The 56,109-nt window shown below is 75.9% G+C and carries 52 protein-coding genes, 1 pseudogene and 1 riboswitch (1 of these 54 only partly in view); of the genes and pseudogenes, 28 read left to right on the top strand and 25 right to left on the bottom strand.

Going from position 1 to position 56,109, the window contains the following annotated elements; all coding sequences use genetic code 11:
- The coding region (locus tag PGN05_RS13415) for a hypothetical protein (RefSeq protein WP_419753048.1) at nucleotides 1-336 on the bottom strand (336 nt) is incomplete at its 3' end.
- A gap of 341 nt (nucleotides 337-677) precedes the next feature.
- Here PGN05_RS13415 and PGN05_RS13410 point away from each other — a divergent pair.
- Nucleotides 678-1,502, top strand: coding sequence for a class I SAM-dependent methyltransferase (locus PGN05_RS13410; protein ID WP_419753047.1), 825 nt, complete (start codon nucleotides 678-680; stop codon nucleotides 1,500-1,502).
- 58 nt (nucleotides 1,503-1,560) lie between these two features.
- Nucleotides 1,561-3,234 carry a LuxR C-terminal-related transcriptional regulator gene (locus tag PGN05_RS13405; protein WP_419753046.1) on the top strand — a complete coding sequence of 558 codons (1,674 nt, stop codon included), beginning with the start codon at nucleotides 1,561-1,563 and terminating at the stop codon, nucleotides 3,232-3,234.
- Nucleotides 3,235-3,259: 25 nt separating this feature from the next.
- Here PGN05_RS13405 and PGN05_RS13400 read toward each other — a convergent pair whose 3' ends face one another.
- The 6 genes from PGN05_RS13400 to PGN05_RS13375 all read right to left on the bottom strand — a co-directional run bounded on the left by PGN05_RS13400 (nucleotide 3,260) and on the right by PGN05_RS13375 (nucleotide 9,041).
- Nucleotides 3,260-3,634 (bottom strand): VOC family protein, encoded by a 375-nt coding sequence (locus tag PGN05_RS13400; protein WP_419753045.1) that lies wholly within the window; start codon nucleotides 3,632-3,634, stop codon nucleotides 3,260-3,262.
- Nucleotides 3,635-3,744: 110 nt separating this feature from the next.
- Complete coding sequence (locus PGN05_RS13395; RefSeq protein ID WP_419753044.1) at nucleotides 3,745-5,277, bottom strand: ATP-dependent DNA ligase; 1,533 nt, start codon at nucleotides 5,275-5,277, stop codon at nucleotides 3,745-3,747.
- 30 nt (nucleotides 5,278-5,307) lie between these two features.
- Nucleotides 5,308-6,357, bottom strand: a complete 1,050-nt coding sequence (locus PGN05_RS13390) for a DUF3500 domain-containing protein (RefSeq protein ID WP_419753043.1) — start codon at nucleotides 6,355-6,357, stop codon at nucleotides 5,308-5,310.
- Between the two features lie 64 nt (nucleotides 6,358-6,421).
- The gene (locus PGN05_RS13385) at nucleotides 6,422-6,619 is read right to left on the bottom strand and encodes an antitoxin (protein WP_419753042.1); all 198 of its coding nucleotides are present in this window, start codon (nucleotides 6,617-6,619) and stop codon (nucleotides 6,422-6,424) included.
- Nucleotides 6,620-6,750: 131 nt separating this feature from the next.
- A complete protein-coding gene (locus PGN05_RS13380) occupies nucleotides 6,751-8,589 on the bottom strand; it encodes a phosphoenolpyruvate carboxykinase (GTP) (RefSeq protein ID WP_419753041.1) in 1,839 nt (612 codons plus the stop codon).
- Between the two features lie 137 nt (nucleotides 8,590-8,726).
- On the bottom strand, nucleotides 8,727-9,041 hold the full coding sequence (locus PGN05_RS13375) for a hypothetical protein (protein ID WP_419753040.1): 315 nt from the start codon (nucleotides 9,039-9,041) through the stop codon (nucleotides 8,727-8,729).
- A gap of 155 nt (nucleotides 9,042-9,196) precedes the next feature.
- Here PGN05_RS13375 and PGN05_RS13370 point away from each other — a divergent pair, with 155 nt between their 5' ends.
- Nucleotides 9,197-9,700, top strand: a complete 504-nt coding sequence (locus PGN05_RS13370) for a VOC family protein (RefSeq protein WP_419753039.1) — start codon at nucleotides 9,197-9,199, stop codon at nucleotides 9,698-9,700.
- Nucleotides 9,701-9,710: 10 nt separating this feature from the next.
- Here PGN05_RS13370 and PGN05_RS13365 read toward each other — a convergent pair whose 3' ends face one another.
- On the bottom strand, nucleotides 9,711-9,866 hold the full coding sequence (locus PGN05_RS13365) for a hypothetical protein (protein ID WP_419753038.1): 156 nt from the start codon (nucleotides 9,864-9,866) through the stop codon (nucleotides 9,711-9,713).
- 350 nt (nucleotides 9,867-10,216) lie between these two features.
- Nucleotides 10,217-10,364: riboswitch (cyclic di-AMP (ydaO/yuaA leader) on the top strand.
- Nucleotides 10,365-10,641: 277 nt separating this feature from the next.
- Between PGN05_RS13365 and PGN05_RS13360 the strand changes: the two genes are divergently transcribed.
- The 5 genes from PGN05_RS13360 to PGN05_RS13340 all read left to right on the top strand — a co-directional run bounded on the left by PGN05_RS13360 (nucleotide 10,642) and on the right by PGN05_RS13340 (nucleotide 15,029).
- The gene (locus PGN05_RS13360; RefSeq protein ID WP_419753037.1) at nucleotides 10,642-11,544 is read left to right on the top strand and encodes a hypothetical protein; all 903 of its coding nucleotides are present in this window, start codon (nucleotides 10,642-10,644) and stop codon (nucleotides 11,542-11,544) included.
- A gap of 46 nt (nucleotides 11,545-11,590) precedes the next feature.
- Nucleotides 11,591-12,103, top strand: a complete 513-nt coding sequence (locus tag PGN05_RS13355) for a DNA-directed RNA polymerase subunit alpha C-terminal domain-containing protein (protein ID WP_419753036.1) — start codon at nucleotides 11,591-11,593, stop codon at nucleotides 12,101-12,103.
- The gene (gene lhgO / locus PGN05_RS13350; protein ID WP_419753051.1) at nucleotides 12,100-13,329 is read left to right on the top strand and encodes an L-2-hydroxyglutarate oxidase; all 1,230 of its coding nucleotides are present in this window, start codon (nucleotides 12,100-12,102) and stop codon (nucleotides 13,327-13,329) included. The genes PGN05_RS13355 and lhgO overlap by 4 nt, the downstream gene beginning before the upstream one ends.
- A 102-nt stretch (nucleotides 13,330-13,431) precedes the next feature.
- Nucleotides 13,432-13,986 carry a hypothetical protein gene (locus PGN05_RS13345; RefSeq protein ID WP_419753035.1) on the top strand — a complete coding sequence of 185 codons (555 nt, stop codon included), beginning with the start codon at nucleotides 13,432-13,434 and terminating at the stop codon, nucleotides 13,984-13,986.
- A 218-nt stretch (nucleotides 13,987-14,204) separates the two neighbouring features.
- The gene (locus tag PGN05_RS13340) at nucleotides 14,205-15,029 is read left to right on the top strand and encodes a sulfite exporter TauE/SafE family protein (RefSeq protein ID WP_419753034.1); all 825 of its coding nucleotides are present in this window, start codon (nucleotides 14,205-14,207) and stop codon (nucleotides 15,027-15,029) included.
- Between the two features lie 15 nt (nucleotides 15,030-15,044).
- On the opposite strand, the gene PGN05_RS13335 is transcribed toward PGN05_RS13340, so the two are convergent.
- The 4 genes from PGN05_RS13335 to PGN05_RS13320 form a co-directional block, all read right to left on the bottom strand.
- Entirely contained in the window at nucleotides 15,045-15,314 is a 270-nt protein-coding gene (locus tag PGN05_RS13335) for a WhiB family transcriptional regulator (protein ID WP_419753050.1), read from the bottom strand.
- Nucleotides 15,315-15,559: 245 nt separating this feature from the next.
- A complete protein-coding gene (locus PGN05_RS13330; RefSeq protein WP_419753033.1) occupies nucleotides 15,560-16,240 on the bottom strand; it encodes a M23 family metallopeptidase in 681 nt (226 codons plus the stop codon).
- 29 nt (nucleotides 16,241-16,269) lie between these two features.
- Nucleotides 16,270-17,058, bottom strand: coding sequence for a hypothetical protein (locus PGN05_RS13325; protein WP_419753032.1), 789 nt, complete (start codon nucleotides 17,056-17,058; stop codon nucleotides 16,270-16,272).
- Nucleotides 17,055-17,993 (bottom strand): ABC transporter ATP-binding protein, encoded by a 939-nt coding sequence (locus PGN05_RS13320; RefSeq protein WP_419753049.1) that lies wholly within the window; start codon nucleotides 17,991-17,993, stop codon nucleotides 17,055-17,057. Before PGN05_RS13320 ends, PGN05_RS13325 begins: the two co-directional genes overlap by 4 nt.
- A 192-nt stretch (nucleotides 17,994-18,185) precedes the next feature.
- Between PGN05_RS13320 and PGN05_RS13315 the strand changes: the two genes are divergently transcribed.
- Entirely contained in the window at nucleotides 18,186-19,469 is a 1,284-nt protein-coding gene (locus tag PGN05_RS13315) for a sensor domain-containing protein (protein WP_419753031.1), read from the top strand.
- On the top strand, nucleotides 19,466-20,122 hold the full coding sequence (locus PGN05_RS13310; protein ID WP_419753030.1) for a response regulator: 657 nt from the start codon (nucleotides 19,466-19,468) through the stop codon (nucleotides 20,120-20,122). The genes PGN05_RS13315 and PGN05_RS13310 overlap by 4 nt, the downstream gene beginning before the upstream one ends.
- A gap of 33 nt (nucleotides 20,123-20,155) precedes the next feature.
- On the opposite strand, the gene PGN05_RS13305 is transcribed toward PGN05_RS13310, so the two are convergent.
- Both PGN05_RS13305 and PGN05_RS13300 read right to left on the bottom strand, forming a co-directional pair.
- Nucleotides 20,156-20,971 carry an SRPBCC family protein gene (locus tag PGN05_RS13305; RefSeq protein WP_419753029.1) on the bottom strand — a complete coding sequence of 272 codons (816 nt, stop codon included), beginning with the start codon at nucleotides 20,969-20,971 and terminating at the stop codon, nucleotides 20,156-20,158.
- Entirely contained in the window at nucleotides 20,968-21,582 is a 615-nt protein-coding gene (locus PGN05_RS13300; protein WP_419753028.1) for an ArsR/SmtB family transcription factor, read from the bottom strand. The genes PGN05_RS13305 and PGN05_RS13300 overlap by 4 nt, the downstream gene beginning before the upstream one ends.
- 115 nt (nucleotides 21,583-21,697) lie before the next feature.
- Here PGN05_RS13300 and PGN05_RS13295 point away from each other — a divergent pair, with 115 nt between their 5' ends.
- The 7 genes from PGN05_RS13295 (at nucleotide 21,698) to PGN05_RS13265 (ending at nucleotide 29,475) form a co-directional block, all read left to right on the top strand.
- Nucleotides 21,698-22,984, top strand: a complete 1,287-nt coding sequence (locus tag PGN05_RS13295; protein ID WP_419753027.1) for an alpha-hydroxy acid oxidase — start codon at nucleotides 21,698-21,700, stop codon at nucleotides 22,982-22,984.
- Nucleotides 22,985-23,085: 101 nt separating this feature from the next.
- Complete coding sequence (locus PGN05_RS13290; RefSeq protein WP_419753026.1) at nucleotides 23,086-24,528, top strand: Nramp family divalent metal transporter; 1,443 nt, start codon at nucleotides 23,086-23,088, stop codon at nucleotides 24,526-24,528.
- 4 nt (nucleotides 24,529-24,532) lie between these two features.
- Entirely contained in the window at nucleotides 24,533-25,489 is a 957-nt protein-coding gene (locus PGN05_RS13285) for a sugar kinase (RefSeq protein ID WP_419753025.1), read from the top strand.
- A gap of 5 nt (nucleotides 25,490-25,494) precedes the next feature.
- Complete coding sequence (locus tag PGN05_RS13280; RefSeq protein WP_419753024.1) at nucleotides 25,495-26,382, top strand: dihydrodipicolinate synthase family protein; 888 nt, start codon at nucleotides 25,495-25,497, stop codon at nucleotides 26,380-26,382.
- Nucleotides 26,383-26,392: 10 nt separating this feature from the next.
- A complete protein-coding gene (locus PGN05_RS13275) occupies nucleotides 26,393-27,346 on the top strand; it encodes a C-terminal binding protein (RefSeq protein ID WP_419753023.1) in 954 nt (317 codons plus the stop codon).
- A gap of 102 nt (nucleotides 27,347-27,448) precedes the next feature.
- Nucleotides 27,449-28,390 (top strand): NAD(P)-dependent oxidoreductase, encoded by a 942-nt coding sequence (locus PGN05_RS13270; RefSeq protein ID WP_419753022.1) that lies wholly within the window; start codon nucleotides 27,449-27,451, stop codon nucleotides 28,388-28,390.
- Between the two features lie 68 nt (nucleotides 28,391-28,458).
- A complete protein-coding gene (locus PGN05_RS13265) occupies nucleotides 28,459-29,475 on the top strand; it encodes an SDR family oxidoreductase (RefSeq protein ID WP_419753021.1) in 1,017 nt (338 codons plus the stop codon).
- 24 nt (nucleotides 29,476-29,499) lie between these two features.
- On the opposite strand, the gene PGN05_RS13260 is transcribed toward PGN05_RS13265, so the two are convergent.
- A complete protein-coding gene (locus PGN05_RS13260; protein WP_419753052.1) occupies nucleotides 29,500-29,787 on the bottom strand; it encodes an alpha/beta fold hydrolase in 288 nt (95 codons plus the stop codon).
- A pseudogene (locus tag PGN05_RS13255) lies at nucleotides 29,783-30,439 on the bottom strand (alpha/beta fold hydrolase); the annotation flags it as partial. The pseudogene PGN05_RS13255 and the gene PGN05_RS13260, both read right to left, overlap by 5 nt.
- Here PGN05_RS13255 and PGN05_RS13250 point away from each other — a divergent pair.
- On the top strand, nucleotides 30,438-31,418 hold the full coding sequence (locus tag PGN05_RS13250; RefSeq protein ID WP_419753020.1) for a patatin-like phospholipase family protein: 981 nt from the start codon (nucleotides 30,438-30,440) through the stop codon (nucleotides 31,416-31,418). The pseudogene PGN05_RS13255 and the gene PGN05_RS13250 overlap by 2 nt on opposite strands.
- Before the next feature lie 21 nt (nucleotides 31,419-31,439).
- Here the strand turns inward: PGN05_RS13250 and PGN05_RS13245 are convergent, their stop codons facing one another.
- Nucleotides 31,440-31,937, bottom strand: a complete 498-nt coding sequence (locus PGN05_RS13245; protein ID WP_419753019.1) for a hypothetical protein — start codon at nucleotides 31,935-31,937, stop codon at nucleotides 31,440-31,442.
- Between the two features lie 89 nt (nucleotides 31,938-32,026).
- On the opposite strand from PGN05_RS13245, the gene PGN05_RS13240 reads away from it, so the two are divergent.
- From PGN05_RS13240 to PGN05_RS13220, 5 genes are all read left to right on the top strand, one after another.
- On the top strand, nucleotides 32,027-34,561 hold the full coding sequence (locus tag PGN05_RS13240; protein ID WP_419753018.1) for an HAD-IC family P-type ATPase: 2,535 nt from the start codon (nucleotides 32,027-32,029) through the stop codon (nucleotides 34,559-34,561).
- Between the two features lie 201 nt (nucleotides 34,562-34,762).
- Nucleotides 34,763-36,238 carry a purine-cytosine permease family protein gene (locus tag PGN05_RS13235; RefSeq protein WP_419753017.1) on the top strand — a complete coding sequence of 492 codons (1,476 nt, stop codon included), beginning with the start codon at nucleotides 34,763-34,765 and terminating at the stop codon, nucleotides 36,236-36,238.
- A 54-nt stretch (nucleotides 36,239-36,292) separates the two neighbouring features.
- Entirely contained in the window at nucleotides 36,293-38,731 is a 2,439-nt protein-coding gene (locus PGN05_RS13230) for a phosphoketolase (protein ID WP_419753016.1), read from the top strand.
- Nucleotides 38,728-39,834 carry an acetate/propionate family kinase gene (locus PGN05_RS13225; RefSeq protein ID WP_419753015.1) on the top strand — a complete coding sequence of 369 codons (1,107 nt, stop codon included), beginning with the start codon at nucleotides 38,728-38,730 and terminating at the stop codon, nucleotides 39,832-39,834. Before PGN05_RS13230 ends, PGN05_RS13225 begins: the two co-directional genes overlap by 4 nt.
- 94 nt (nucleotides 39,835-39,928) lie before the next feature.
- Nucleotides 39,929-41,452 (top strand): mannitol dehydrogenase family protein, encoded by a 1,524-nt coding sequence (locus PGN05_RS13220; RefSeq protein WP_419753014.1) that lies wholly within the window; start codon nucleotides 39,929-39,931, stop codon nucleotides 41,450-41,452.
- Here the strand turns inward: PGN05_RS13220 and PGN05_RS13215 are convergent.
- Together PGN05_RS13215 and ligM are read right to left on the bottom strand one after the other, a co-directional pair.
- Nucleotides 41,422-42,888: an MDR family MFS transporter gene (locus PGN05_RS13215; RefSeq protein ID WP_419753013.1), complete on the bottom strand. Its 1,467-nt coding sequence runs from the start codon at nucleotides 42,886-42,888 to the stop codon at nucleotides 41,422-41,424. The two genes, PGN05_RS13220 and PGN05_RS13215, sit on opposite strands and share 31 nt — an antisense overlap.
- Before the next feature lie 135 nt (nucleotides 42,889-43,023).
- On the bottom strand, nucleotides 43,024-44,427 hold the full coding sequence (ligM, locus tag PGN05_RS13210) for a vanillate/3-O-methylgallate O-demethylase (protein WP_419753012.1): 1,404 nt from the start codon (nucleotides 44,425-44,427) through the stop codon (nucleotides 43,024-43,026).
- Between the two features lie 312 nt (nucleotides 44,428-44,739).
- Here ligM and PGN05_RS13205 point away from each other — a divergent pair, with 312 nt between their 5' ends.
- From PGN05_RS13205 to PGN05_RS13195, 3 genes are all read left to right on the top strand, one after another.
- Nucleotides 44,740-45,498: an IclR family transcriptional regulator gene (locus PGN05_RS13205; RefSeq protein ID WP_419753011.1), complete on the top strand. Its 759-nt coding sequence runs from the start codon at nucleotides 44,740-44,742 to the stop codon at nucleotides 45,496-45,498.
- A gap of 76 nt (nucleotides 45,499-45,574) precedes the next feature.
- The gene (locus tag PGN05_RS13200) at nucleotides 45,575-46,198 is read left to right on the top strand and encodes a nuclear transport factor 2 family protein (protein ID WP_419753010.1); all 624 of its coding nucleotides are present in this window, start codon (nucleotides 45,575-45,577) and stop codon (nucleotides 46,196-46,198) included.
- A 75-nt stretch (nucleotides 46,199-46,273) separates the two neighbouring features.
- Complete coding sequence (locus tag PGN05_RS13195) at nucleotides 46,274-47,257, top strand: ABC transporter substrate-binding protein (protein ID WP_419753009.1); 984 nt, start codon at nucleotides 46,274-46,276, stop codon at nucleotides 47,255-47,257.
- Nucleotides 47,258-47,326: 69 nt separating this feature from the next.
- On the opposite strand, the gene PGN05_RS13190 is transcribed toward PGN05_RS13195, so the two are convergent.
- Nucleotides 47,327-47,770 carry a TIGR03618 family F420-dependent PPOX class oxidoreductase gene (locus tag PGN05_RS13190; RefSeq protein WP_419753008.1) on the bottom strand — a complete coding sequence of 148 codons (444 nt, stop codon included), beginning with the start codon at nucleotides 47,768-47,770 and terminating at the stop codon, nucleotides 47,327-47,329.
- A 52-nt stretch (nucleotides 47,771-47,822) separates the two neighbouring features.
- Nucleotides 47,823-48,836, bottom strand: a complete 1,014-nt coding sequence (locus tag PGN05_RS13185) for an MsnO8 family LLM class oxidoreductase (protein ID WP_419753007.1) — start codon at nucleotides 48,834-48,836, stop codon at nucleotides 47,823-47,825.
- Nucleotides 48,837-48,942: 106 nt separating this feature from the next.
- Between PGN05_RS13185 and ftsH the strand changes: the two genes are divergently transcribed.
- Complete coding sequence (ftsH, locus tag PGN05_RS13180) at nucleotides 48,943-51,063, top strand: ATP-dependent zinc metalloprotease FtsH (RefSeq protein WP_419753006.1); 2,121 nt, start codon at nucleotides 48,943-48,945, stop codon at nucleotides 51,061-51,063.
- Here ftsH and PGN05_RS13175 read toward each other — a convergent pair.
- Together PGN05_RS13175 and PGN05_RS13170 are read right to left on the bottom strand one after the other, a co-directional pair.
- Nucleotides 51,050-52,120, bottom strand: coding sequence for a thioredoxin (locus PGN05_RS13175; protein WP_419753005.1), 1,071 nt, complete (start codon nucleotides 52,118-52,120; stop codon nucleotides 51,050-51,052). The two genes, ftsH and PGN05_RS13175, sit on opposite strands and share 14 nt — an antisense overlap.
- Nucleotides 52,121-52,236: 116 nt before the next feature.
- The gene (locus PGN05_RS13170) at nucleotides 52,237-55,044 is read right to left on the bottom strand and encodes an AAA family ATPase (RefSeq protein ID WP_419753004.1); all 2,808 of its coding nucleotides are present in this window, start codon (nucleotides 55,042-55,044) and stop codon (nucleotides 52,237-52,239) included.
- 88 nt (nucleotides 55,045-55,132) lie between these two features.
- Here PGN05_RS13170 and PGN05_RS13165 point away from each other — a divergent pair, with 88 nt between their 5' ends.
- Nucleotides 55,133-55,270 carry a hypothetical protein gene (locus tag PGN05_RS13165; RefSeq protein WP_419753003.1) on the top strand — a complete coding sequence of 46 codons (138 nt, stop codon included), beginning with the start codon at nucleotides 55,133-55,135 and terminating at the stop codon, nucleotides 55,268-55,270.
- A gap of 27 nt (nucleotides 55,271-55,297) precedes the next feature.
- Here PGN05_RS13165 and PGN05_RS13160 read toward each other — a convergent pair whose 3' ends face one another.
- Complete coding sequence (locus tag PGN05_RS13160; protein WP_419753002.1) at nucleotides 55,298-55,507, bottom strand: hypothetical protein; 210 nt, start codon at nucleotides 55,505-55,507, stop codon at nucleotides 55,298-55,300.
- Nucleotides 55,508-55,620: 113 nt separating this feature from the next.
- Nucleotides 55,621-56,109, bottom strand: partial view of a LuxR C-terminal-related transcriptional regulator gene (locus PGN05_RS13155; RefSeq protein ID WP_419753001.1) — the end only. 2,124 nt of this gene lie beyond the right edge of the window; the window shows 489 of its 2,613 coding nt (coding positions 2,125-2,613); its start codon lies beyond the right edge, outside the window; it ends in the stop codon at nucleotides 55,621-55,623.

Below are 56,109 nucleotides of genomic sequence, written 5' to 3'. Positions count from 1 at the left end.
CGCCCGCGGCGCGGCCGCCGCCGGCTCGGGGGCCGCCGGCTCGGGCACCGCCGCCGGGACGGCGGCCGGTGGCTCCGCGGGCGGGGCGGGCGTGGGCGCGGGGACCGTGGCCGCGAGGACCTCCGGCGACGCGGCCGGTGGTGTGCTGGGGGCGGCGGGGCGGGGCCGGACCGGCGGCAGCGAGCCCAGGACGGCCTCGGGCGTGGCGGTCGGGGACGTCAGCGCGGTCGAGGGCTGCGCGCCGGGCTCGGCCGGGGCGGCGGACGCCTGGGGCAGCGCGACGAGGGCGACGGCGGTCAGCCCCGCCGCGATCCCGACCGGGAGGTGTCGTCGCACGGGGACCGGCCGCCGGGTACCGCTGCGCGGTCGTCCGGCTCGCCGGTGCTGGTGCGGCATCGCGGTTCCCCCATCGCCGGCCGGGGCCCCGGCTCGCCGTCCGGCGCGCCGAGGCCCCTACTCAACTCCGAGACCCCGGCGTCCGGAAGCCCTCTCGGGCGTGTCCGTCGCGGGGCCGGAGCGTGCGCGTCCCGAGCATCGACCGATCCGGGGTCCCCGGCCACCCGGCCGACCGGCCGCGGCGTCGGTGCCCAGGGCGGGAGATGGGCATTCCGCCCGATGTGACGACCGGTCGCGGTGGCCAGGCTCGGGAGCACCGACCGACCGAGGAGAGGACCCCCATGACCGTCCAGCTGGAGGACACCGAACTCAAGGCGCGGCACCGGAAGATGTGGGCCTCCGGGGACTACCCCCGGATGGTCGAGACCTTCCTGCTGCCGCTCGGCCCGCGGCTCGTGGACGCCTGCGGCATCGGCCCGGGCGCCCGCGTCCTCGACGTCGCGGCCGGCACGGGCAACGCCTCGCTGCCCGCCGCGGCCGCGGGCGCGCGCGTCACCGCGAGCGACCTGACCCCCGAGTTGCTCGACGCCGGCCGGCGCCGCGCCGAGGCGCAGGGCCTGGAACTGGAGTGGACACCCGCCGACGCCGAGCACCTGCCCTTCGACGACGCCTCCTACGACGTCGTCATGTCCTCGATCGGCGTCATGTTCGCCCCGCACCACCAGGAGGCCGCCGACGAGCTCGTGCGGGTGTGCCGGCCGGGCGGGACGATCGGCCTGCTGTGCTGGACGCCCGAGGGCATGATCGGCGCGCTGTTCCGCACGTTGAAGCCGTTCGCCGCACCGCCGCCGCCCGGTGCCCAGCCCGCGCCGCTCTGGGGCAGCGAGGACCACCAGCGGGCGCTGTTCGGAGGGCGGGTCGAGTTCGGCTCGGTCACCCGCGAGGTCCTCGACATCACCGCCTTCGCGCACCCGCACGACTACGCCCGGCACTTCACGAGCTACTACGGGCCGGCCATCGCCGCGCGGGCCAACGCCGCCAAGGACGGGCGGGAGGCCGAGTTCGACCAGGCGCTGGACGCCTTCTGCGACGAGTGGAACCGCGGCAGCGCCGACTCCGCTCGCTTCGAGCACGAGTACCTGTTGTCCGTGGGCACGCGGCGCTGACGCTGCACCGGGGTCCGGGGGGCTCCCCCGGACCCCGGCTGCGTGGGACGCTCGCCGCATGGCCAGGCCGATCGAGGCCACGTCGCTGCGCGACGGCTGGCGAGCCCTCGAGCGGGCGGACTGGAGCGCCGCCCGCTCGGCGTTCGAGGCCGCCCTCGAGCAGGAGGGCGGCCCCGATGCCCGCGACGGGCTGGCCCAGGCGCTGTGGTTCCTCGGCTCCATCGCGGACGCCGTCGCGCTGCGCGAGCGGGCGTTCGACGAGTACGTGCGCGAGGGTCGCTGCGACGACGCCGTCCGCACGGCCGTGTGGGTCTCCCACCAGCACATGCTCGCCGGCCGCGGCTCGGCGGCGCGCGGCTGGCTGGCCCGCTCGGAGCGGGCCCTGGAGGGCGTCCCGGAGTGCGCCGGCCACGGCTGGGTGGCCGTGGAGCGCGCCCGGCAGGCGACCTCGGTCGAGGAGCAGGTGACGCACGCCCGCCGGGCGCTCGAGGTGGCGCGGGCGATGGGGAACGGCGACCTCGAGGTGCTGGCCGTCAGCCTGCTCGGCCGGGCGGAGGTGCGCGCCGGGCGGCGGGAGGACGGGCTGCGGCTGCTGGAGGAGGCGATGGCCGCCGCCAGCGCCGGGCGGGTGCACAACACCCACACCCTCGGGGAGGCCTACTGCAACCTCATCCTCGCCTGCAGCGGCGCCGGGGAGTGGGAGCGGGCCACCGAGTGGTGCGAGCTCGTCGACGCCTTCGCCCGCACGCACGGGATCGCCCCGCTGTTCGGTGCCTGCCGCACCGTGCACGCCGACCTGCTGCGGGCCAGCGGCCGCTGGGCCGAGGCCGAGGACGCGCTGCGGGACGCGCTGGCCACCCACGCCCGGCACATCCCGGAGATGAGCGCCCCCACGATCGCCTCGCTGGCAGAACTGCGCGTGCAGCAGGGCCGCCTGCCCGAGGCCGCGGAGCTGCTGGCCGGGCGGGAGGAGCACCCGGCCGCGCTGCGCGCCCTCGCCCTGCTGCGGATGGCCGACGGCCGGCCCCGCCAGGCGGTGGCGCTGCTCGAGCGCGGCCTGCTCCTGGCCGGGGACGACGCCGTCGCGGCCACCCAGCTGCTCGCGCCCCTGGTGGAGGCCCGGCTCCAGCTCGGCGACGTCGACGGCGCCCGGGCCGCCGGGACGGAGCTCGCGCGGCTGGCCGACGCGTCGGGGATCCGCCTGATCCGTGCCCGGGCCGAGCTGGCGGCGGCGCAGGTCGCCCTGGGCTCCGGGGACGGCGCCGCGGCCGCCGGCCCCGCCCGCCGGGCGCTGGGCGCGTTCAGCGCGCTGCTCATGCCGCTGGAGGCGGGGCTCTCCCGGCTGGCGCTGGCCCGGGCGGCCGCCGCCGACGACCCGGAGACCGCCCGCGACGACGCCCGCACCGCGCTGGGCGCCTTCCGCCGGCTCGGTGCCGCGCGGGCCGTGGACGCCGCCACCGGGTTCCTCCGCGGACTCGGTGAGGCGTCGGGCCCGCGCCCCCGGGCCGCCGGTGACCTCACCGCGCGGGAGGAGGAGGTCCTGGCCCTGGTCAGCCTGGGGCTGTCGAACGCGGCCATCGCCCACTCCCTGGTCATCAGCGAGCGGACCGCCGGCCACCACGTGAGCCACATCCTGACCAAGCTGGGCGTCCGGAACCGCGCCGAGGCCGCCGCCCAGGCCGCGCTGCGCCGCGTCGGCGGGGGGACGGCGGACGGCCGGGTCCCGGTCTGACCGGGCGCCCCCCGCGGGCCGGCGGTCAGCCGCCGTAGGGCCGGGTGATGGCCTCGAGCAGGTGGCCGTCGGGGTCCCGGAAGTAGACGCCCCGGCCCCCGTCGTGGGTGTTGACCGCGCCCGGCCGCTGCAGGAACGGGTCGGCCCAGTACTCCAGTCCGCGCTCCCGGATGCGCCCGAAGACCCCGTCGAACTCCTCCTCGCTCACGAGGAACGCGTAGTGGCGGGGCACCACCGGGTCCTCTTCCAGGAAGTCGAGCGAGACGTCGTTGGACAGCTGGACCACGCGGAACGGGCCGTACGTCGTGGGCGCCGGGAGCCCCAGGACGTCGGCGAGGAACGCGGCCGACGCGTTCCGGTCGCGGGCCGCGACGATGGTGTGGTTGAGCTGCACGGGCATGTCCGTCCTCCCTCTGCCGGGGCACGACCGCTCCGGGCACGACCGCCGCGTAGGACGGCCCACCACGAGAAGACCAGCACGACGGCGGGCCGGCGTCGAGGGGTCGCGGCTCAGCCGCCGGCGAGCAGCGCGCGGACGCCGTCGATCGTGTCCGCCTCGGCGGGCGTCTTGTCCGGGCGGTACCGGAGCACCCGGGCGAAGCGCAGCGCGACGCCGCCGGGGTAGCGGGGACTGCGCTGGACCCCGTCCAGGGCGATCTCGACGACGAGCTCGGGGCGCAGCAGCACCCCCCAGTCGGCCTGCTCGCGGGCGTGGCCCGGGAACGTCTCGGTCTGCCAGTCCAGCAGCGCGTCGGTCATCCCCTTGAACGTCTTGCCCACCATCACCGGCTGCCCGCCGTGCGGGTCGCGCGCGCCCAGGTGGATGTTCGACAGCTTCCCGGCGCGCCGCCCGTACCCCCACTCGGCGCCGAGGACGACCAGGTCCAGGGTGTGCACCGGCTTGACCTTCTGCCAGGCCCGTCCGCGGCGGCCCGCCGCGTAGGCGGCGTCCAGCGCCTTGACGACCACACCCTCGTGGCCGGCCGCCAGCGCGTCGTCGAGCACCCCGGCCGCCTGCTCCGGGCTCGGGCTGCGGACGCCGGGCATCCGGAGCGCCGCGTGCGCGTCCGCCGCGAGCAGCCCGGCCAGCGCGTCCAGGCGCACCGACAGCGGCTCGTCGAGCAGGTCGCGGCCGTCCACGTGCAGCAGGTCGAAGAAGAACGGGCTGAGCAGGACACCGGCGTCGGCCGCGTCGCTGCCGAAGCGGCTCATGGTGTCCTGGAACGGGCGCGGGCGGCCGTCGTCGTCCAGGGCCAGGGTCTCCCCGTCGAGGACCGCGGTGGTGCACGGCAGCGCCCGCACGCGGTCCACCAGCTCGGGCACCGCGTCGGTCACCTCGCGCAGGGTGCGGGTCCACACCCGGACGTCGTCGCCGTCCCGGTGCACCTGGATGCGGGCGCCGTCGAGCTTGAACTCCACGGTCACGCCGGTGCCCAGGTCGGCCAGCGCGGCGTCCAGGGAGGAGCCGGGGCTGGCCAGCATCGGGTGCACGGGCCGGCCCACCTGCAGGCGCGTGGCCTCCAGCGCCTCCGCTCCGCCACCCAGGGCGGTGGCCGCGGTCTCCGGCACGCTGCCCGACAGCATCGCCGACCGCCGGACCAGCGGCGCCGGGACGCCGGCCGCGGCGGCCACCGCGTCGAGCACCACGCCCTCCAGGGCGCCCTGCCGCAGCTCGCCGGTGAGCAGCCGGAAGAGGAAGCGCTGCTCCTCCAGGGTCGCCGTGGCCAGCAGGGCGCCGAGGAGCTCCTCCCGGCGGGACGTGGACCCGGGACCGCCGGTGGCCGCCAGGTCGGTGAGGGTCCGGTCGAGGGCGGTCACCGTCAGCGCCGGCGTCGCGGCCGGCTCGGGGGTCAGCCGGGACAGCGTCCGCCACCCCACCCCGAGCCGGGCCTGCAGCGTCTCCCCGGACAGCCACGCGGTCACCGGCCGCACCTCGTCGTCCCCGGCCTCCCGGAGCAGCGCGGCGATGGCCGCGGCCTTGGCGGTGCGGGACCGGGTGGCCGCCACCGCGGCGGACACGGCGAGGACGTCGCTGAGCAGCACCGCGCCATCGTGGCAGCGACGACCGACGGTTCAGCCGGGGTGGTGCGCCGCCCGGTGCTCGGCCAGCGCGTCCAGGCCGAAGTCGGCCTCCGGGTCGCGCCACACCGAGTGCGCGTGGTTGCCGCCCTGCTGGGTGTCGTCCCACTCGATCAGCAGCCGGTGCCCCTGCAGGCGGAAGTAGTGCGGCTGCCCGGGCTCGGTCGACCCCGCCCACGCCAGGTGCAGGGTGTCGGCGTCCACCGGCGGGACCACGCCGGCGGGAGCCCGGTCCAGGTGGGCGGCCAGCAGCGACCGGAGCAGCTCCCGCCCGGTCGCGTCCAGCTCGCCGGCCGGGAGGCCCAGGGGCAGCTCGGTGAGGGGGAGCCGTCCGCCGTCGGGGCCGGGCGCCACCTCGGTCCCGGTGGGCAGCCGCGGGCGGTTGCCGCTGACGATGTCCGACGGCGCCCGGTCCAGCAGCACGGCGCGCGCCCGCAGGTCCGGGGGGAGCGACCGGACCAGGTCGCGGGCGAGGTCCTCGGTCCCGCCCAGGGGCCGCAGGGAGCCTCCGCCGAGCAGCGGGGCCGAGGCCGGGTTCGCGCCGAGGAAGCAGGGGGTCACGGCCCGCACCCGGCCGTCGACCACGAGGTCGTTCAGCGAGACGTGGTGCCCGCCGAAGCGCCAGCCCCACGGGGCGGTGCCGCCCGGCTCGCCGAACACCCGCAGGTAGTAGAGCCCGGGATCGCGGAAGCGCTCCCGCCCGCCGCCCCGCGGGAAGCCCTCCGCGCGGTCGAGCACGTTCTCCAGGCCGATGACGGTGCACACCGTCACGTACCCGGCGGTCGACAGGCCGGTCGCGACCAGCTCCATGGCGAGCGACTGCTGCAGGGGCCGCTGCCGGCCGAGGGGGAGTCCGCCGTGGTCGGTGGGGACGTAGTGCCAGCGGAGCCGCTCGCGCTCGGCCGCCGTCCCGGCCCGGGGTCCCGGCCGCTGGGCCAGGTCGCGCTGCTGCGGATCGAGCGCGTCCAGCCACGCGGCCGCGGCGGCGGCCATGCGCCCGGCGACGGCCGCCGCGGCGGGCTGCGGGTCGTCGGCGGGGTCCACGGGATCGTCGGCGGACGCCGGTGGCGGGCGGGCCCGCAGGCCCGGACCGCCACCGGCCGGTCCGTCAGGCGCCGCCGGCGTCCTGCTGGCCGATGCGCTGGTCGGCCATGTCGCCGACCTTGTCGGACTGCTGGTCGAACTTGCCGCCGGTCTTGTCGTCGGCGAGCTGCTCGGCCTTGTCGAGCGCCTGGTCGCTCTTCTGCTCACCCTGCTCGCTGTTCAGGGCGTCCTTCGCCTTGTCGCCGAGGCCTCCGAGGCTCATGCCGTGCTCCTTCGCGCGCTGGGAACGGGACGGCGGGATACCCCGGCGGCGGCGTTCGACGCCTCCGGAGGCGAGTCGCGACCGATGGCTGGAACGAGAGGGCGGGGACGCAGTGCGTCCCCGCCCTCCGCTCACTCGCTCTCGTCGAGCGCGGCGGCGACCCGGCGGTGGGCGGTCCAGATCTCGTCGGGGATCCCCGCGAACCCCGACAGGTGCTCCTCCCGGTGGGCCATCTCCTGGCGCCAGCGCGGCGTGTCGATGGTGAGGATCCGGTCGAGGTCGGCGGGGCTGATGTCGACGCCCTCGAGCTCCAGCTCCTCCTTGGCCGGCACGATCCCGACCGGCGTGTTGATGCCGGTGACGTCGCCGTCCCGCAGCCGCGCCAGCCACAGCAGGGGACGCAGGTTGTCCCGGTAGCCCGGCCACAGGAACCGGCCGTCCTCGCCGCGCTGGAACCAGTTCACGTGGGCGAAGATCGGCTGGTCCGTCGCCGCCCCGATGATCTTCAGCCAGTGCGCGGCGTAGACGCCCTCGGGCGTGGCCATGAACGGGCGCATCGACATCGGGTCGTACCGCAGCACGCCCTCGGTGCCCTCGGCGGCGAAGGTGGCCTCGGCGCCGAGGGTCAGGCCGTCGTACACGCCCTCGGCCAGGTCGGTGATCGCGCGGACCAGGGGCTCCCGGTCGCGGGTGCGGCCGCCGAAGATGATCGCGTCGATCGGCACGCCCTTGGGGTTCTCGAAGTCGGGGGCGATGTTCGGCACGTTGGCCAGGGTCGTGGTGAACCGGCTGTTCGGGTGCGCCCACGGCGCGCCCGCGTTCTCCGCGGACCGCTCGGAGACCAGCTGGCCGGTCCAGTCCCGCCAGCCGGTGGGGTCCGCCGGCGGCTCGGGGGTCTTGCCCTCCCACCAGACCTCGTGGGTCGACTCGTTGTAGGCGACGTTGGTGAAGATCGTGCCGGTGCCCTCGGCGATCGCCGCGACGGCGGTGGGGTTGGTGGCCTCGTTGGTGTCCTTGGCGACGCCGAACACCCCGAACTCCGGGTTGATGCCGTAGACGCGGCCGTCCTCGGGGTCCACCCGCAGCCAGGCGATGTCGTCGCCGTAGAAGGTCACGTGGTAGCGGTCGCCGAGGCCCTCGGGCGACAGCATCATCGCCAGGTTCGTCTTCCCCGACGCGCTCGGGAAGCCGCCGCAGATGTGCCAGGTGCGGCCGGTCTGCTTGTCGGTGATGCCGAGCAGCATGAACTGCTCGGCCAGGAAGATGCCCGACCGCCAGCCGTCGTAGGCGCCCTGGCGCAGGCCGTGAGCGATCTTGCCCAGGAGCGCGTTGCCGCCGTAGGACGACCCGTAGTGCAGGATCGTCCGCTCGTCGGCCACGGTGACGAAGTAGCGCTGGTCGTCCGGCGTCCCCTGGCCCAGGTTCTCCAGGTCGCCGGTGACGTGCACGCCGCGCACGAAGCTGTCGGGGTCCTCGAGCTCGTTGACGTACTCCACGCCGACCCGGGCCATGCGGATCATGTGCAGCACGACGGTGCGGGTGTCGGTCAGCTCGACGCCGGTGGCGTAGCCGGCCAGCGGCGACCCGGGCGGGGCCATCAGGTAGGGGACGACGTACATCGTCTTGCCGGCCGACTTGCCGCGCATCCGCTCCTCGAGGAGGGGCCGCATCTCCTCCGCCGGGCGCCAGTTGTTGTAGACGCCCTTGTCGGCGGGGTCGCTGGTCGCGACCACGGTGCGCTCCTCCGAGCGCGCGGTGTCCTTGGGGTGGCTGCGCGAGTAGTACCGGCCCTCGCCCGCGGGCTGCAGCTCGCCGGCGTCCAGCGCCTCCTGCACGAGCCGGGCGTCGTCGGAGGCGTTGACCACCTCGACCCGCGCGGCGCCGGTGTGCGCGGCCCAGTGCCGGACGAAGTCGCGGACGCGACCGTTCTGCAGGCCTGCCTCGTCGAGCACGGCGTCGATGGCGTCCACGACCCAACCTCTCCTTCGAGGAGCGCTCCGTGCCGCGCCACCCGGTCGTGGGCGCGGAGGGGCTCGATGGGAGGGGAAACTACCGACCGTGCGCGCGACGCGTCACACGGGGCGCGGACGCGGCCGCCGCGGGGAGCTCAGCCGAGGCCCGGTGCCCGTGCGCCGAGGGTCCGCTCCACCGCGGCGGACCCGTGCAGGGCCACCGCCCGGCCGGCCCGCCCGGCGGCGTCGAGGTGGTCGAGCACGAGCTCGCGCGCGGGCGCCGACAGGCTGGTCACCGAGGCGGCGTCGATCGCGTCGACCCGCACCGGCTCGCGCCCGTAGCGGCGCAGAAAGGCCTCGACGGCGGCGCCGTCGACCTCGCCGGCCAGGCACAGCACCCGCCCGCCGGAGGTGTTGAGCAGGCGGACGACGCCGCGCCGCGCCGGGCCGTCGGTCGGGAGGGCGGTCACCCGGCCAGTGTCCCGCCGGTGCGCGGAGCCGGCCGGGAACAGCGGGCCCCCCTGCCCGGTTCGGGCCGACGCCGGAGGTCCTTGTCCCCGCGGCCCGCGGTGGCGGATCGTCCGGGCACCGCGCCGCGCCGATGCCCACTCCGAGAGGACCCGACATGACCACGACCAGGCCCGACCCGGCGACGTCGGAAGCCGAGCGCGCCCGCATCCGGGCGGCCCACCTGCGGCCGGCCGGCGAGCGCCCCGCCTCGACCGCGCGCGGGCTGCACCACACCGCGCTGATCAGCAGCGACGTGGAGCGGACGGTCCGCTTCTACCAGGACGTGCTGGGCTTCCCGCTGACCGAGCTCATCGAGAACCGGGACTACCCGGGCTCCTCGCACTTCTTCTTCGACATCGGCAACGGCAACCTCCTCGCCTTCTTCGACTTCCCGGGCCTGGACGTCGGCCCCTACGCCGAGGTGCTCGGCGGCCTGCACCACATGGCCATCAGCGTCGAGCCGCGGCACTGGGAGGAGCTGGTGCGGCGGCTGACCGACGCCGGCGTCGCGCACGAGGTGCACAGCGGGGTGTCGGTCTACTTCCGCGACCCGGACGGCGCCCGCATCGAGCTGATCGCCGACCCGCTGGGTGAGATGTACGGCACGCACGTCCTCTGAGCCGCCGGGGTCACGGCCGGCCGGATCCGTCGCGGCCGGCCGCGACCACCTCGGCGAGGGTCGCGCCGTCCCGCGCCACCCACGCGCGGCCGTCGTCGGTGAGCACGACGGGGGGCTGCAGGAGCCGCGGGTGCTCCGCCAGCAGGCCGGATCCAGGCGTCGGCATCGCGCGCCGTGTCGCGAAGGCCCAGCTCGCGGGCCGGCGACTCGGACATCCGGGTGACCTCCCACGGCTGGGGGTCGAGGGCGCTCAGCGCGGCCCGCAGCTCCGCCTCCGTGGGCGGGTCGCCCAGGTAGCGGCGCACCGTGTGCTCGACGCCGGCCGCCTCGAGCTCGTCCCGGGCGGTGCGGCACCTGGAGCAGGACGGGTCGAACCAGACCTCCACGCCGCCACGCCAGAGCCCGCCAGCGACCCGGGTCACCCGGTCGACTCGCTGCCGGCGATTGTCACAACTGCATAACGACGGTTACCGTGGGTGGTGTCCGGCGGTGTCACGCCCCCACCCGGGGGAGTCCGAGCGGACGCCGCCGAGTCGCCCTCCGGGGCGAGCCGGGGACCCACCGCAGTACTGGGGTGAATCCCGCCCGGGCGCGTCCCGGCCGGGTAGGGCTGCTTCCCGCCCGAACCCGTCAGCTAACTCGGTAGGCGGCATCGGGAGAAACGGAGAGCCGCCGGATGGCGCCCTCGGTCACTGCTGCGCGACCCCGCTCGGCCGGGCACGGCAGGACCCGAGGCCGCCCGCGCACCTGACCGCCCGCGGCCGTCCCGCCGCCCGCCGCCGCACACCCCCGAGCGCTGCTGTTCAGCCGGCTCCCGCCGGTTCCCCCGTGTGCTCGGCCGGCCGGCCCCGACGACCGTGGCCCCTGCTGCCCGCATCCCCCCGCAGCCGACCGTTCTCCCCGGTCCTCCTGCGCCCGCACCCCCGGAGCACCCACCACCCATGGACACCCGCACGACCCCGTCCGGCCGCGCTGCCCGCTCGCGCCGCCGCCCGCCCTCCTCGGTCCGCCGTCCCGGCCTGTACCTGGGCGTCGCCGCGGCCGGCGCCGTCCTCGTCCACGTCGTCGTCGGTGCCGAGCCCGCCGCCGTGGCCGAGGCCGGCGCCACGGAGTCGGTGAGCGTCGCGCAGGAACTCGGCCTCTCCGCCTCGGCGGGCCCGGTGGACCTGACGCGCGACCTCCAGCCCCTCGAGGACCTCGCGGCCACCCGCAGCACCCGCGAGGACGCCCAGGTGGCGGCCGCGCAGGTCCAGGCGGCCGCCGACCAGGCCGTGCTCGACCGGCAGCGGGCGGAGGCCGAGGCCGCCGCCCGCGCCGCGGCCGAGGCCGAGGCGGCCGCCCAGCGCGAGGCCGCCGAGCGGCAGGCCGCCGAGCAGCAGGCCCAGGCACGGGCCCAGGCCGAGGCGCAGGAGCAGGCGGCGGCCCCCGCGGCCGCCGCGCCGCCCACCGCCGCGCGGGCCTCCACCGCGGCCGCCGGCGCGGTCGCGAAGATCACCAACTCCGCCGGTGGGGTGAAGCCGCAGGTGCAGGCCGCCGCCAACGCGGTCGTGAGCAACGTGCCCGGCTTCGCCGGCAACACCATCGGCGGCACCCGCGCCAGCGCTGCCGACCCGGGCGGCCACCCCTCGGGGCTGGCCGCCGACTACATGGTGGGCACCGACGCCGGCCTCGGGGACGCGGTCGCGCAGTACCACATCGCCCACTGGGAGGAGCTCGGCGTGGACTACGTCATCTGGAAGCAGCGGATGCTGAGTTCGCCCGGCGGCGCGTGGAAGGCGATGGCCGACCGCGGCGGCGTCACCGCGAACCACTTCGACCACGTGCACGTCAACTACCGCGGCTGACCCGCCGGTCGGCCGCCGTCCGGAGGACGGCCTAGGGTCGGTTCCCATGCCGACGACGCCGGAGCAGCCGACCGCGGGGACGGTCCGGGACCTCGGGCTGCCCACCCGGGCGGTCACTGCCCTGACCCGCGCCGGGATCACCCGCGCCGACCAGCTGGCGCGGCTGACCCGGCGGGACCTGGCCGGGATCGACGGGCTGGGCGCCGGCTCCATCGCCGCCATCCGGCTCGTCGTCCCCGAGCCGCACCAGGACGGCGCGCCGTCCCGCTCCCCGGAGGACGACGCGGAGTCGCCCCGGGCCCTGCCGATCCCGTCGCTCGAGTCCCTGCGGGCCCCCCGCGGGCGCACGACGGTCGACCTGATCGTGCCCGCGACGCCGCCCCGCGACCCCGCGGTCTGGCCGGCTCCGCCGCCGCCGCGGCCTCCGGAGTACGCGGACCTGTGGCGCATCGGCCGGCGGGTCGCCGGCTCGGTCGCCGGAGCGCCCTGGCGGCTGGCCCGCGGCTCGGTGCTCGTCCCCGTGCGGCTGGTGGCGCGGCTCCTCGGGCACGGGCGCTGAGCGGTCCGGTCACGGGTCCGGCCGCCCCGCGCATCGGTGTCGTCGGCGCCGGCATCGTGGGCCTGGCGGTCGCCCGCCGGTTGGCGCAGCTGCGGCCGGACGCGCGGATCACCGTCGTCGACAAGGAAGCCGACGTGGCGGTCCACCAGACCGGCCGCAACAGCGGCGTCGTCCACGCCGGCCTCTACTACCCGCCGGGCTCGCTCAAGGCGCGGCTGTGCACCCGGGGCCGGGCCCTGCTGCGCGAGTTCTGCGCCGAGCACGGCCTGGTCCACGACGAGTGCGGCAAGCTGGTCGTCGCCCGGCACGCCGGGGAGCTGCCCGCGCTGGCCGAGATCGAGCGCCGGGCCACCGCCAACGGGGTGCCCGGCCTGCGCCGGCTCCCGGGGAACGCGCTGCGCGAGGTGGAGCCGGAGGCCGCCGGGGTGGCGGCGCTGCACTCGCCGCACACGGCCATCGTCGACTTCCGGGCCGTGGCCCGGGCCATCGCCGGGGAGCTCCGGAGCCAGGGGCACGAGGTCCGGCTGGGCTTCGAGGTCACCGGCGTGCGGCGGGAACCCGGCGGGGGAGTGGTGCTCCGCTCCGGGGAGGCCGACCTCGCCGTCGACCGGCTGGTGGTCTGCGCCGGGCTGCAGGCCGACCGGGTGTCACGCCTGGCCGGTGACGCGGCGGGCCCGGCCATCGTGCCGTTCCGCGGCGAGTACCTCCGGCTGGTCCCGGAGCGCCGCTGGCTGGTGCGCGGGCTGATCTACCCGGTGCCCGACCCCCGCTACCCGTTCCTCGGCGTCCACTTCACCCGGCGGGTGGACGGCGGGGTGGACATCGGGCCCAACGCCGTCCTCGCGCTGGCCCGGGAGGGCTACCGCTGGCGCGACGTGCGGCTCGGCGAGCTGGCCCGGACCCTCACCTGGCCGGGCACGCGCCCGCTGGTCCGGCGGCACTGGCGGACCGGCCTGGCCGAGGTCCACGGTTCGGTGTCGCGGCGGGCGTTCGTGGCCGCGGCGCGGGCGTTCGTCCCCGCGCTCACCGACGGCGACGTCGAGCGGGCGCCGGCCGGTGTCCGCGCCCAGGCCGTCGACCGGGACGGCACCCTCGTCGACGACTTCCGCATCCACCGGCTCGGCTCCGTCGTGACCGTCCGGAACGCGCCGTCCCCCGCGGCCACCTCCGCCCTGGCCATCGGCGAGTACGTGGCCGACCGGGTGCTCGCCGGCGACGCGGACTGACCCGCGTCCAGGAAGCCCACGGGGCCGTGCCAGCCGCGGCACAGGCTGCGCGCGCAGGCTGCTCCCGAGGCCGGAGACGCCGGCCCCGGACGAGGAGACCCTGTGCGCAAGAAGCTCGTGATCGCGGCCACCGCCGGCGCGCTGACCCTCACCGGCCTGGCCGTGGCCGTGCCCGCGCTGGCCGACGCGGATCCGGCCGAGGGCACGTCGTCCTCCCGGCTCGACCGGATCAGGGACGCCCTGTCGGGGCTGGTCGGCAACGGCTCGATCACCCAGGAGCAGGCCGACGAGGTGGCCGGCACCCTGGCCGCCGCCGACCTGAGCGGGCACGGCGGGCACGGCGGCGGCAGGGGCCTGGCGGTCGCCGGGGAGGCGCTCGGCATGAGCGAGGACGACCTGCGCTCCGCCCTCCAGGCCGACGGGGCCACGCTGGCCTCGGTCGCCGAGGACCAGGGCGTGGCGGTCGACACGTTGGTCCAGGCGCTGGTGACCGCGCAGCGGGAGCGCATCGCCGCGGCGGTCACCGACGGCCGGATCACCCAGGAGCAGGCCGACGAGCGCCTGGCCGACCTCGAGCAGCGGGTAACCGAGCGGGTCTCCGAGCCGCTCGGGGACCGCGGACCGCGCGGGGACGGCGACCGGCCGGCGCACGACTGACCCCTGCGGCACGGCGCCGACCCCCCTCCGCGTGCTGTGCCGCAGGACCGTCCCGCGCAGACGTCCTAGACATCTGTTGCGGGACCCCCGGCCAGGCAGCATGCTCCCCGTGGGCGGGGCCCCGGGGCAGGACCCGGGTGCGCCCTGCCCGCCAACGTGGGCACGCGTTCCGCAGGGCCCCGGTGCGTCCGCGCCGGGCCCTGCGGCACGGTGGGGGAGTGCAGCCGCTGATCGACGCCGGCCTCCTCCCCGAGGGGCTCACCCCGACGGTGCTCGCCCTCGTGCTGTGCGCGGCGCTGGCGGCCGGGTGGGTCGACGCGGTGGTCGGGGGCGGCGGGCTGCTCCAGCTGCCGGCGCTGCTGCTGGTCCCGGGGATCACCCCGGTGCAGGCGCTGGCGACCAACAAGCTGTCGTCGGTCTTCGGCACCACGACCAGCGCCGTCACCTACGCCCGCCGGGTGCACCCCGACCTCCGGACCGCCCTCCCGATGGCGGCGATCGCGCTGGTCTGCAGCTTCGGGGGAGCCTCGGTCGCGGCCCTGCTGCCGGCCGCGGTGTTCAAGCCGGTCATCGTCCTGGCGCTGGTCGCCATCGCCGCGTTCACCCTGCTGCGGCCGTCGCTGGGCGGGGTGACGGCGCTGCGCCACACCGGGCACCGGCACCACGGGATCGCCGGCGCCCTCGGTGCCGGGATCGGCTTCTACGACGGCGTCCTGGGGCCGGGGACGGGGTCGTTCCTCGTCTTCGCCATGGTGTCGCTGCTGGGCTACGACTTCCTGTCCGCCAGCGCCAAGGCCAAGATCGTCAACGTCGCCACCAACCTGGGGGCGCTGCTGTTCTTCGTCCCCCACGGCTCGGTGTTCTGGGGCCTGGGCCTCGTGCTGGGCGCGGCGAACACGCTCGGCGGCTACCTCGGCTCCCGCGCGGCGACGGCCCGGGGGGCCGGGTTCATCCGCGGGGCCTTCCTCGTCGTCGTCACCGCGCTCATCGGCCGGCTCGGCTGGGACGTCTGGACCGAGAACCTGCGGCCGCTGGTCGGGTGAGGCCGACCGGGGAGGTCAGGCGCTGAGCGGGATGCGGCGCTGCAGCCGCAACCGGCGACGCTCCCGCTCCGAGAGGCCGCCCCAGATGCCGAACCGCTCGTCGCCGGCGAGCGCCGTCTCCAGGCACTCCGAGCGCACGGGGCACCCGGCGCAGACCCGCTTGGCCTCGCGGGTGGAGCCGCCCTTCTCCGGGAAGAACGCCTCCGGGTCGGTCTCGGCGCACAGGGCGTCCAGCCGCCAGGACTCGTCGATCGGGCCGTCGGGGGTCCACGGCGTCCCGAGCAGGGAGTCGCCGGCGGTGGGGGTGTCGGAGAGGAGGGTGAGGGCGGGGCGGGTGGAGGAGTGCACGGGAAGCTCCTGGTGAGTGGGGTGTGCGTACCGCCTGTGACGGAACGGTACGACCTGGCTGCTGTCTGTGACGTTACGGAGACCTCTGTGCGGTTGGCACTGGCACAAAGTCTCCGAAACGGACGGGTCCGATTGGTGGATTGTGTCGGCGACCCCGGCCGCGCTGCGCCGGCGACGGCCCGTCACACCGGTTCGACGACCTCGGACTCGCCGGGCACGCCCCGGTCCACGACGACGGGGGGCCCGCCCCTGCGCGGCCACACGCGGTAGGAGTGGAAGGCCATCGGGAGGCCGCGGGCGGCGAGGGGGTCCGCGGCGTCCATGACCTGCACGTGCACGTGCGGCTGCGTCGAGTTGCCCGAGTTGCCGCAGGCGCCGACCTGCCCGCCGGCGGCCACCGGCTCGCCCGCCCGCACCCGGATCGAGCCGCGGCGCAGGTGCGCGAGGACGACGAAGCCGCTCCCGCCGTCCAGCTCGAGGACGACGTGGTTGCCGGCCAGCGCGGCGGCGCCGCCGCGGGCCCGGGCCGCCTGGGTCGCGGCGTAGGACAGGAGGGTCAGCGGTGACCGCCGGGCCTCGTGGTCGTCCTCGCCGTCGTGCACCGCCACCACCCGGCCGGCCGCGGGTGCGAGGACCGGCCGGCCGAAGGCCGCGAACCGGTCGGCCGGCTCCGTGGCCAGCAGCGTCCGCCAGTCGCGGGTGGTGGCGGTGCGGCGCCCGCGCACGGCGACGAAGTCCATGGCGTAGGTGGTGGCGAACAGGTGCGTGCCGTGGCTGGGCACGCGCCGGGCAGGGCTGTTCCGGGCGAGCCACGTGCCGGAGAAGGGCAGCCGGAGCACGACGTGGTCGGGGACGGACGCCACGCCCCCATCCTGCCCGCCGGACCCCCGGGCTACGCGGCGTCGCGGCGCAGCAGCGACCACCCGCCGGCCGCGAGCGCCGCGGCCGACCAGCCGAGGAGGAGCAGGGTCGCCTGCGTCGCCGTCATGTCGGGCTCGCCGAGCAGCGTCCACACCGTGGCGGAGCCCGGCAGCAGCTCGCCGAGGTCGGCCATCCACCGCGCTCCGAAGGCGGGCAGCAGGAAGGGCAGGACGAGCTGCAGCAGGAAGACGGTCGCCAGCGCGCCCGCGGTGCTGCGCAGCAGCAGCCCCGTGCCCACGGCGAGCGCGCTGCCGGCGGCCAGCACGGCGGCGATCCGGCCCAGGCTGCCGGCCAGCTCGCCGGCGCCGAGGGTCAGGTCGGGGTCGATGAGGACGGCGGCGACGTCGGCGGCCAGCGCCAGCAGCACCCCGGCGGCCGTCGCCGCCGCGACCGGGACGGCGATCCGCACGGCCAGCAGCACGCCCCGGCGCGGCGTCCACTGCAGGGTCGGGCCGATCCCCCCGGTGGCGTACTCCGGCGTGACCGCGAGCAGCGCGAGCACCAGCAGCGCGAACTGCCCGGGCAGCACGCCGAACTCGCCGGCGAACGTCGCCGGGACGAGCCCGCCGGACCCGTCGCCGCCCGCCTCGTCGTAGGCGGCGGTGGCCCCCATCCCGACGATGGTGACCGCGGCGGCCAGCAGGCACCACCACGTCGTCCGCACGGTGCGCAGCCGCAGCCACTCGGCCGCCGCCGCGCGAACGGCGACGGTCGCCGTCCCCGGTTCGGCGGTCCGGACGGCGACGCTCCCCGCGGTCACCGCCGCACCTGCCCGGCCGGCTCGAGCTCGTCCGCGACGCGGTACTCCACGCTGGCCCCGGTCAGGTCGAGGTAGACCTGCTCCAGGGAGCTGCGCTCCTCGGCCAGCCGGTGGACGGCGACCCCGGCGGCCAGGGCGAGGTCCCCGACCGTCTCGGCGTCCGCCCCGCCGACCAGCAGCTCGCCGTCGCCTGCGGGGTCGACCTGCAGGCCGTGCCGCGCCAGCGCCTGCGCCAGCCGGTCGGGGGACGGCGTCCGCACGCGGACCTGCCGCCGTGCCCCCTCGCTCCGCATCACCTCGCGCATCGAGGCGTCGGCGATCAGCCGGCCGCGGCCGATGATCACCAGGTGGTCGGCGGTCTGCTCCATCTCGCTCATCAGGTGGCTGGACAGCAGCACGGTGCGCCCCTCGTCGGCGAGCCGCCGCACCAGGCCGCGGATCCACCGGACCCCGTCGAGGTCCAAGCCGTTCATCGGCTCGTCGAAGACCAGGACGCCGGGGTCGCCGAGCAGCGCCGCGGCGATGCCCAGCCGCTGGCGCATGCCCAGGGAGTAGCCGCGCACCCGCCGCCGGGCGGCCGTGCCCAGCCCGACGAGGTCGATGACCTCCTCCACCCGCTGCCGGGGGATGCCGGCGGTGCGGGCGGCGACCCGCAGGTGGTCGCGGCCGCTGCGCCCGGGGTGCACGGCGCCCGCGTCGAGCAGGGCGCCGACGGCCCGCAGCGGTTCGCCCATCCCGGTCACGGGGCGGCCGGCCACCAGCGCCCGGCCGCGGGTCGGCCGGTCGAGGCCCAGGACCATGCGCATGGTGGTGGACTTGCCGGCGCCGTTCGGGCCGAGGAAGCCGGTCACCGCGCCGGGCAGCACGTCGAAGGTCAGGTCGTCGACGGCGCGCACCGCGCCGTACTGCTTGGTCAGCCCGCGCACCTGGATCACGCGCACGGCTCCGGAGGACGGCGGCGGTGCGAGCGCCGCGGGGAGGAGGCAGGAGTCATGGCACCGAGCGTGTCGGGACCGGTCCCCGGTCCGCGTCACCCCACAGCGCCGACCTGGCTCCCCCGCGCGGGGGAGGAGGACGAGGCACGCGCGGGGGAGCCGCCCGGCGCACGGGACGGCGAGGATCGGGCCATGACCTGGACGACGCCCCTCCCCGGCCCGCCCGGGCAGCCCCTGCGCCGGGTGCGGGCCTTGCTGGCCGCCGCCCGCCCCGGCTGGCGCCGCCGCGCGCTGTACGCCCTGGCCGGCCTGCCCCTGGGGGCGCTCTACCTGGCCCTGTTCCTCGGCCTGTTCGGCTCGGTCGTCGCGGTGGTCTACGGCGTCGGCGTGCTGCTGGTCCTGCTGGTGCTCGCCGTCGCCCGCGGGTTCGCCGGCCTCGAACGCCGGCTGGCGCGCGGGCTGCTCGGCGTCGCCATCCCCGACGGCGTGCGGGTGCGCGACCAGCGCGGCGTCATCCGCCGGGTTCTGCGCCTGGTGCTCGACGCCAGCACCTGGCGGGCGCTGGGGTGGCTGGGCGCGCGCGTCCTGATCGGCGCCGCCACGCTGGCCACCGTGTTCTTCGGCGCCGTCGCCTTCGTCGCCCTGGGCTGGGCCACGGACTGGAACGTGCTCACCGCGGTGCCGCTGCTGGCGCTCATGGCGGCGGTCGTGGGCCTGACCCTGGTGGTGCTGGAGCTGCTGGTCCGCCTGGCCGCCGCGGCGGCACCGCTGCTGCTCGGGTCGGCCGCGGAGCAGCGCATCGCCGAGCTGCAGCAGAGCTCCCGGCGGCTGGCCGACCGCAACCGGCTGGCCCGCGACCTGCACGACACGATCGGGCACGCGCTGACCGCCAGCCTCCTGCAGGCCACCGCGGCGCGGCGCACCCTCGTCCCGGCCGGGGACCGTCCCGTGCAGGCGGACTTCGCCCGGCAGGCGCTCGAGCACATCGAGACCAACACCCGCACCGCGCTCTCCGAGCTGGACCGGGTGCTCAGCGTGCTGCGCACCGAGGGCGGCCCGGGGTCCCCGACACCGTTCGCGCCGCCCGGGCTGGCCGACCTCGACGACCTGCTGGCCGGCCTGCGCGACGGCGGGCTGCCGGTCGCCCTGGTGGTGGACGGCGACGTCGAGGAGGTGCCCGCGACGCTGCAGGAGCTGGCCTACCGCGTCGTCCAGGAGGGCACCACCAACGTGCTGCGCCACGCCGGCTGCCCGCTCACCGTGGCCCAGGTCGCGCGCGGCGAGGACACCCTGGTCGTCCGGGTGTGCAACGAGCGGGCCTCGCAGCTGGACAGCCGGCCCGGGCCCGGAGGCGGGCGCGGCCTGGCCGGGCTGCGGGAGCGCGCGGCCGCCGCCGGCGGCACGCTGAGCGCCCAGCCCACACCCTCCGGCGGGTTCGAGCTGTGCGTCACCCTCCCCGTGGCCGGGACCGCGTGACGCCGAACGGCCTGCGCCTGCTGCTGGTCGACGACGACGTCCTGGTCCGCTCCGGCCTGCGGGTGATCCTCGAGAGCGAGCCGGACCTCACCGTGGTGGGCGACGCCGGCACCGGCCGCCAGGCGCTGGAGGTGGCGGCCCGCACGGATCCGGACGTCGTCCTGATGGACGTGCGGATGCCCGACATGGACGGCATCGCGGCCACCGCCGCCCTGGTGGCCCGGGATCCGCAGCGGCCGCGCGTGCTGGTGCTGACCACGTTCGAGGACGACGACTACCTGTTCCGGTCGCTCCAGGCCGGCGCCAGCGGGTTCGCGCTCAAGCGCTCGGACCCCGACGAGCTGGTCGACGCGATCCGCGTCGTCGCGCGGGGCACGTCACTCGTGCTGCCCGACCTCACCCGGCGGCTGATCGCCGCGCACGTGCCCGCCCGGCTGCGCGGCGCCGCCGCGCTGCCCGAGCTGACCGGGCGCGAGGCGGACGTGCTGCGGCTGGTCGCCGCCGGCCGGTCCAACGCCGAGATCGCCACCGAGCTGTACCTGAGCCGCGAGACGGTCAAGACACACGTCAGCAGCGTGCTGCTCAAGCTGGGTGCCCGCGACCGCACGCAGGCCGTCATCGCGGCGTACGAGAGCGGGTTCATGGCCCTCTGAGCACGGCCCTCTGAGCGCGGCAATGTGAGCGCGTCAGGCCATCGGGGTGAAGCCGGGCAGGTGCCCGCCGAGCCAGGTCGTCCAGCGCGGGGCCTCCCGGTCGGCCGCCCCGGCTCCGCCATCCCCGAACAGGGGCCCGCGCACCGCGACCGTCGTGCCGCCGTAGTCGAACGTCCCGATCTCGAGGACGCCGGGAGAGGGCCGCTCGACGTGCAGGGTGACGGTGCGGGGGGCGACGTCGACGACCGTGCCCGTGGTGGGGGGTGCGCCGGCGTCCAGCTCCACCCGGTCGCCCACCGTGGCGGCGGCCAGGCCGAGGGAGGTGAGCAGCTCGCGGGCGACGTCGTCGGGCGAGCGGTCGGCGACGGCGCCGAAGACGAGCAGCTGGGTGGCCCGCTGTCCCGGGAAGTGCGTCAACGCGAGGCGCAGGCAGCCCAGCGCGCCCCGCCATCCCTCGTCGGTGCCCTCGAGGTGCTCCTCCCAGCCCGCGCCGTCGGCGAAGAAGCCGCTGACCAGCCGGACGACGCACGTGCCGCCGTGCCGCGCCTCGACGAGCAGCTCGGTGGCCCACGGCGGCGCGTCGGGGTGGTCGGGATCCCAGTCGCGCTCCTCGTAGGCGAAGCGGTGCGGCGGCTCCCAGGCGGTGACGACCCCCTCGGAGTTCCCGAACGGCCCGTGGTGGGTCACGATCCGGCCGCCCTCCCGCTCCTCGACCTCGGCGGGCACGAACCAGGTGCCGATGCCCGGTCCGGTGGCGATGGCCCGCCACACGTCCTCCGGGGCGCCGGGGACCTCGACCTCGTGCGCGGAGACGCGGGCGGTGGGTTCGTCGGGGTCGTAGCGGGTCACGCGTCCTCCTCGATGGGCGTACCGACGGGGACGTCGGCGGGAACGGGGTGCACGCCGACGAGGACGCGGTGCCAGCGGCCCGCGGCGGCGGCCTCGTCGTGGTAGCGGGCGACCAGGCGGGTGACCGTCGCCGCGAGCTCGTCGGCGAAGGCGGCACGGTCGCCGGGGGAGGCGAACCGGACGTCGGCGTCCAGGGCGAGGACCGGCAGCGGTGCGCCGGCCCGCCGTGCGCCGGCCGCCATCCCCCCGACCTCGCGGAGCAGCCGCCCCGCGAGGGCGAGGAGGTAGGCGGCCGACAGGCGGTCGCGCACCCGCCGGGAGTCGGCCGCCGCGTCGCCGAGGGCGCCGGGGGACACCAGGTACCCAGCGGCCGTGGCGACCAGCAGCCGCTCGGTGAGGCCGCCCCACCGCCGTGTCCCGGCCGGCTCGACCAGGCCGTGGTCCTCCAGCTTGCGCAGGTGGTAGTTGACCTTCTGGCGGCTGAGCCCGACCCGCTCGGCGAGTGCCGCCGCCGACGCCGGGGTGCGGAGCTCGGCCAGCAGCCGGGCACGCACGGGCTCGAGCGCCACGGCCGCAGCCGCCGGGTCGCTGATCACGTCTACCGCCTCCACGGCTCCACCGTGGCTTTGACAGACAAAGCTGTCAAGGGTCGGAGTTGCGGGGGGTGTGACCGGCGGCGTTCGCTCGCGGCACCGACCGAGCAGCCCTCCCGAGAGGGGACGTCCCGTGCGACGCAGGGTCCCGCTCGCGCCGATCTCGACGGCGCGCCAGCTCCCGAGGCCGGCCGAGCTGCGCGAGCTCGTGCGGTTCCGGCGCCCCCGGCTCCGTCCGACAGAACGCCGGCTGAACGCGGCGCTCACCGTGCGGGACCTGCGGAGGGCCGCCACGCGCACCACCCCACGAGCCGTCTTCGACTACGTCGACGGCGCCGCGGAGGAGGAGATCACCGCGGCGCGCAACGTCGCGGCCTACCGGCGGGTGACCTTCTGCCCCGACGCGCTGAGCTCCGTCGCCGACCCGGATCCCGGCGTCGACCTCCTGGGCCGGCGCATCGCGCTGCCGCTGGTCCTGGCGCCGACCGGCTACACGCGGATGATGCACCACCACGGCGAGGCCGCCGTCGCCCGCGTGGCCGGGCACGTCGGCATCCCGTACACCCTCTCCACGGTCGGGTCCACCTCGATCCCCGACGTCCGGGCCGCCGCACCCGGCGCCGACCTGTGGTTCCAGCTGTTCCTCACCGCCGATCCCCGGGTCAACGAGGAGCTCCTCGCGCAGGCCGAGGACGCCGGGTACTCCACCCTGCTGCTCACCGTCGACACCGCGGTCTCCGGCATGCGCCTGCGCGACGTGGTCAACGGCCTGACGATCCCGCCGACGCTGACCGCCCGGACCGTGGTCGACATGGCCCGCTTCCCCGGCTGGCTGCTCGCCAAGCTGACGACGCCCGGCATCACCTTCGCCGTCCTCGGTAGCGCGGTGCAGGGGAACCCCACCCCGGGCGAGGTCGCGAGCCTGATGTTCGACCCCGGCATGGACCTGACCGCGCTGGACTGGGTGCGCCGGCGCTGGCGCGGCCCCCTGCTGGTCAAGGGGGTGACCACGCCCGACTCCGCCCGCCGGATCATGGCGCGCGGGGCCGACGGCGTCGTCGTCTCCAACCACGGCGGCCGCCAGCTGGACCGCTCCGCCGCGACCCTCGACGTCCTGCCCGCCATCCGGCAGGCGGTCGGCGCGGACGCGACCGTGCTCATCGACGGCGGCATCCTGCACGGGCAGGACATCGTGGCCGCCCGGGCGCTCGGTGCCGACGCGGCGATGATCGGCCGCGCGTACCTCTACGGCCTCATGGCCGGCGGTCAGGACGGCGTCCTGCGGGCCTGCGAGATCCTCGCCGAGGAGTACCAGCGCTGCATGCAGCTGCTCGGGGTCCGCCGCAGCGCGGACCTCGGCCGGCAGCACGTCGCGTTCCGCCCGCACGGCGGCGGCGACCACCCCGGCGTGCCCGCCTGACCGTCCGATCCCGCAACGGGCCTTGCTGCGGTTGCCGCACCGCGCCGGACGTGCGGGAATGACGGGGTCCGGCACAGTCACCCTCATCCCAGGGGGACGCCATGACCACGACCCGCCCGTCCGCAGGACGCCCGGCCTCGGTCACCGACCTGTTCCCGACCAAGTACCTGCCTGCGCCGTCGGTGCGCGACCTGCCCGAAGCGCCGGGCTTCCGGCACGTCGTCGGGCCGGGGATCATCGCCGCCGGCGTCGGCATGGCCAGTGGCGAGTTCATCCTCTACCCCTACATCGCCTCCCAGGTGGGGCTGGTCTTCGTCTGGGCCGCCTTCGTCGGCCTGGCCACCCAGTACTTCCTCAACATGGAGATCGAGCGCTACACCCTCGCCACCGGCGAGACCGCGCTCACCGGCTTCAGCCGGTACTGGCGGCACTGGGGGCTGGTCTTCGCGGTCCTCGCCTACTTCGCCAACATCTGGCCGGGGTGGGCGACGAGCTCGGCCACCCTGGTGACCTACCTGTTCGGCGGGAGCGTCGTCCCGATCGCCATCGGCATGCTGCTGCTGATCGGGATCACCCTGACGATGGCCCCGGTCGTGTACCAGGCGCTCGAGAAGATCGAGATGTTCAAGGTCGTCGCCGTCCTGGTCCTGATCATCGTCGCCTGCTTCTTCGCCATCGACGCCTCGGCGTGGGCCGACGTGCCGGACATCGTCACCGAGGCCGGCCTGCCGCACGAGGAGCTCGGCTTCGCGCTGCTGCTGGGGGCGCTGGCCTTCGCCGGGGCCGGCGGCGGGCAGAACCTGTGCCAGAGCAACTGGATCCGGGACAAGCGCTTCGGCATGGGCGCCTACGTGCCGCGGATCGTCAGCCCGGTCACCGGCCACCCGGAGGCCGCGCCGTCGACGGGGTACGTGTTCGAGCCGACGCCGGAGAACCTCGGCCGGTGGCGGCGCTGGTGGAAGCTGGCCAACACCGAGCAGCTGACCACCTTCGTCGCGATCAGCTTCCTGACCATCCTGTTCACCTCGCTGCTGGCCTACTCGACCGTGTTCGGCGAGGAGGGGCTGGCCAGCGACATCTCGTTCCTCGAGGTCGAGGGGAACGTGCTCAACGACACCGTGGGCGGCTGGTTCGGCACGTTCTTCTGGGTCATCGGTGCGATCTCGCTGTTCGCGGCCGCGCTGGGCATCGTCGACTACACCAGCCGGCTCGGTGCCGACGTCCTCAAGACCGCGTACCTGAAGAACACGAACGAGAGCAAGATCTACTTCGCGCTCGTCTGGGGCCTGGTCGCCATCGGCTGCATCGTGCTGCTCGCCGGGCTGGACCAGCCGCTGGTCCTGCTGGTCATCGCGGCGGTGACCGGCGGGCTGATGATGTTCATCTACTCGGCGCTGCTGCTGCTGGTCAACCGGCGGGTGCTGCCGCGGGAGATCCGGCCGGGCGGCGTGCGGGTGGCGGCGCTGGTGTGGTCGTTCCTGCTCTTCGGGTTCCTGTCCGTGCTGACCTTCAACGAGCAGCTGCGCACGCTGTTCGGCGGGTGAGCGCGTGGCCGCGGGGGCGCCGGGACGGGTGGTGACCGCGGGGGAGACGATGGTGCTGGTCGTGCCGTCGTCGCCGGGCCGGCTCCGGCACGCGACCGGCGTGGTGCTGTCCATCGGCGGCGCGGAGAGCAACGTCGCCATCGGGCTGTCCCGGCTCGGGATCCCGGCGAGCTGGGTGAGCGCCCTCGGCGACGACGAGCTCGGCGAGCTGGTCCTGCACCGGGTGCGGGCCGAGGGGGTCGACACCGCCGCCGTGCGCCGGGTGCCCGACCGGCCGACCGGGCTCTACCTGCGGGAGGAGGTCGCCGGGGCCCTGCGGGTGCACTACCTCCGCCGCGGCTCGGCCGCCTCGACGCTGGCCCCGGGGGCCTTCGACGCATCGGTCCTCGAGGGCGCGGCGTTCCTGCACCTGACCGGCATCACCGCGGCCCTGTCGCCCGAGTGCGCCGAGTTCCTGGCCTGGGCGGCCCGGACCGCCGCCGAGGCCGGTGTCCGGGTCAGCTACGACGTGAACTACCGCAGCCGGCTGTGGGAGCCCGCAGCCGCGCGCGCCGCCACGGAGGCGCTGCTGCCCTCGGTCGACGTCCTGCTCGTGGGGGACGAGGAGGCCGCGGCGCTCTGGGGCCGGGACCCGCAGAGCTGCCTCGAGCGGTTCCCGGACGCCGGCCCCCGAGAGGTCGTCGTCAAGCTCGGCGCCCGCGGCTGCACAGCCGTGGTGGACGGCGAGCGGCTGACCTCGCCGGGCTTCCCGGTCCGGCAGCTCGACCCCATCGGCGCGGGTGACGCGTTCGCCGCCGGGTACCTCGCCGCCACGCTGTGGGGGCAGGACCCGGGCGAGCGGCTGCGCACCGCCAACGGGATGGGCGCCTTCTGCGTGCAGAGCCTCGGTGACTACGAGGGGCTCCCCAGCCGCCGGGAGCTCACCGCTCTCCTCGACCAGACCGTCGACCTCGGGAGGTGACCGGCATGGCCGGGCCCGCGGACGTCCTGCAGGGCGTCTACGTCGCGAACGTGACGCCGTTCCGCGACGACGACCGGTACAGCATCGACGTCGACGCCTACCTCGCACACGCGCGGTGGCTCGCCACCACCGGTGTCACCGGCCTCGTCCCCTTCGGCACCAACGGCGAGGGCCCCTCGGTCGCTCCGCACGAGAAGCGCACGGTGGTGGAGGCGCTCGTCGCCGAGGCCGGGTCGCTGCAGGTCGTGCCGGCCGTCGCCGAGGGGAACCTGCCGGACACCCTGGACCTGCTGGCCGCCCTCGACGACCTGCCGGTCCGGGCGGTGATGGTGCTGCCGCCGTACTACTTCAAGCCCGTGGGGACCGACGGGTTGCGCCCGTTCTACGAGCGGGTCCTGGCCGCCACCCGCCACCCCGTCGCGCTCTACCACATCCCCAAGTACGCCGTTCCCCTGCCGCTCGACCTGGTGACCGCCCTGGCGGTGTGGGGCGTCAAGGACTCCGGGGGCGAGGCCGGCTACGCGCAGGCCGTCCGCGACGCGGGGAAGGGGGTGCTCCTCGGCAGCGAGGACGACCTCCCGGCTCGGCTGCCGACCGCGGAGGGCGCGATCTCCGCCCTGGCCAACGTCATCCCCGAGCAGGTGGTCGCGCTCTACGAGCACGTGCGCGCCGGCCGGGCCGACGAGGCGGCGGAGCTGTCGGGACACCTGCAGGCGGTCCGGGCCATGACCAAGGAGCACAGCTCGGCCGGGGTGCTCAAGCGCCTCGCCGAGCAGCGCCACGGCACCCCGATGGGCACCGTGCGGCCCCCGCTGGCACCGGTGCCGTCGTCCTTCGACGCCGCCGGTGCGGCCGCGCGCGCCACCGCCGGGCCCGTCCCCCGCGACCGCTGAGGAGGGCCGCGTGCGGGTGGTGGTGACCGACGCGGAGTACACGTCCCTCGACATCGAGGCCGGCGTCCTGACCGTCGCCGGCCACGAGCTGGTCCGCGCGCAGTGCCGCACCCCGCAGGACGTGATCGCGGCGGCCCGCGGCGCCGACGCGCTGCTCGTGCAGTACGCGCCCGTTCCCGCGGAGGTGCTGGAGGCGCTGCCGCAGCTGCGGTTGGTGAGCCGGTACGGCGTCGGCGTCGACGGCGTCGACCTCGACGCCGCCCGGGTGCGCGGGGTGTGGGTGTGCCACGTCCCCGACTACGGCACCACCGAGGTCGCCCTGCACGCGGTCGCGATGCTGTTGGCGCTGCTGCGCAACCTGACCGGGCACGACCGCGAGGTCCGGGCCGGCCGGTGGGACTACACCCTCGGGGGAGAGCTGCGGCGCCCGGGCGACCTGACCCTCGGGGGAGTCGGGCTCGGCCGCATCGGGCGGATGACCGTGGAGCGGGCGGCGCCCTGGTTCGGGGCGTGCGTCGGGTACGACCCGCACCTGCCCGACGACGCCTGGCCGCCGGGCGTGGAGCGGACGTCGCTGGCCGACCTGTTCGCCCGCAGCGACGCCGTGACCCTGCACCTGCCCCTGACCGAGGAGACGCGCGGCCTGGTGGGCGCCGACCTGCTGGCGCGGCTGCCCCGGGGCGCGGTGCTGGTCAACACCGCGCGCGGCGGGCTGGTCGATCCCGACGCCGTCCTGGCCGCGCTCGAGTCCGGCCGGCTCGGCGGCGTCGCGCTCGACGTGCTGCCCGAGGAGCCACCGCCCCCGGACTCCCCGCTGCTCCGCCACCCGCGCGCGCTGGTCACCCCGCACGTCGCCTGGTACTCCCGGCAGGCCGAGGAGGAGCTGCGGCGCAAGGCGGCCCAGAACGTCGTCGACTGGGCGCGGACCGGCCGGCCGACCCATGTCGTGGTGGAGGGGCGCTGACGCCGGGCAGGCCCCCGCGGCGGCGGCCGGTGTCCAGGGACGGCAGGCTGTGCCCGCCGGCGCGCCGCGCCGTCGACCCCTCGACCCGGAGGTGCACCCGCGGTGAAGTTGCTGCTGCCCGACTCGCTCCCGCTCCAGCCCGACCTGCCCGGGGAGGTCGTCGCGGTCGCCTACGACGCCTCGGCGCCCGTGCCCGACGAGCACCTGGACGCCGAGGCGCTGGTCGTGTGGGGCAGCTCGGGTGCCGACCTCGCGGCGGTCGCCGGCCGGATGCCGCGCCTGCGGTGGGTGCAGACGCTGGCGGCCGGACCGGACGCCGTGCTCGGCGCGGGGTTCCCCGCGGAGGTCGTCGTGACCTCCGGCGCGGGCCTGCACAGCGCGACGGTCGCCGAGCACGCCCTCGCGCTGGTCCTGTCGCTGGTGCGCCGGCTGCCGGCCGCGGCGCGGGCGCAGGCCGAGCACCGCTGGGCCCGCGAGCTGGGCGGCCTCCAGCCGCTGCACCCGGCGGGCCGGGTGACCACCCTGATCGACGCCCGCGTGCTCGTCTGGGGCTTCGGCGCGATCGGCCAGACCCTCGCGCCGATGCTGCGCCTGCTGGGCGCGCAGGTCCGCGGCGTGGCGCGCAGCGCGGGGGAGCGCGCCGGGTTCCCCGTCGTCACGGAGGAGGACCTGGACGCCGAGCTCGCGCGCACCGACGTCCTCGTCGTGATCCTGCCCTCGACGGACGGCACCGAGCGGGCCCTGGACGCCGCCCGCCTGGCCGCGCTGCCGGCGCAGGCGTACGTGGTCAACGTGGGCCGCGGGTCCACGGTCGACGAGGCCGCGCTCACCGCGGCGCTGACCGAGCGTCGCCTCGCGGGCGCGGCGCTCGACGTGACCGCCACCGAGCCGCTCCCGCCCGACTCGCCGCTGTGGGACGCACCGAACCTGCTCCTCACCCCGCACGCGGCGGGCGGGCGGCCGGTGGGCGCCGACGAGCTGGTCTCCGCCAACGTGGCGGCGCTGCTCGCCGGCCGGGAGCTGCGCAACGTCGTCCCCCGCTGAGGGTCGTGCGGCCCACCACATCCGGCCGACACGCCGGTCGGCGCCCACCCGCCGGGTAGAGGGGAGGGATGCCGCAGCCGCAGTTGAAGCCAGTACGGGAACAGGTCGTCGTCGTGATGGGCGCGTCGAGCGGGATCGGCCGCGCGACCGCCGCCCGCCTGGCCCAGGAGGGGGCGAGGGTCGTCGTCTCCGCCCGGGGCGAGGCCGGCCTCCGGTCGCTGGTCGAGGAGATCCGGGCCGCCGGCGGGGCGGCCTGCGCTGAGGTCGCCGACGTCACCGACCCCGCCCAGATGCGGCGGGTGGCCCAGCGCGCGGTGACCGAGTACGGCCGCCTGGACACGTGGGTGCACGCCGCCGCGGTCCTGCTCGTCGCCCCCTTCGCGGAGACGACGCCGGAGGAGTTCCAGCGCGTCATCGACGTGAACCTCATGGGCCAGGTCCACGGCGCGATGGCCGCCCTCCCGCACCTCGAGCAGCAGGGCGGCGCGCTGATCTGCATCTCGTCGATGGGGGCCAAGCGCGGCGTGCCGCTGCAGACCGCCTACTGCGCGTCCAAGCACGGCATCGACGGGTTCGTCGAGACGCTGCGGACGGAGGTGCGCCGCGCGCAGCTGCCGGTCAGCGTCACCAACGTCATGCCGGCGACGATCAACACGCCGCTGTTCGACCAGGCCCGGACCAAGATCGGCGTCAAGCCGGTGGCGCCGCCGCCGATCTACCAGCCCGAGATCGTGGTGGACGCCGTCCTGTACGCCGCGCAGCACCCGGTGCGCGACCTCGTCGTCGGCGGGTCGGCGAAGGCGCTGATCCTCGGCGAGAAGCTCGCCCCCCGCCTGGTCGACGCGCTCATGGTCCGGTTCGGCTTCGAGGCCCACGACACGGGGCAGCCGAAGCCGGCCGACGCCCCGGACAACCTGTTCGCCCCGCTGGACCGGTACGACACCGCCCACGACGGGTTCGACGCCAGCGCCTGGTCGCGCAGCCTCTACACGTCCCTGCAGCGCCTGCCGCTGGTCGGCCGGATCCCGCTCGCGGCCGACGCGCTCGCGCTGGCGGGGTCGGTGCTCAAGCCCCTGCTCCGCTGACCCGGCGCCGGGCCGCCCGGCGGGTCACCGGCGACCGGCGGCGTCCGCCGCCTCCTCGACCAGCCGGAGGACCCGCTGGGGGACGTCGGCGATCGCGCTGTGCCCGGCGAGGGGCAGGACGCGGAACCGCGCGCCCGGGACCAGGACCCGCAGCCATGCCGCCTGGCTGAGGACGAGAACGTCGGAGGTGCCCTGCGCGATGCGGACCGGGCACGTCACGCTCCCGTAGTCCACGGTGACCTCGGGCAGGACGGCGGAGCGGAGCAGCCGCCAGAAGGCCGGCGCCTCCGCGAACCCGCGGACCAGGTCCACCGCCTCCGCGGCCGGTGTCCGCCACCCCCGTGACCGCAGCACCCAGGGCTGCGGTGCGGAGGACGGCCGGGCGCAGCAGCGGGTCGGCGATCGGGGCCAGGGCGCGGAAACCGAGCCGGGCGGCGGCCAGCAGCGCGACCTGGCACGCCCGCTCCGGCGGGGTCAGCGGCCCGGTCGGGGCGATGGCGACCACCGACCGGGCCCGCTGCCGGCGGGCCAGCTCCAGACCGATGCGGCCGCCCAGGGAGACGCCCAGCACGTGCGGCACCGCGACCCCGCGCCGGTCGAGCTCCTGCTCGACGGCGTCGGTCAGCGCGCCGACGTCCGGCCGGACCGCGGCCGGCAGGGCCGGCGAGCGACCCTGGCCGGGGAGGTCGACGGCCAGCACGTCGAAGCGCCGGGCGAGCTGGGGCAGGACCGCCCGGAACTCCGCCACGGTGCTCCCCAGCCCGGGGAGCAGCAGCAGCGCGGGGCCGCTGCCCTCGCGGTGCACGGACAGCGCGGGAGCACCCGTCGACCCCTCCACCCGGTCGATTGAACGTGACCCCGCACGGTCGCGCCGGTCGAGCCCGGGTCGGGGCGCTGCCGGCGGAGCTGCCCGTGCCGCCCGGAGTCCTGCCCCGCCCGGGCGCACCCGGCAGACTCGGCCCATGACCAGGGTCGGCTTGGTGCTGGGCGCCGGGGGCGTCGTCGGTCAGGCGTACCACGCGGGCGTCCTGGCGGTCCTGCAGCACGACTTCGGCTTCGACGCGCGCACCGCGGACATGGTCGTCGGCACCTCGGCCGGCTCGATCACCGGCACGCTCCTGCGGCTCGGTGTCTCGGCCGAGGACCTCGCCGCCTGGACGGTGAAGGCCCCGCTGTCCGGCGACGAGGACGTGCTCCGCCAGATGGCCGACACCCCCGTGCCCGAGCTGGCCCCCTTCAACCCGCTGCACCTGCTGCGCCGCCCGCTGCGCGTGCCGGGACGGCACATGGTGCAGCGGGCGCTGACCCGGCCGTGGCAGTTCCGGCCACTGGCCGCGGGCATGGCCCTGGTGGCGCCCGGGCGGCACGACATCGTCGAACAGCTCGCCGCCCTCCGCGAGCTGGAGCAGCCGGGCTGGCCCCAGCCACCGCTGTGGATCTGCGCGGTCCGCCGGCGCGACGGGCGTCGCGTCGTGTTCGGCCGGCCCGGTGGGCCCGAGGCGCCGATCCACCTGGCGGTCGCGGCGTCCTGCGCGGTGCCCGGGTACTTCGCCCCCGTCGGCATCGACGGGCACGCCTACGTCGACGGGGGCGTGCACTCACCGACCAACGCCGCGATCCTCCGCGACCAGGGACTGGACCTGGTCGTCGTCGTCTCGCCGATGAGCGGTCCGGCCGGAACCCGGCCCGACATCTACGCCGCGTCCCGCCGGCACTCGGCCCGCCTGCTCCGGCGTGAGGTGCGGGCGCTGCGGGCGACGGGCGTCGAGACCCTGGTCTTCACCCCGGGAGCGGCCGAGCAGCGGGTGATGGGCAACGACATGATGAGCCGGCAGCGGCTGAACGAGGTCCTCCAGCAGTCCTTCCTCGCGGCCGGCGCCCGCGCGGCGTCACCGGCGGTCGCGCCGCTCGTCCGGCGGGCCGCGGAGGCGGGGGGCCGCTGATCGCGCCGGAGCCCCGTCCGGTCAGCGGCGGATCTCCACCAGCAGGACCCACACGGTCGCCAGCCCACCGAGGAAGGCCGCGACCATCGCGGGCACGACCCAGTACAGGCCGCCGCCCGCCCCGGCGAGCAGGCTGGTCCCACCGCCCACCAGCGAGGCCGGGACCGCCAGGCTCGGACCGAGCCGGATGAGCAGCCAGCTCAGCGGCGGCTCGAGGTCCCCCCGGTTGGCGGGCCGGTTGACCCGCAGCAGCCCGGTCCCGGCGACGACCCCCGTGGCGATGAGCTCCACCCCCAGCGCCGACGGCGACTGCCCCGGCACCAGCAGCAGGACGCCGACCACCAACGGGACGACGAAGAGCAGCATCGTGCAGAGCGCCCGTGCGGCCAGCGCACCGGTCGCCAGGATCTGCTCGATGTTGATCGAGACGGCGACGAACAGCAGTCCGGTCAGCGCGGCGGAGGCCCCGACGACCGCCACGGAGAAGTCCGACCACGACCCGGCCAGGTAGCCGCTCATGGCGGGCCATCCTGCACGTCCCGCGCCCGGCCGCGGGCCTCCCCGGCGCCGGGCTGCCGGGGGAGGTCCCCGGGAGGACAGTGAGCCCGATGGACGTCGAGGCGAGGGGCGCGGAGCTCGGCGCGGGCCCCGGCGCGCCGGAGGGACTGTCCCAGCGGGAGGCCGAGGCCCGGCACCGGCGCGGGGAGGGCAACGTCGCCGTCAGCCGGTCCTCGCGCGGCTACGGGCAGATCCTGCGCACCAACGTCTTCTCGTTCTTCAACCTGATCCTGTTCACCATCGGCGTCGCGCTGCTGGCGCTGGGCCGGGTCAACGACGCGGTGGTCAGCGTCGGGCTCGGCCTGGTGAACGCGGCGATCAGCGCCGTGCAGGAGATCCGGGCCAAGCGCAAGCTCGACCGGTTGCAGCTGCTCTCCCGCGGCCGCGTCACCGTGGTCCGCGACGGCCGGGACGTCGAGGTGCTCCCCGAGGAGGTGGTCCGCGGGGACGTGCTGCACGTGCGCCCCGGCGACCAGGTCGTCGTCGACGGCCCGGTGCTCGCCGGCGGCCGCATCGAGGCCGACGAGTCCCTGCTCACCGGCGAGTCCGATCCGCAGCCGAAGGAGGCCGGGGACGACCTGCTGTCCGGCAGCTTCTGCGTCGCCGGCGAGGGCCGGCAGCTGGCCCGGGACGTCGGCGCCGCCAGCTACGCCAGCCGGCTGACCGCCGACGCCCGCCGCGGGTCCACGGACGCCACCCCGCTGCAGCGGCGGATCGGTTTCGTGGTCCGGCTGGTCATCTGCCTGGTGGTCCTGATGAGCGGCGCCATCCTGCTGCAGGCCGCGCTGGAGGGCCTCTCCCTCGTGCGGGTCGTGCAGACCACCGCGGTGCTCTCCGGCCTGGTGCCCTACGGGCTGTTCCTGCTGGTGGCGGTGGCCTACTCCGTCGGTGCGGCGAAGAGCGCCGGCCAGGGTGCACTGGTCCAACAGGTGAACGCGGTGGAGTCGATGAGCAACGTCGACGTGGTCTGCACCGACAAGACCGGCACCCTGACCACCGGCCGGCTGAGCCTGGCCGAGCTGGTGCCGCTCGGCCCCTCGGCCGACGACGTCGGGCGGCTGGTCGGCTCGCTGGCGCGCAGCGCGGCGGCGCCCAACCTGACCACCACCGCGCTGGCCGGCGCGCTCCCCGGGGAGCCCTGGCAGGTGCGGGAGGAGATCCCGTTCTCCTCGTCCCTGCGGTGGAGCGCGCTGCGCACCGACGAGGGCGTCGTCGTGCTCGGTGCTCCCGACGCCCTGGCGCCGCACCTGTCCGGCGAGCCCCTCGCCGGCGTCGTGGGCGAGCGGACGGCGCAGGGGCTGCGGGTGCTCATCGTCGCCCGCGCGCTCGACCCCCGGGCTTCGCTGCGGAACGGCGGACGGCCGCGGCTGCCCGCGCTCGAGCCGCTGGCCGTGGTGGCCCTCGCCGACGAGCTCCGGCCGCAGGTGCGCGAGACGATCGAGGCGTTCCGTGCCGACGGGGTCGCGGTCAAGGTGGTCTCCGGCGACGACCCCCACACGGTCGCCGCGCTCGCCCGGCAGGCGGGGCTGGACGGCGGGGCTCCGGTGGCCGGCGCCGACCTCGACGACCTCGGTGACCCGGAGCTGGACGCGCTCGTCGACCGGACCACCGTGTTCGGCCGCGTCGCGCCGGAGCAGAAGGAACGGCTGGTCGCCGCGCTGCGCCGGCAGGGCCGCTACGTCGCGATGCTCGGCGACGGGGTCAACGACGCCCGCGCGCTCAAGGCCGCCCACGTCGGCGTCGCCATGCGCAGCGGCAGCGCCGTCACCCGCGACGTGGCCGACATCGTGCTGACCGACGACTCCCTGGCCGCCCTGGTGCCGGCCCGGCACGAGGGCCGCCGCATCATCGGCGGCATCGCGACCTCCATGCAGGTCTTCCTCGCCCGCGTGGGGACCCAGGGACTGGTGATCCTCGCCGTCACCATGCTGGGCCTGGGCTTCCCGTACTCGCCGGCCCAGGTCGGGCTGACCCTGCTCACCGTCGGCGTCCCGACCCTGTTCCTGACCCTGTGGGCGCGCCCGGTCGCACCGGACCAGGACCTGCTCGGCACGCTCGGCCGGTTCGTCGTCCCGGCCGCCCTGCTCACCGCAGCCGGAGGCGTCGGCCTCTACGCCTACCACTACACGTTCCTCAGCGAGGGCCTGAGCGGGCCCGACGTCCCCGACGGCGTGCTGGCCGCCTTCGAGAGCTACACCGGGCTCTCCTCCGACGACGTCGGCTTCCCCGAGGCCGCCGCCACCATCGGGGCCCAGACGGCGCTGTCCACGTTCGTGTCGTACGCCGCCTTCCTGCTCATCCTGTTCCTCAAGCCCCCACACCGGCTCTTCGCGTCCTGGACCGGCCCCGACGGGGACCGGCGGCCGGCCCTGCTGGTCGTCGCGCTCGTCGCCGTGTTCACCGCCGGGCTGTTCCTCCCCGCGTTCACCACCTACTTCGGGCTCACCGACGCCGCCGACCCGGTCGTCATGACCGTGCTGCCGGCGCTGGTGCTGTGGTTCCTCTGCCTGACCGCGGCCTACCGCTTCCGGCTGCTCGACCGGGCGCTCGGGCTGCGGCAGCTCCAGGAGCCGTCCGCGCACTGACCGGCCGCGGCCGCCGCACGTGACCGGTGACGCAGCGCTGCGGAGGCCCTAGCCTGGGTCGGCGCTGCGAACCGGAGCGGGGATCCGCCGGGGGGCCGAGGGCTCCGGAGCCGTGTGGTGCGCCCGTGGTGCGCCGAGGTACCCGACCCGCCCGCAGCCGGCGCCGAGCGCATCCGGCCGATCCGCACCCGAGAGGTGCCCATGGCGACCGCCCCCGTCGACGACCTCCAGCGCGACTACGGCAGCAAGCTGACCGCGGTCGAGCCCGGAGGTGCCGAGCCCATCCCGCTCTCCGAGCGGCACGGCAAGCCGCACCAGCAGGCGTGGATATGGACCTCGCCGAACATGGAGTTCGCGACCGTGTTCGTCGGCGTCCTCGCCGTCCTGGTCTTCGGCCTGTCCTTCTGGACCGCCGTCGCCGCGATCGTCCTGGGCAACGCACTCGGGGCCCTCTTCCACGGCGTCCTCACCTCGTGGGGGCCACCGAGCGGCCTGGGGCAGATGGCCCTGGGGCGCAAGGCGTTCGGGTTCCGGGGCAACCTGCTGCCGGCGGGCCTCAACGCCTTCCTCGGCGGCCTGGGCTGGCTGGCGGTCAACAGCATCAGCGGCGCGCTGGCCTTCTCGACGCTGACCGGGCTGAGCCCCTACCTGTGCCTGGTCCTGGCGATGATCATCACCCTCGGCATCGCCTTCTTCGGGCACAACGTGGTCCAGCTGTTCGAGCGGTTCACCTTCCCGATCCTCACGGTCATCTTCGCCGCGGGCATCGTCGTCGTCCTGACCGAGACCCGTCCGGACGTCGTGGGCGAGCCGGTCCCCGGGGCCTTCTGGATCATCGCCAGCTCGGCCTTCGGGCTCACCGGCGGCTGGTGCACCTGCGGGGCGGACTACGCGCGCTACCTGCGGCCCGAGCAGCACGCCCGCGCCGGGCTCTTCGCCGCGCTCGGCAACTTCACGTCCGCGACGGTGCTGCAGATCGCGGGGGCGGCCGCGGTGACCGCGGTCGGGATCCGGGAGTGGAACGACGAGGACCCGGTCGCCTCCTACGTCTCGCTGATGCCCGGCTGGCTCGGCGAGGTGACCCTCTTCGGCGTCTTCGTCGGCGCCCTGTCGGCCAACTCGCTGAACCTCTACTCCAGCTCGCTGTCCCTGGCCGCCATGGGCATCAAGCTGCCCACCGCGTTCGGGCGGGCGATCATCGCCCTGGTCATGGGCCTGCTGGCCCTCGGCATCGGGATGCTGGTCCTGCGCGACGTCAACGGGTTCAGCAACTTCCTGCTCATCGTGTCCTACTGGACCGCGCCCTGGATCGGGGTGGTCCTCGCCGACCGGCTGCTGGCGCCCCGCCCGGCCGACGACCTGGGCCCCTACACGGACCGGCACTACCGGAACTGGGCCGGGCCGGTGGCGATGGTGGTCGCCGCGGTCACGTCGGTCGCGCTGTTCAGCAACCAGGCCGCGTACGTCGGGCCGGTGCCGCGCGCGTTCCCCGGCGTCGGCGACCTCACCCTCGCGGCGGGCCTGGTGCTGGCGTTCGTCCTCTACGCGCTGCTGCGGCCGCGCGCCGCGCGGCACCGGCCGGCCCCCGCGCCGATCCCGCGGCAGCGCGACGCGGCCACCGCCGAGCAGGCGCCTGACCCGGCGGCCGCCCCCGCTCCCCGGCCCCGTCGCGACTGAGCCGCGGCACGGTCGACCGGACCAGGCGGCCCCACGACGCTCGAGGAGACCCGCATGACCGCACCCACCGAGCAGGCGACGACCTCGGCGGCCCCGATCGACGAGGCGGAGGTGCAGGCTCTCGACGCCTGGTGGCGGGCGGCCAACTACCTCTCGGTCGGGCAGATCTACCTGATGGGCAACCCGCTGCTGCGGGAGCCGCTGCGCCCGGAGCACGTCAAGCCGCGGCTGCTGGGGCACTGGGGCACGACGCCGGGGCTGAACCTCGTCTACGCGCACCTCAACCGGGTCATCGCCGCGCGGGGGCTGGAGGCGATGTACGTGATGGGCCCCGGGCACGGGGGGCCCGGACCGGTCGCGGCGGCCTGGCTGGAGGGCACCTACAGCGAGGTGTACTCCGAGGTCTCGCAGGACGAGGCCGGGATGCGGCGGCTGTTCACCCAGTTCTCCTTCCCCGGCGGGATCCCCAGCCACGTCGCGCCGGAGACGCCCGGGTCGATCCACGAGGGCGGGGAACTGGGCTACGCGCTGTCGCACGCGTACGGCGCCGCCTTCGACAACCCGGGCCTGGTCGTCGCCGCGGTGGTCGGGGACGGCGAGGCGGAGACCGGGCCGCTGGCCACGAGCTGGCACTCCACCAAGTTCGTCGACCCCGCCCGGGACGGTGCGGTCCTCCCGATCCTGCACCTCAACGGCTACAAGATCGCCAACCCGACGGTGCTGGCCCGCATCGGGCGCGACGAGCTCGACGACCTCCTGCGCGGGTACGGGCACGAGCCGCACGTCGTCGAGGGCTCCGACCCGGCGCAGATGCACCGGGACCTCGCCGCCGCGCTGGACCGCTGCCTGGACCGGATCGCCGCCATCCAGCGCCGCGCCCGGGTGGACGGCGTCGTCGAGCGGCCGCGCTGGCCGATGATCGTGCTGCGCTCGCCCAAGGGCTGGACCGGTCCGGCCGAGGTCGACGGCCTGCAGGTCGAGGGGTCGTGGCGCTCCCACCAGGTGCCGTTCAGCAACGCCCGCGACGACGGCGGGCACCGGCGGGTCCTCGAGACGTGGCTGCGCAGCTACCGGCCCGAGGAGCTCTTCGACGCCGACGGGGCGCCGGTGCCCGCCGTCCGGGACCTGCACCCGGCGGGCGACCGGCGGATGAGCGCGAGCCCGCACGCCAACGGCGGCGCGCTGCTCCAGCCGCTGCGCATGCCCGACTTCCGCGACTCCGCCGTCGAGGTGACCGAGCCCGGGACCGGCGCGGTGGAGGCCACCCGCGTGCTCGGCACCTTCCTGCGCGAGGTCGTGCGCCACAACCCGAGCACCTTCCGCGTGTTCGCGCCGGACGAGAACAACTCCAACCGGCTGGGTGCCGTCCTCGAGGTCACCGACCGGGCGTGGATGGCCGAGCGCCTCCCCGGCGACGACCACCTGGCCCCGGACGGCCGGGTCATGGAGATCCTGTCCGAGCACACCTGCCAGGGGTGGCTGGAGGGCTACCTGCTCACCGGCCGGCACGGGTTCTTCTCCTGCTACGAGGCGTTCATCCACATCGTCGACTCGATGGTCAACCAGCACGCCAAGTGGCTGAAGACCACCAACGGCATCCCGTGGCGGCAACCGGTCGCCTCGCTGAACTACCTGCTCACCTCGCACGTCTGGCGGCAGGACCACAACGGGTTCTCCCACCAGGACCCGGGGTTCATCGACCACGTGGTGAACAAGAAGGCCGACGTCATCCGCGTCTACCTGCCGCCGGACGCGAACACGTTGCTGTCGGTCGCCGACCACTGCCTGCGCAGCCGGCAGTACGTCAACGTCATCGTCGCGGGCAAGCAGCCGGCGCTGCAGTACCTCGACATGCCGTCGGCGGTGGTGCACGCCACCAAGGGCATCGGCATCTGGACCTGGGCCAGCACCGACGCCGGCGCCGAACCCGACGTCGTCATGGCCTGCGCGGGCGACGTCCCCACCATGGAGACCCTCGCCGCCGTGGAGCTCCTCCGCGGGTGGTTCCCGGACCTGCGGATCCGGGTGGTCAACGTCGTCGACCTCATGCGCCTGCAGGACGAGCGGCAGCACCCGCACGGGCTGTCCGACGCGGCGTTCGACTCGCTGTTCACCACGGACCGGCCGGTGGTCTTCGCCTACCACGGCTACCCGTGGCTGATCCACCGGCTGACCTACCGGCGGACCAACCACCACAACCTCCACGTCCGCGGCTACGTCGAGGAGGGGACGACGACCACGCCGTTCGACATCTGCGTGATGAACCGGATCGACCGGTTCGACCTGGCGATCGCCGCCATCGACCTGATCCCGCGGCTGCGGGCGACCGCGGCGCACGCCCGCGAGGCGCTGGTGGGCAAGCTGATCGAGCACCGGCAGTACGTGCGCACCCACGGCATCGACCTGCCCGAGATCCGCGACTGGCAGTGGTCCGGGGCCGGGGGCCCGGTCACCCGCGCGCCCGGGCCGCTCGTGGAGCCGGAGTCGGCGTGAGGCTGCTGGTCGTCAACGCCGGCTCCAGCAGCCTCAAGCTCTCGCTGCTGCCGGACGACGGCGAGCCGGCCGCGGCCACGACCGTCGAGCGCTGGCAGGGCGCCGGCCACCTCGAGCCGCTGGCGGAGTTCCTCGGGCGCTGCGGTCCGGTCGACGCCGTCGGGCACCGCGTGGTGCACGGCGGACCCCGGCACACCGCACCGGCGCCGGTCGACGACCTGCTGGTGGCCTACCTGTACTCGATCAGCCACCTGGCGCCGCTGCACCAGCCCCGCGCGCTCGCGGGCATCCGCGCGGTCCGCGACCTGCTCGGGGACGTCCCGGCCGTCGCCTGCTTCGACACCGCCTTCCACGCCACGCTGCCGCCCGCCGCGCGGACCTACGCGGTGCCCCGGGAGTGGAACGCGCGGTGGGGGCTACGCCGCTACGGCTTCCACGGGCTCTCCCACGCGCACGCCGTCCGGCGCGGTGCCGAGCTGCTCGGGCGACCCCCGGAGGACCTGCGCATCGTCACCTGCCACCTGGGGGCCGGCGCCTCCCTCGCCGCGGTCCGGCAGGGCCGGTCGGTGGACACCACGATGGGGTTCACCCCGCTGGCCGGGCTGGTGATGAACACCCGCCCCGGCACGCTCGACCCGGGGCTGCTGCTGTGGCTGCTCGAGCACGGGGAGGTGCCCCGCGAGGAGCTGGCCGACGTCCTCGAGCACGACGCCGGGCTCAGGGGCCTCTCGGGCACCTCCGGAGACCTGCGCGAGGTCCTGGCCGGCCGGGACTCCGGCGACCCCGCCTGCGCCCTGGCCCTCGACGTCTACCTGCACCGCCTGGTCCGGGAGGCGGCGGCCATGACGGCCGCGACGTCCGGGCTGGACCTGCTGGTGCTCACCGGGGGAGTGGGGGAGCACGCCTGGCAGGTCCGCGAGGCCCTGGGCGCCGGTCTGGCGCACCTCGGCGTGGCTCTCGATCCGGCGGCCAACCGGGCAGCCACCGGCGACGCCGAGATCAGCGCGCCCGGCTCGGCGGCGCGCACCGTGGTGGTGACCGCGCGGGAGGACCGGGAGATCCGTCGTCAGGTGCTGGCGGCGCTGCCCGGAACGGCGGGCTGAGCGTCGCCCGGTGTGCGGGCGGCGCCAGGGCGGGTAGGGACCGGGCGGTGCTGTTCCCCGCGCGGCGGGGTCCACCCGCTCGGGAGGAGTCCAGATGGTGGGCCTCGGCGCCTCGACGCTGCCCTCGCTCGATCCGTCGGTGTGGACGCCGCGCTACGAGCGGGCCGCCGTCCGCACGGGGATCGTGCACCTCGGCGTCGGCGGGTTCCACCGCTCGCACCAGGCGATGTACCTGGACCGGCTGCTGGAGGCGGGCCAGGCGCAGGACTGGGGCATCTGCGGGGTCGGCGTCCTGCCCTCCGACCGCCGGATGCAGGAGGTCATGCGGGCGCAGGACTGCCTCTACACCCTCGTCGTCAAGCACCCCGACGGGTTCCTCGACGCCCGGGTCGTCGGCTCGGTCGTGGAGTACCTGTTCGCGCCGGAGGACCCCGACGCGGTCGTCGAGAAGATGGCGGCGGAGCAGACCCGGATCGTGTCGCTCACCGTGACCGAGGGCGGCTACAACGCCTCGGCGGTCACCGGGGAGTTCGACGCGGCGGCGCCGGACGTGGTCGCCGACCTGCGGCCCGGCGCCGCGCCGCGGACGACGTTCGGGCTGGTCACCGAGGCGCTGGTCCGCCGCCGCCGGCGCGGGCTGCCGCCGTTCACCGTGGTGTCCTGTGACAACATCCCCGGCAACGGGGACCTGGCCCGGCGCAGCTTCGCCGCCTTCGCCGCCCTCCGGGACCCCGCACTGGGCGAGTGGGTGGCCGCGGAGGTGGCGTTCCCGAACTCGATGGTCGACCGGATCACGCCGTCGACCACCGAGGCCGACCGGGCCGAGGTCAGCCGCCGGTTCGGCGTCGAGGACCTCTGGCCGGTGGTCTGCGAGCCCTACACCCAGTGGGTCCTGGAGGACTCCTTCCCCGCGGGGCGCCCGCCGCTCGAGGACGTCGGGGTGCAGATGGTGGCCGACGTCGCCCCCTACGAGCTGATGAAGCTGCGGCTGCTCAACGCCGGCCACCAGGTCCTCGGCCACCTCGGCCGGCTGGCCGGCCACGAGTACGTGCACGAGGCCTGCCAGGACCCCCTCTTCCGCGAGTTCCTCCTCGGGTACCTCGACGAGGAGGCGACGCCGACCCTCGCGCCGGTCCCGGGTGTGGACCTGCGGCGGTACAAGGCGGACCTGATCGGGCGCTTCGCCAACCCCCACGTCGGCGACACCCTGGCCCGGGTGTGCGAGAACGCCTCCGACCGCATCCCGCAGTTCCTCCTGCCGGTGCTCCGCGCCAACCTGGCGGCCGGGCGGGAGATCCGCCGGTCGGTGGCCGTGCTGGCCGGCTGGGCGCGGTCGGCGGAGGGCACCGACGACGGGGGGTCCCCGGTGGAGCTGGTCGACCCGCGCGGCGCGGAGCTGGCCGAGCGCGCGCGGGTCCAGGCGGCGGAGCCGCTGGCCTTCCTGGCCGACCGGGACGTGTTCGGGGACCTGGTCGACGACGACCGCGTCACCACCCGGTACCGGGCGGTCCTCGACTCCCTGCACCGGCACGGCACCCGCGCGACGGTGGCGGCCCTGCTGAGCGGACGCCGGGACGGCGGGGCCGGTCAGCCGGCCGCGACCTCGGCCGGCTCCTGAGTCGGCGTCCGCGCCCGGCGCCGGTCGCCCGGCATGAGCAGGACCCCGGCCAGCATGACCACGGCCAGCATCACCGTCCCCAGGAACACGAGGTGCACCGCCGTGGTGAGCGCCTCGGGCGTCACCCGGTCGCCCTCCACGCCCGCCCGGCCGAGGCTGGCGTTGACGATCGCGCCGAAGACGGCGACCCCGACCGCGCTGCCGGCGGAGCGGAAGAACATGTTCAGGCCGGTGACGACGCCGCGCTCCTGCCACTGGACCGCGGCCTGTGCGGCGATGAGCGTCGGCGCCGCGGTGAAGCCCATACCGAGGCCGATCACGAAGGCGAGAGCCCCGACGGTGAGGACGCTCGAGGACTCGTCGAGCAGGAGCAGCAGCGCCGCGCCGACGACGATGACGGCGGCGCCGACGAGCGCGGTGTACCGGATGCCGATGCGGAGGTAGACCCGGCCGGACAGCGCGGCCGACACCGGCCACCCGATGGTGAGGGCCGCCAGCGCGAACCCGGCGACCAGCGGGCCGGTGCCCAGCGCGTCCTGGGCGAACGTCGGCACGTACGTGGTCAGGCCGAGCAGGACGGCGCCGACGCAGGCCGCGACGATGTTGGTGGTCACGAGCAGCCGGCGCCGCAGCAGCCGCAGCGGGACGACGGGATCGGCCGCCCGGCGCTCGATCATGACGAACACCGCGAGCAGGACGGCGCCGGAACCGAGGACGGCGATGCTCGGCAGCGAGCCCCACGCCCAGGCCTGGCCGCCCTCGAGCAGGCCCAGGATCAGCAGCGTCAGCGCGACGGTGAGCGTCGCGGCACCCGCGTGGTCGATCCGCGGACGGCGCCGGTCGACGCGCTCGGAGAACCGCAGCCCGATCGCGGCCGCGGCGACCAGGCAGAGCGGGATGTTGACGAAGAAGATCCACCGCCAGCTGACGTACTCGGCGAAGACCCCGCCGAGCGTCGGGCCGACCACCGAGGAGATGGCCCAGACGCTGCCCAGGTAGCCCTGGATCTTCGCCCGCTCCTCGAGCGTGTACAGGTCGCCGGCGATCGTCATCGACATCGGCTGGATCGCCCCGGCGCCCAGCCCCTGCACCGCCCGGAACGCGATGAGCGCGCCCATGCTCCACGCCAGACCGCAGAGGACCGAGCCGACGAGGAACAGGCCGATGCCCAGCAGCATCACCGGCTTGCGCCCGAAGACGTCGGCCAGCTTCCCGTAGACCGGCACGGTCACCGCCTGCGCGAGCAGGTACACCGAGAACAGCCACGGGAACTCGGCGAACCCGCCGAGGCTGCCCACGATGGACGGGACGGCCGTGGCGATGATCGTCGCGTCGATCGCCACCAGCGCCGTGGACAGCATGATCCCGATGAGGACCGGGCCACGCTCGGAACGGAAACCGACACCCGACGACGCTGCCGCCTGCCCTCCGCTCACTGGTCCCAGGTTAGCGGCCGGGCCGGTCGCCGCCTGCCGGGATCAGGGCCGGGCAGCCGGGTGCGGCAGGGGCCGTCCGTGGGCCCGGCACGTCGCTGGGCCGGGTCCACGGACGGCTGCCTTCCACCGCGGAACTCACTGCCCCGTGCGCCAGCCCGCCTGGTACGAGGCGCGCGCCACCGAGGAGTAGGGGGTCGGGCTGACGACCACCCGTACCTCCGTCTGCTCGTGCGGCTCCACGTTGGTCTTGCCGGACCCCCCGTCGGGCTCGCCCCAGATCAGGGTGAGCTCGGCGCCCTCGGGCACGTCGGCGTCGATGGTCCCCATCGAGAGCACCCGCCGCTCGTTCGCGGTGTACGCCACGTTGTTCAGCCCCAGGCCCACCTGGCGGCCGGCGGAGTCGACGACGCGGTCGTAGCCCGAGTACCCGTAGTTGGCGAGGGGCAGGTCGAGGAACTTGTACTGGGGGCCGTCGACGTCGACGATCGAGCCGAGGATGCGGACGACGTCCTCGGCGTTCCACTCCAGGGTCACCTTGCGGCGCTGGGCCGCGGGGTCGATCTGCTCGAGCGCGTCCCGGCCGATGAAGTCGTGGTCGAACTTGACGAACGACCCGTACCCGAGCTCCCACGGGTTGAGGTAGTAGCCCTCGACCGACGAGGGGACGTAACTGCCGGCGACGGACATGGTCGCCTCGTAGCTGTCGGCGGGCAGCCACTCGCGGTAGGCGCGCAGCTGCTCGCCGGTGAAGATCGCCGGCAGCGGGGCGGGGATCCAGCCGGACTCCACGGCGTTCGTCGGGTAGGCCCGGGCGCCGACCGGCACGATGCCGAACTCGGCACCCGCCTCGAGGATCGTGTCGCGCACCTGGTGGTAGGAGTCGTAGGGCCCCCACAGCTCCAGCCCGGGCGAGCCGGCCATGCCGTGCCGCAGGGTGCGGACCCGCACCCCCGCGATGGTCATCCAGTCCATGCTGAAGAACCGCAGCTGCTCGAGCGAGGCCCCGTTGAGCTTCTCGATGACGTCCCAGGCGCGCGGCCCCTGGATCTGGAAGCGCCAGTACTCGCGGGTCACCGCGCGACCGAGGGGGTAGGCCGGCGAGCGCCGGTCGATCTGCAGGTCGACGTCGTACCCGCCGGTGGCCGCCTGGAACTGCAGCCAGTTCGCCGAGGGGGCGCGGCCGACGAAGACGAACTCGTCCTCGGTCTCCCGGTGCATGATCCCGTCGCCGATGACGTGGCCGCTGGGGGAGACGGGGATGTACTGCTTGGCGCGGTCGACGTCGAAGTTCTTCATCGTCGTGATCGCCGTGTCCGACACGAGCCGGTGGGCGTCGGCGCCGCGGATGATGAGGTTGTCCATGTGGTGCGACTGGTCGTACAGGACGACGGACTCACGCCACGCGCGCTGCTCCGTGCGGAAGTTCCAGAACTCCGGCGCCACGACCGGGTAGACGTAGTTCCCGATCGGCGAGTTGCGCAGCCGCTCGACGATGTCGCCGGACGCGTCCAGCGCTTCCTGCAGGTTCTGGTGCGTCATGTGGTGTTCCTCCTCGGTGAGTCGGCGGATCCCGTCCGGCAGATCCCGATGGGCCCGCCGGTCGCGGTCGGGACGCGGATCGCACGCCGGCCGGCCCGCGTCGAACGGGTGGCGTGCGCCGGGTGGTCGGTCGTCCCGCCGGGGCCGTCGCCGTCGGCCGGTCGCCGTCCCGCTGCCGGTGTCGCCGCCTCGCGACGATGCGCGGGGAGGCGGACGGTCCCTGTGGATACTGGGCCGAGTGTCGAGCACCCCGGAGCCGGGGGTCAACGACGGCGTCCTGCTGAGCGGGACGGAGGGCGGAGGGTGGAGGCGATGGCGGGCAACGCCAACGAGCCGGGACGGGCGACCTCCAGCCGACTGCTCGCGATCCTCGAGTCGTTCACGCCGCGGGATCCGGTCCTGACCCTCGCCGAGATCGCCGCGCGCACCGGCCTGCCGAAGAGCACCGCGCACCGGCTGCTCGGCGAGCTCGTCGAGTGGGGCGGCGTCGAGCGGACGGCCGACGCCCGCTACCAGGTGGGGCTGCGGGTGTGGAAGCTGGGCCTGCTCGCGCAGTCGCCGAAGGTCCTGGGCGAGATCGCGCACCCGATCATGGAGGACCTCCATCGCGCCAGCGCGGAGAACGTGCAGCTCGCGATCCTCGACCGGGGAGCCGCGCTCGTCGTCGAGCGCATCCGCGGCAGCGACTCCGTGCACACCTTCACGCGGATCGGCGCGCGCCTGCCGCTGCACGCCACCGCCGTCGGCAAGGTCCTCGCCGCGTACTCGCCGGAGGCGGAACGGGAGCTGCTGGACCGCCCGCTGCCGGCCTTCACGCCGCACACGATCACCGACCCGAAGCGGCTGAGGTCGGCACTGGCGCGCACGCGGGCGCAGGGCATCGCGTACGTCTTCGAGGAGATGTCGGCCGACGCGGTGTCGGTCGCCTGCCCGATCGTGGACGGCACGGGCGAGGTGCGGGCGGCGGTCTCCATCGTGTTCCGGTCGACGGTGCCGAACCCCTACCGGTTCGCGGCCGCCCTGCGCACGGCCGCCTACGGGATCGGCCGGAGCCTCGGCTCGTTCAACTGAGCGGGACGGCTCGCTGGGCGCGGCCGGTGATCGTTGTTACGTTGCCCGGCGCCAGGCGGCGCTGAGGAGGCACCCGATGACCACGGACCCCGAACGGGACGAACGCGAGATCAGGCGAGTGGTGGAGCAGTGGGCGCTCTACCGGGACGCCGCTGACTGGGAGCGCTTCGCGGAGGTGTGGGCCGAGGACGGCTTCATGACCGCGACCTGGTTCCAGGGCTCGGCCACCGACTTCATCGGCATCTCCCGGACCGGCTTCGAGAACGGCGTCCGGATCCTGCACTTCCTCGGCGGCTCGGCGGTCGACGTCGCGGGCGACCGCGCGGTCGCCCAGACGAAGATGACCATCTCGCAGCGGGCGCTGGTCCACGACGTCGAGGTGGACGTCGTGTGCACCGGCCGGTTCTACGACTTCTTCCGGCGGGACGCGGGGGGCTGGAAGGTCGTGCGGCGGCAGCCGATCTACGAGAAGGACCGCATGGACCCGGTCGCGCCCGACGCGACCCTCTCGCTCGACCGGACGGTCCTCGAGTCCTTCCCGGAGGGCTACCGGCACCTCGCGTACCTGCAGAGCCAGATCGGCTACACGATCCACCCCGCGCTCCCCGGACTCGTGGGGCCGGAGGTCGAGCTCCTCTACCGGGAGGGTCGCGAGTGGCTCGCGGGCTCCGCGGAGCCGGGCCGCGCCCTCGCCCTCTGACGTCCCGTCGCCCCCCATCCACCCATCGCCGAACCTGCCCACACGTTCCCGGTACAGAGCAGTCCTGGAGGACAAGTGCGTCGTACGTTGATCAGCCTCACCCTCGCCACGTCGGTCGTGCTGACCGCCTGCGGAGGCGGGGACGAGGAGTCCGGCACCGCCGCCGAGGGCGGCTCGGCGGACTCGGGAGAACCGACCACCGTGCGCGTGGGCACGATCCCGATCGTGGACGTCGCCGCCCTCTACCTCGGGCAGGAGCAGGGCATCTTCGAGGAGCACGGTCTCGTGGTGGAGCCCTTCCTCGCCCAGGGCGGTGCGGCCATCGTGCCCGCGGTGGTCAACGGTGAGGCCCAGTTCGGCTTCATCAACGTCACCAGCCTGCTGCAGGCCGAGGGGCGCGGTGTCCCGCTCGGCCTGCTGGCGGCGGGGTCGGGTGCGACGGGCAACGCGGAGGACGACTTCGCCGCGGTGGTCGTGGCTCCCGGCAGCCCGGTCCAGTCCGCTGCGGACCTCGCCGGCACGCGGATCGCGATCAACTCGATCAACAACATCAGCGACACGGTGGTGCGGGAGACCGTCCGCAAGGCCGGCGGCGACCCGTCGGGCATCGAGTTCGTCGAGATCCCGTTCCCGGACATGCCGGCCGCGGTGAGCACCGGCCAGGTGGACGCCGCCTTCGCCGTGGAGCCGTTCGCGACCGTGGGGGAGAGCCAGGGCCTGCGGGTCGTGGCCTCGCCCTACACCGAGACCGACGACGACCTCACCGTCGCCGGGTGGTTCACCTCCGACCAGTACGCCGCGGAGAACCCCGAGGTCGTCCAGCAGTTCACCGACGCCATGACCGAGGCGCAGGCGTACGCGCAGGACAACCCCGACCAGGTGCGGGAGGTCCTCGGGGCCTACACCCAGATCGCGCCGGAGATCGCCCAGCAGCTGACGCTGCCGACCTACCAGTCGGAGATCAACCGCGAGTCGGTGGAGCTGCTGCTCGAGCTGGGTGAGCAGGACGGGATCATCGAGGGCGACGTGCAGCTCGACAACATCTTCGTCGAGAACTGACCCCGATCCACCGCGGAGCCCCGCGCCCCTCCCATCCGGGAGCGGTGCGGGGCTCCGTTCTGCCGCGCCTCAGCCGTTGCTGTAGACCCGCACCGGCTCGACGAGCACGGCGGTGCGTCGCTGCTCGGCCATGGTGCGGTCGTACTCGTCCCAGTCGTCGTGCCGGCCGCCGGCCGCGGTGAAGACCGCGCGCAGCAGCAGGCGCAGCTGATCGGCGTCGGCCGGCCACGGCGGGGAGTCGTCGGGTCCGGCGAGCTCGGCGCGGCCCTCGACCGTCGCCCACTGCCACCCGTGCCGGACGGTCAGGGCGACCTGCGGGCGCGCGCGCAGGTTGGTCAGCTTCACCGGGCCGTAGGTCACGAAGGCCACGACCTCCCGCCCGGTCGCGGGGTGGGGGAGGACCCCCGCGTTGACGACCGACGCCTGGATGGTCGAGTCGGCGCGCAGGGTGGAGACGACCGCCAGGTGGTGCTCGGCGGCGGCGAGGGCCACGAGGTCGGCGAGGCTCGTCATGCGCTCACCCTGGCACGGCCGGCTCCGCCCGCCGACGGCGTCGGAGCGCGGCTCAGCCCCGGCGGGGGGCGATCGTCCGGCCGAACAGCGCGGCCAGCGCCGCGTCGGAGGCAGCCAGGGCGGCGCGGTCGAAGGTGCTGCTGGACGCGACGAGCTCGGCGGCGCCGGTGCGGTCCAGCAGCTCGGCGAGCCGGCGCTCGACCTGGGCCGGGGTGCCGGCGATCGCCGCCGCGGCGGTCGCGTCGAGGTACTGCTGCTGGCGGGGCGTGCGGACGGCGGCCCGGACGGCGGCCACCGGCTCGAGCGCGGGGAACGTCCCGGTGGTGCGGGCCCGGGCCATCGCCTCCGCCTCCGGCAGCAGCAGGTCGGCGGCCTCCGCGGCGGTGTCGGCGACCAGCACGTCGAGGCTGATCGCCACCCGCGGTCCCGGCTGCTGCGGTGAGGGCCGGAAGGTGCGCCGGTAGCGGGCCAGCGCTTCGAGCCCGGGCTCCGGGTCCCCGGCCACCCCCAGCAGCGGGCCGCCGACGAGAACCGGCAGACCCAGCGCGGCCGCGACCTCCAGGCCGCGGCCGGTGGCCAGCACGTGCAGCGGCACCGGGCCGGCCGGCTGCGGGTGGAGGGTGATCTCCGCCGTCCCCGTCAGGAACGCGCGCACCTCGGCGAGGTCGGCGGGGAAGTCCCGGTCGGTCTCCCGCAGCGCCCGGCGCACCGGCGCGGTGAAGGCGGGGGAGCGGCCCAGCCCCAGGTCGACCCGGCCGGGCGCGAACGCGGTCAGCGCGGCGAACTGCTCCGCGACCACGAGCGGCTGGTGGTGCGGCAGCATCACGCCGGCCGAGCCGAGCCGGATGGCCGTCGTCCGGCCGGCGACGGCGGCCAGCAGCACCGCGGGGGCGGCGCCGGCGACCCCGGGCACGCCGTGGTGCTCGGCGACCCAGAACCGGTCGAAGCCCAGCTGCTCGGCGCGGACCGCGCGGGCGAGGGAGGCGCGCAGCGCCGCGGCGTCGGGCTCGCCGGCGCGGGTGCGGGACCGGTCCAGCAGGGAGAGCCGCAGCGCCGGGTCGACCACGGCAGCTGCAGCGTCGCCGGGCCGGGAGCTGTTCCGGCGGGATCGGTCCGGGGACCAGGGAGTTCCCCTGGCGCGAGCGGCGAACGCGGGTCGGCACCGTTCCGCCGTGCGTACCGATCCTCCACCCGTCCGCGACGGGAGGGACGACGGCGACCGGCCGGGAGCCCCCGGCGTGCCGCCCGGCGACCGCCCGCCGAGCCGCTGGGCCCGGCTGCGGGGCCGGACCGCGGAGGAGCCCGGCCGGCCGCAGCCCTGGCGGGTGGAGGGCATGCCCGGGAACGGGTCCCCGCGGCCGGCCCAGGAGCGGCCGCGGCGCGGCGGGTTCTGGGGGTTCGTGGTCGCCGCCCTGGTGGTCAACTGGATCGTCGCGTCGCTGGTCATGGGGCCGCCGGAGCGGACCGACGTGTCCTACACCTTCTTCACCGAGCAGCTGGCCGCGGGCAACGTCGAGACGGTGACCTCGACGGCGGACGCCATCCAGGGCGAGTTCCGGACCGCGGTGGACCCGCCCGGGCCGGAGGACGCTGCGCAGGTCCGCCTCTTCGCCACGCAGCGCCCGTCGTTCGCGACCGACGACCTGCTCGGGACCCTGGAGGCGCAGGACGTCACCGTCAACGCCACCGACCCGGACGCCGCCCCGCCGCTGTGGCAGCAGGTCCTGGTCGGCTTCGGCCCCACCCTGCTCCTCGTGGGGCTGCTCCTGTGGTTCCTGCGGCGCCGGGCCGCCGGCCTCGGGGGCCTGGGCGGCTTCGGCAGGTCCCGGGCCACGCTCTACCGGCCCGACGCCGGGACCAGGACGACGTTCGCCGACGTCGCCGGCATCGACGAGGTGCAGTCCGAGGTGCGCGAGATCGTCGACTTCCTGCGCGATCCGCAGCGCTACAGCCGGCTCGGGGCGCGGATCCCGCACGGCGTGCTGCTCTCCGGTCCGCCGGGCACCGGCAAGACCCTGCTCGCCCGGGCCGTCGCCGGCGAGGCCGGGGTGCCGTTCTTCTCCATCTCCGCGTCGGAGTTCATCGAGGCCATCGTCGGGGTCGGCGCCAGCCGGGTGCGCGACCTGTTCGACCAGGCGAAGGAGGTGGCGCCGTCGATCGTCTTCATCGACGAGCTCGACGCCATCGGCCGGGCCCGGGGCGGGACCTTCGCCGCCGGCGGGGTCGACGAGCGCGAGCAGACGCTGAACCAGATCCTCACCGAGATGGACGGGTTCGAGGGCAACGAGGGCGTCGTCGTCCTGGCGGCCACGAACCGGGCCGAGGTGCTGGACCCGGCCCTGCTGCGCCCCGGGCGGTTCGACCGCCGGGTGAGCGTCAGCCCGCCGGACCTCGACGGCCGGCTGCGGATCCTCGAGGTGCACACGCGGGGGGTGCCGCTCGCGCCGGAGGTCGACCTGGGGACCGTGGCCGCGGCGACGCCGGGCCTGGTGGGCGCCGACCTGGCCAACCTCGTCAACGAGGCGGCGCTGGCCGCCGCCGGGCACCACCACGACCGGGTGACCGGCACCGACTTCGGCGAGGCGCTGGAGAAGGTCCTGCTGGGCACCGTGCGCGGCATCGTGCTCTCGCCGGAGGAGAAGCTCAGCACCGCCTACCACGAGTCGGGCCACGCCCTGCTCGGCATGCTGACCCCGGGCGCGGACCCGGTGCGCCGCGTGACCATCATCCCGCGGGGGCAGGCGCTGGGCGTCACCGTGCAGACCCCGCAGATGGACCGGTACGGCTACACCGAGGAGTACCTGCGCGGCCGCATCGCCGGGGCGCTGGGTGGCCGCGCCGCCGAGGAGATCGTCCACGGCGAGGTCTCCACCGGCGCGGAGAGCGACCTGGACCAGGCCACCCGGCTGGCCCGCCAGATGGTCGGCCGGTGGGGGATGTCCCCGGCGATCGGGCCCGTCTCGGTGCTCCCGGCGCCCGGGGAGGAGCAGCCGTTCCTCACCGACCGGATCGCGCCGGCGACCAGGGAACTGGTCGACGGCGAGATCCGGCGCCTCCTCGAGGAGTGCTACGACGAGGCCGTCGGCGTGCTCCGGGGCAACCGCGAGCGGCTGGACCGGCTGGCCCGCACCCTGCTGGAGCGGGAGACGCTCGGCGAGGACGAGGCCTACGCGGCCGCCGGCGTGCCCCGGAGCACCGCACCGGCCGCGATCGCCCGCGGCGAGACGCCGGGGGCGGACCGCGCCGCCGGGCTGCCACCCGAGGGGGTGGCCGCACCGGCTAGCCGAACGTGAGGACGTGGACCCGGGCGCCGGGGTCGAGGAACTCGACCTCGACCGTGCCGCCGGTCCCGGGTCCGTGGCGGCGGATCAGGTTGTACGTGCGCGGCTCGAGGACCGTGCCGTGCCCGTCCTCGTCCACGTCGACGCCGGCGTCGCTCCCCGCCGGCCGGCCGTCCAGCAGCACGCGGAATCGCACGCCGCCCGGACCCTCCGGCGCCACGACCAGGTGCACGTCCCGGGACCAGGAGTGGCACACCAGCCGCCCGCCGGCCCCGTGCGACGCCGCGACCTCGCTGCCGATGGTCCAGGTGCCCGACAGGGCCCAGTGCCCGAGCCGCAGCCGCGCGGGCGCGGTGTAGTCGTACGGCCGGCCCGGGACGACGGCGGGCGAGGAGGCGAACCCCGCGGTGCGGTCGTAGCCGAGGTGGGTCTCCCCGGAGCGCAGCGTGTCCCAGTCGGCGGCCACCTCGACGCCCCGGGCCTCGACCGGCACCGGCTCCGGGGGGAGGTCCGCTGCGCCGGCCTCGGTGAGCAGCCGCCGGAGCACGCTCTCGGTCTCCTCGTAGCCGCCCTCGCCGAAGCTGTGGTGCCTGAGGCGTCCGTCGGCGTCGACCAGGTAGGTGGCCGGCCAGAAGTGGTTGGCGAAGGACCGCCACACGGTGACGTGGTTGTCGAGGGCGACCGGGTGGCCGATGCCCCGCGCCCGCACGGCGTCGCGGACGTCGTCCACGTCGTGCTCGAAGGTGAACTCGGGCGAGTGCACGCCGATGGTGACCAGCCCGGAGCCGCCGTAGGACCGCTGCCACGCGCGGATCCAGGGCCAGGACCGGAGCCAGTTGATGCACGTGTAGGTCCAGAAGTCCACCAGGACCACGCGGCCGCGCAGGTCGGCGCCGGTCAGCGGCGGCGAGTTGAGCCAGCCGGTCGCCCCGGCGAAGGAGAAGTCGGCGGAGACCGGCCACAGGGCGGCGGCCTCGCCGTCCGCCACCCCCCGGTCCTCGGCCCGGACGTCGGCGGGGAACCAGTGCGCCAGGCGGCGGGCGGCGGACAGCAGGTCGTCGGTGGCCATGGTCGGGGGTCCCTCCTGCGCCGGGGGTGGAGCCGCAGCCAGCCTCGGCCGCCGCGGGGTCGTTCGCGCCCATCGATGTCCCTGGCCGCGGGGGGACGGCGTCGGGGACCGCGCGGTCAGCGGGAGGGGAGGGGGTCGGGCGCGGGCCAGGGCGCGGCGGAGTCCAGCGCCGGGAGCGAGCGGCGCAGCTCCCGGCGGGTGCTCACGCCGAGCTTGGGGAAGGTCTTGCGCAGGTGCCACTCGACGGTCCGGGGGCTGACGTAGAGCGCGGCGGCGATCTCCGGGTTGGTGAGTCCCTGGGCGGCGAGCCGGGCGACGTGCGCCTCCTGGGCGGTGAGCTCGCCGGCGGCGGCCACGGTCCGCTTGCGCACCGTCTCCCCGGTGGCCAGCAGCTCGTGGCGGGCCCGGTCGGCGAACGCCTCGACCCCCATCGCGGTCAGCGCGTCGTGCGCGGTCCGCAGCTGGGCGCGGGCCTCGACCCGGCGCCCCTCCCGCCGCAGCCACTCGCCGTAGAGCAGCTGCGCACGGGCCAGCTCGACCCGGACCGTGGTGCGGCCGAGGCGGTCGATCGCCTCGCGGTGCAGCTCGTCCGCCGTGCGGCCGGCGCGCAGCAGGGCCGCCCTGCTCGCCGCCACGCCCAGGGCCCAGTCGCTGGCGCTGGCCTGGGCCGTGGCGGAGAGCTGCTGCGCTGCGGCGTCCGCGGCCGCGGTGTCGCCGCTGCGCACGCCGGCCTCGACGAGTTCGGCGAGCGCCCACGCCGCCGGAGCGAGCAGGGGCGGATCGGCGGTCGCCGCCTGCGCGGCGCGCAGCGCGTCCCGGTAGCGGCCCAGACCGTTGCCCAGCACCGCGCCGGCCCACCGGGCCACGGTCCGGTCGACGCCGCGGGCGTCGACGTCGTCCAGGCAGCGGCGGATCAGCGGTTCGGCCCGCTCGGCCCGGCCCTGGACGGCGAGCAGCCCGGCCTCGCCGGAGGGCGCCGGGATGCGCCCGGCGGCCTCCGGGAGCGACCGCGCCTCGTCGACCAGCGACGCCGCCGCGGCCAGGTCGCCGGTGACCAGGTGCAGGAGGGTGCGGGCGGCCAGGGCCCGGGGCAGGGCCGCGAGGGCGCCGGCCCGGCGGGCGAGGTCGAGGTGGCGGCGGGTGAGGACGGCCCAGGCGACGTCGTCCCAGAGCGACGCCGCGGTGGCGGCCGCGAGGTCCGCGCCGCGGAGCGCCTCGTCCGAGGGGAGCTCCTCCCCGACGACGAGGGCCGCCACCGCTCGGCGCGCGGGTCCCACCGCGGGCGCGTAGCCGTCGGTGATCCGCACCGCGAGCGCCTCGAGCAGCGCGTCGCGCCGGCGCGTCGTGGCGGCGGGGGGCGCCGCGCGGACGGCGTCGGCGACCTGCCCGGCAGTGGGGCCGGCCCCCGCGCGGCCGTCGAGCACGACGGCGACGAGCGCGTCCAGGTGGGCGTCCCGGGCCGCGTCGGCGTCGATCGGTCCCAGCCGCCGGGCGGCGGCCAGCAGCCGCGTGAGCGCGTCGTCACCACCGCCGCCCGCGAGGGACAGTCGGGCCTGCAGCAGGTCGGTCCGCGCCCGGTCCGCCTCCTCCCGGAGCGGTCCGACCCGGGCGGTCGCGAGGAGGGCGGCGGCACCGTCGAACGCGCCGGCGGCCACCAGGGCCCCGACGGCGTCCAGCGCACGCCGCGCCCGCCGGGCCGGGTCGGGGGTGAGCGCGGCCGACCGTGCCAGGAAGGCCGCCGCTGCGCCCAGCCCGCCGTGCGAGCCGGCCAGGCCGGCCCAGCGCTCGAGCTCGGCGGCGACCGCCTCGTCCGGACCCGTCGCGGCGCAGGCGCGGTGCCAGGCCCGGCGGTCGGGGTCCAACGCGGCGTCGGTGGCCTCGGCCAGCGCCCGGTGGACCTCCCGCTGCTCCGCGCGGGGAGCCGAGTGGTGGACCGCCGAGCGGAGCAGCGGATGGCGGAACCGGACGCGGTCGCCCAGCGCGACCAGCCCGGCGGCCTCGACCGCCGTCGCGGCACCGGGCTCCAGGCCGAGCCGCTCCGCGGCGCGCCACAGCAGCGGCACGTCCCCGACCGGTTCGGCGGCGGCGGTCAGCAGCAGCCGGCGGGCCGCGCCCGGCAGGGGCCCGACCGAGTCCAGCAGCTTCCGCTCGAGGCGGTGCAGCGGAGGCGGCTCGGCGCCGGCCGGGTCGGCGCCGAAGGCCAGCTCCACCGCGGAGAGCGCGCGCGGCAGCTCGAGGAGGACCGAGGGGTTGCCGGAGCTCTCGGCGACGATGCGGTCGCGGACGCGGGGATCGAGCGCGCCGGTCACCGAGCCCTCCAGGAGGGTGGCGGCCTCGGTGCTCCGCAGGCCGCGCAGGGTCAGCTCCGGCAGTCCGGCGAGCGGGGGGTCCGCCGCGGATCCGCGCGCCGCGACGACCAGCGCCACCGGAGTGGCCCCGAGGCGGCGGGCGACGAACTCCAGTGCCTGCGCCGACGCCCGGTCCAGCCAGTGGGCGTCGTCCACCACGCCGATCAGCGGCCGGTCCTCGGCGATCTCCGACAGCAGGGTGAGCACCGCCAGTCCGACGAGGAAGCGGTCCGGTGCCGGGCCCGGCCGCAGACCGAACGCCGTGCCGAGCGCGTCCTGCTGGGGACCGGGCAGCCGGGGCAGCCGGTCCAGGTGCGGCCCGCAGAGCTGGTGCAGCCCGGCGAAGGCGAGGTCCGACTCGGACTCGACGCCCGCGGCACGGGCCACCCGGCAGCCCGCCGCGCCCTCCACCAGGAACTCGAGGAGGGCGGTCTTGCCGATCCCGGCCCCGCCGCGCAGCACCAGGGCGCGGCCGGCGCCGCTCCGGGCGGCCGCGACCAGGCCGCGCAACGCGTCGCACTCGGCCCGTCGGCCCAGCAGCCCCGGCCACGAGCGGAGAGGGGACACGCTGCTCACCGCCCGGGGGAGGATGAGGTCGGCGGACCCGGGTCACCCTGCGGTGCCGCGCGTGCCACCCCCGGGCGGAGGGGGCACAGTGGCGGGCATGACGGACGCCGAGCAGACCCCTGAGGTCGAGCAGAGACTGGCGAGGGACCTGGACCCCGAGCGGCACCGGAAGCCGTCGGAGGGTGTGCCGCAGGACCTCCCCGACGACGACGACGAGGACCCGGCGACCAGCTGAGGCTGCGGGGCACGGGCACGACGGGGCCTACCGCACCGGCCGGCGCGCGTGGCCGGCCGCGGACCTGCTCGCCGCTCCCGTCGCGGCCGTGGCCACCTCGGTCGCCCACACCGGCACCGAACCGCTCGGGACCTGCCTGTCCTCGGGCTGCCAGCCGGCGGTCGCGTGCCGCCCGAGCAGGATGATCACCACGGTCTCGATGCCGAGGCCGAGCAGGACGAGCACCACCCAGACCATCGCCGCCCTCCCGTTCCCGGGTGCGGGGACACCCGGCTGGCCCGGGCCATGCTGTCCCGCCGACCGGACGCGGGACCTCGTCCGCAGCGGATGAGCCGTGCGCCGCGCCGGGCTCAGGGCGTCCCGCGGAACAGCAGGCCGTGGGTGCGCGCCTGGTCGACGGCCTCCCGCCGAGAGGTCACGCCGAGCTTGGTGTAGATGGCGCGGACGTGCGTCTTCACCGTGCTGTGCGAGACGGTCAGCTCGCTGGCGATCTCGCCGAACGAGCGCTGGGTGGGCAGCAGGGTGAGCACCGCGCGCTCCCGCTCGGTCAGGCCCACCCGCCGGTCGCTCCCGCGGAGGGCGAACCGGGCGTGCAGCACCCGGCGGGCGGTCGGTTCCCGGACGTCGAAGCTGCCCAGCAGGCCGGTGAGCAGGTCGGCGACCTCGGCCGGCCCGAACGCCAGCGGCCGCAGCACGTCCATCTGGTCGGTGAGGCCCAGGGCCCGGTCCAGCGCGGCGCGGGCGTGGTCCCGGCGGCCGTCGAGCACCGCCAGCCGGCAGTCGAGCACGCAGGCCTCGACGACCGTCCACGGCAGGAGGACCTCGAGGGAGCCGTCCAG

The organism is Geodermatophilus sp. CPCC 206100, assembly GCF_048569675.1.
Classification (GTDB): domain Bacteria; phylum Actinomycetota; class Actinomycetes; order Mycobacteriales; family Geodermatophilaceae; genus Geodermatophilus.
This window is presented reverse-complemented; position numbering and strand designations above follow the sequence as displayed.

What these genes read in the sequence shown, in the direction of transcription:
- PGN05_RS13410 (WP_419753047.1), top strand. Translation starts at nt 678, where the DNA reads ATGACCGTCCAGCTGGAGGACACCGAACTCAAGGCGCGGCACCGGAAG.
- PGN05_RS13405 (WP_419753046.1), top strand. Translation starts at nt 1,561, where the DNA reads ATGGCCAGGCCGATCGAGGCCACGTCGCTGCGCGACGGCTGGCGAGCC.
- PGN05_RS13400 (WP_419753045.1), bottom strand. Translation starts at nt 3,634, where the DNA reads ATGCCCGTGCAGCTCAACCACACCATCGTCGCGGCCCGCGACCGGAAC.
- PGN05_RS13385 (WP_419753042.1), bottom strand. Translation starts at nt 6,619, where the DNA reads ATGAGCCTCGGAGGCCTCGGCGACAAGGCGAAGGACGCCCTGAACAGC.
- PGN05_RS13370 (WP_419753039.1), top strand. Translation starts at nt 9,197, where the DNA reads ATGACCACGACCAGGCCCGACCCGGCGACGTCGGAAGCCGAGCGCGCC.
- PGN05_RS13365 (WP_419753038.1), bottom strand. Translation starts at nt 9,866, where the DNA reads ATGCCGACGCCTGGATCCGGCCTGCTGGCGGAGCACCCGCGGCTCCTG.
- PGN05_RS13360 (WP_419753037.1), top strand. Translation starts at nt 10,642, where the DNA reads ATGGACACCCGCACGACCCCGTCCGGCCGCGCTGCCCGCTCGCGCCGC.
- PGN05_RS13355 (WP_419753036.1), top strand. Translation starts at nt 11,591, where the DNA reads ATGCCGACGACGCCGGAGCAGCCGACCGCGGGGACGGTCCGGGACCTC.
- PGN05_RS13315 (WP_419753031.1), top strand. Translation starts at nt 18,186, where the DNA reads ATGACCTGGACGACGCCCCTCCCCGGCCCGCCCGGGCAGCCCCTGCGC.
- PGN05_RS13290 (WP_419753026.1), top strand. Translation starts at nt 23,086, where the DNA reads ATGACCACGACCCGCCCGTCCGCAGGACGCCCGGCCTCGGTCACCGAC.
- PGN05_RS13280 (WP_419753024.1), top strand. Translation starts at nt 25,495, where the DNA reads ATGGCCGGGCCCGCGGACGTCCTGCAGGGCGTCTACGTCGCGAACGTG.
- PGN05_RS13265 (WP_419753021.1), top strand. Translation starts at nt 28,459, where the DNA reads ATGCCGCAGCCGCAGTTGAAGCCAGTACGGGAACAGGTCGTCGTCGTG.
- PGN05_RS13250 (WP_419753020.1), top strand. Translation starts at nt 30,438, where the DNA reads ATGACCAGGGTCGGCTTGGTGCTGGGCGCCGGGGGCGTCGTCGGTCAG.
- PGN05_RS13245 (WP_419753019.1), bottom strand. Translation starts at nt 31,937, where the DNA reads ATGAGCGGCTACCTGGCCGGGTCGTGGTCGGACTTCTCCGTGGCGGTC.
- PGN05_RS13240 (WP_419753018.1), top strand. Translation starts at nt 32,027, where the DNA reads ATGGACGTCGAGGCGAGGGGCGCGGAGCTCGGCGCGGGCCCCGGCGCG.
- PGN05_RS13235 (WP_419753017.1), top strand. Translation starts at nt 34,763, where the DNA reads ATGGCGACCGCCCCCGTCGACGACCTCCAGCGCGACTACGGCAGCAAG.
- PGN05_RS13230 (WP_419753016.1), top strand. Translation starts at nt 36,293, where the DNA reads ATGACCGCACCCACCGAGCAGGCGACGACCTCGGCGGCCCCGATCGAC.
- PGN05_RS13220 (WP_419753014.1), top strand. Translation starts at nt 39,929, where the DNA reads ATGGTGGGCCTCGGCGCCTCGACGCTGCCCTCGCTCGATCCGTCGGTG.
- ligM (WP_419753012.1), bottom strand. Translation starts at nt 44,427, where the DNA reads ATGACGCACCAGAACCTGCAGGAAGCGCTGGACGCGTCCGGCGACATC.
- PGN05_RS13205 (WP_419753011.1), top strand. Translation starts at nt 44,740, where the DNA reads ATGGCGGGCAACGCCAACGAGCCGGGACGGGCGACCTCCAGCCGACTG.
- PGN05_RS13200 (WP_419753010.1), top strand. Translation starts at nt 45,575, where the DNA reads ATGACCACGGACCCCGAACGGGACGAACGCGAGATCAGGCGAGTGGTG.
- PGN05_RS13190 (WP_419753008.1), bottom strand. Translation starts at nt 47,770, where the DNA reads ATGACGAGCCTCGCCGACCTCGTGGCCCTCGCCGCCGCCGAGCACCAC.
- PGN05_RS13175 (WP_419753005.1), bottom strand. Translation starts at nt 52,120, where the DNA reads ATGGCCACCGACGACCTGCTGTCCGCCGCCCGCCGCCTGGCGCACTGG.
- PGN05_RS13165 (WP_419753003.1), top strand. Translation starts at nt 55,133, where the DNA reads ATGACGGACGCCGAGCAGACCCCTGAGGTCGAGCAGAGACTGGCGAGG.
- PGN05_RS13160 (WP_419753002.1), bottom strand. Translation starts at nt 55,507, where the DNA reads ATGGTCTGGGTGGTGCTCGTCCTGCTCGGCCTCGGCATCGAGACCGTG.